Here is a 51,411-nt window from a genome sequence, read left to right on the forward strand (position 1 = left end):
GGCTGATTGAGCGAGGGGGTTTCTCTGCTGATTGAGCCGGGACCGAGCATCGCGAGGATCCGTGTCGAAATCCGGTGAGACGAGAAGCGTCCGCAACCACCCCGAACACAATGGCTGCGTCCCGAGCTCGACCAACCGAGGTCTCGACATGTCCGGCCGGAGCGCTCCGACCGTCGATGACCGCTGCGGTCATCGACGTCTTCGCCGATCGGTCGTGGTGTATGTGCTCGTCGGCCGATAGCGTCGGATTCGACCCATTCGCCGGTGACCGAAAGGCAGAACCGATGACCCGCGCACCGATCAGGATCGCCAACTTCTCCGGATATCTGGGGGATCGGCGTACCGCCATCGACGAGGCGCTCGCCGGTGACCCGGTGGACGTGCTGATGGGCGACTATCTCGCCGAGATCACCCTCGCATCGCTGTCTGCGGCCTATCACCGAGATCCGAGCCGCGGGTACGTCGAGTACTTCGTGCGTCAACTCCGCCCCCACCTGGCGACCATCGCCGAACGCGGGACCAAGGTGGTGACCAACGCGGGTGGGTTCCATCCGGCCCGCCTCGCCGAGGTGTTGCGTTCGGAGGTCGCCGCCGCCGGAGTCGATCTTCATGTCGCCCACATCGAGGGCGACAACATCCTCACCGACCTGGGACGCCTCGGATCGGAGGGCCATGTCTTCGACAACCTCGACAGCGGTGCGCCCCTGAGCAGCTGGACCGCCACGCCGATCGCCGCCAACGCCTACCTGGGCGGCTGGGGAATCACCGAGGCTCTGCACGCAGGCGCCGACATCGTCGTCTGCGGACGCGTCACCGACGCATCGCTGACCGTCGGCCCGGCCGCCTGGTGGCATGGCTGGTCCACCGACGACTGGGATGCCCTCGCCGGTGCCGTCGTCGCCGGCCACATCATCGAGTGCGGTGCGCACGCGGTCGGCGGCAACTTCTCCGGATTCCTCGACATCCCACACCGTACGGTGCCGGGCTTCCCGATCGGCGAGATCGCCGCCGACGGTACCTGCGTCATCACCAAACACACCCGCGACGGAGGTGCGGTCACCGCAGACACCGTCACCGCACAGCTGGTCTACGAAATCCAGGGCCCGGTCTATCTCAATCCCGACGTCACCGTGCGGCTCGATCATGTCCGCGTGGACGAGGTCGGTCCCGACCGGGTGGCGGTCACCGGGGCCGAGGGTGCACCTCCGCCGCCCACCACCAAGGTCGCCCTGTTCGGTCGGGTCGGCTTCAGCGTCGTCAACACGGTGTTCGTGACCGCGCCGCACGTCGAGGAGAAGATCGCCCTGATCCGCGACCAGCTCGTCGGTGCGCTACCTGACGGAGTCGACGTCGACCTCACCCCGATCGGCACCGCGGCCGACGATCCCGAATCCCAGTGGGCGGCCACCGTCGCGCTCCGCGTGATGGCCACCTCCGATGACGCCGAGACATTGGCATCGGCACATGTCGGTGCCGCCCTCGGCAGCCTCTACCTGCAAGGAATCCCGGGATACTTCCATGACGGTGCGGCCGGACTGCACTCGGCGCCGCAGCCCCGGATCGACTACTGGCCGGGTCTGCTCGACCAGACCGCGCTCGGTCACCGGGCGGTGTTCGCCGACGGCAACTCGCTACCCGCCCCGGTCCCGACCACTGCGCCGGTGGTGCCACAGCCGAATCATCCGGAGCCCCACGAGGCACCCCTGTCGGATCGGGTGACGCGGGTCCCGCTCGGCACCGTGGTCCACGCCCGCAGCGGTGACAAGGGCGGCAACTCCAATGTCGGTGTATGGACGCCGGATCCGCGGGCATGGCTGTGGCTGCGTCGATTCCTGACCACCGACGAGGTGCGCCGGCTGCTCCCGGAGGCCAAGGACCTCGACATCATCCGGCACGAGTTCCCGGATCTGCGCGCCATCCACTTCGTCTTCAAGGGACTTCTGGGGACCGGCGGATCATCGAATCTGCGGATCGACCAGGTGGGCAAGGCGATCGGAGAGTACCTACGCTCACGCCAGGTACTGATCCCAGACGATCTTCTGGGCACCACCGAATTCGACTCGGCCGGTGCAGAATCCGCAGCTACCGGAACACCCGATGACACCACCACGGAGGCCGCGCGGTGAGCCCACTGACCGACAGACTGCGGCACGCGGTCGCCAACCCGGCAACCGACGACACCTTCGATCCCGCAACCGAACTCGGCGACGTCCTCGCCGGATTCGGGATGACCGCAGGCGACACCGGCGGCGCCATCGACTTCATCGGTGCCGATCCGGTGGTACCGAGCACCCTGCGGCTCGGTGGCGCATCGGCGATCGCCCTGGCCGCCAAGTCCGCGGCCGTGGCGAAACTGTGGCGGATGCGGGGCGGCGCCGGTCAGGACATCGCCGTCGATCTCCGCAGCGCACCACATCGGTTGTGTCCCTTCTACGATGCCCGCTGGGAACTGCTCAACGGCTATCCGTGCGGTTCACCGGCGAATGCGTCGAATGCCCTGGGGTTCCGGTTCTATCGGACCGGCGACGACCGCTGGGTGATGCCGCTCAACCTGTATCCGAAGATCAAGATCGCCGCGCAACGGCTGCTCGGGGTACCCGAGGACACCCGGGCGGTGACCGAGGCGATCGGCACCTGGAAGGGTCGCGAACTCGAGACCGCCGGTGCCGAGGCGGGTGTCGTGATGCCGATGCTGCGGACAACCGCCGAACTGATCGACGAGGCCCACTACCGTGACGTGCTCGCCGACATGCCGTTGATCGAGATCACCCGCATCGCCGACGGTGACCCGATCCCGCTGTCGCAGGGCGCAGAGCAACCTCTCGACGGCATCCGTGCGCTGGGAATGGGTCATGTGATCGCCGGCGCCGGTGCCGGTCGTGCGCTGGCACTGCACGGCGCCGATGTGCTCAACCTCTGGCGCCCCAACGAACTCGAACACGACGCCACCTATGTCACCGCGAACGTCGGGGTCCGGTCGTCGACGATCGACCCCTACCGGCCGGAGGGGGCCGAGCGCATCGCCGCACTGCTGCGTGAGGCAGATGTGTTCTACGCCAACCGCCGACCCGGATACCTCACCAAGATCGGACTCGCACCCGACGCCGTCGCCGCCGAGCATCGCGGGATCGTCTACGCCACAGCATCATTGAACGGCGAGAACGGACCCTGGTCTGATCGTGTCGGTTTCGACCAGACCGCGGGCAGTCTCGCCGGGCTCATGCTCCTCGAGGGTGGTGGCGATCAGCCCGCGCTGCCGCCGATCCTCGTCGTCAACGACTACATCGTCTCGTGGCTGATGACGGCCGGGATCGTCGAGGCCCTGGCCCGCCGTGCCGAGGTCGGCGGCAGCTACCGCGTGCATGTCTCTTTGACCCGGGTAGCACTCTGGATCGCCGCACTCGGTGTCTTCGATCGCGACTACGCCCACGAGATCGCCGGCACCGACGCCGGCGGGGGAGCACACCACTATCTCGACCCCGAGACCTTCACCGCCGACACCCCGCTCGGCAGGTACCAGGGCGTGACCGATCAGATCCGGATGTCGGGTACCCCCGGCCGCTACCGCACCGTGCTCGTCCCGCGCGGATCGTCCCGCGCGGAGTGGCTGCCGCACTGATCCGGCGCGTTCGGTGCGCGAGGAATACCGGCACGGCGGAACGCATACCGGCACTGTGCGACACGCCGGCCGGTGAGGTCCGGCCGACACGGTGAGACGTCAGGCGGTCACGGTGGCGAGCTCGGAGTCGCGCAGGTCCTGCCAGGCGCGCACCACCGCAGACAACTGCGCGACGGAGTGACGTCCGAGTCCGCACTCGGTGCCGTACCCGAAGTGGGGCAGGAACTCCGCCGCGATCCGCGCCCGCCGCGTCGCACCGTCGGCGCCGTCTTCGGCGTGGACGAGTCCCAGGTAGAACTCGGTGGTGTCCTCCAGCGCAAGGTCCCCCAACGGCTGCCAATGGGCCCGCCGGGTCCAGCTCGCGACGGTGGCGGCGTGGATGGCGTCGATTCGCCGGGTGACATGGCGCGACAGCCCGTTGGCCAGGGTCACGATCGCCGACGCGTCCCGGGGCAGGATGTGGCGTCCCCCTCGGGCGGCGGCCGCCGCATCCGGTGGATTCCCCATGAACGGTGACGCCCCGAACTTCGAATCGCCGTAGCACAGATGAAAGGTCAGTTCGGCCGCCTCGTCGACCCAGTCGGCCACTCGTGCGGTGGCGGTGAAGATCGCCTCCTGCCCCGCATACGGATTGGGGAACCAGCCTTCGATGGTTGCGAGTTCGGTGGGGAGATCCCACTGCACGGCCAGATCACTCGCCGGGATCACATCGTGCAGGGCGGCGATCGACTCGGCGAGCGCGTCCTCGTAGGCTGCTGCGACCTCCACCTGGGAATCGAAGGTCACAAACGAGTTCACCGCGTTGAACGGAGTCGGGATCGAGACCAGGAACCGGGACTCGGCGGCCAGACGACCCGCATCACGTGCGCGGAGGAATGAACGGTACGAGTCGGCGGCGGTCGTGTGATAGTCGACCGGTCGAAGGGCAGCCGGCGTCCCGGGTCGCACCTGTGCGCGACCGTCGACGACGTCGAGCGTCGGATTGGCGAGGAAGTGGTCGGCCTGCGTCAGCACCCAGTTGGCACGGTCGCCGGGTTCACCGTCGGGTATGCGTCTCACACCCGGTTGGAGGTGGGTGCCGACGAGATCGAATGCGGCGTCGACGTCGGGGACGTTGATGCTGCCGGTGAGATAGAAACCGGTCATCGTGTTCTCAGCTTTCTGTCTGTGGGGAAGCGTGACGGTGGTGTTCCGGTTCGGCGTGCACGGCGCGTTGTCAGAGCAACAGCCCATGACGGGGAGGGAGGGTGCCTCGTAGCGTGTGGTTACCGAGGTGGACGTACTTCCAGCGCGCAGGATCGTGCAGCGAGTGGGTCCGGACGTTCCGCCAGTGCCGGTCGAGTCCATACCGTCGGTCCGTGGCCGACGCCCCCGCGAGTTCGAGCACGCCGCCGGCGATCTCGACTGCGAACTCCTGCGCCAGAGCTTTGGCCGCGGCGATGGTCAGAGATGCCGACGCGGCGGACTCCCGGGACAGTTGTGGCTCCTCGACGGCGGCGTCGATCAGTGCGGTACCGCTCTGTAGAAGGGCTTCCAGGGCATACAGGCGTGCGGTGAGTTCTCCGATCCGGCGGACGACATGTGGTTCGTCGGCGGCGCTGTCGACCCCCGCCTCGAACCAGGGTCGGCTGCGTGTTGCGATGAATCGGGCGCCGTCCTCCAGCGCGGCCCGGGCGATCCCGATGTCGACCGCGGCGTGCAACGCCTGGTCGAAGGCGCCGAGGACCGTCGGGGCGGCGGTGTACGGATCGGGGTCGGGGCCTTCGTCGATCACCAGCTCGTCGGGTACGACAACCGCCTCGAACTGCACTCGACCACTGGCGGTCCCGCGCTGTCCGAATCCGTTCCACGCCGCCAGATCGAGGGTGACGCCCTCGGCGTCCGGCCGCACGAACACGGTGGCCCCGCGGGCGGGTCCGTCGTCGTCGATCCGTGCGGCGACGGCGATCCACCGGGCCCCGAGCACTCCGGTGGCGTAGAACTTGGTGCCGTTGAGCTCCCATCGGCCACGGTCACCCCGGCGGATGGTGGTCGTGCGTTCGATTGCGGTGCGGCTTCCGCGTTCGGCCGAGGCGTTGCCGAGTTGGGCCCCGGCGAGCACGTCGGAGTAGATCGCCGGGGCCGGCGCGGTGTTCCCGAGTCCACGGATCGCCGCATTGATCACATAGTGCGACAACAGCAACTGTCCGACTGCGGAGTCGGCACGTGACAGTTCTCGGAGGATCTCCACGGCGCTCGACAGGGGGAGCTCGGGGCCGCCGTGCTCGGCAGGCACAAGGACTCCCAGTAGCCCGGAGTGGGCAACGTGGGCCAGTTCCACGGTCGGCAGGGTGCCGTCGAGTTCACGTTGCAGCGTGCCGGCACCGATCTCGGTGGCTACCGACTCGGTGACGGCGTGAACTTCACTGGCAGTGAGAAGTACAGGGACAGTGGGTGTCTCGATGGATGTCACGGGTATCTCCTTTGTGTCGTGGACGACGCTATCGATGCGGACACACCCGGTATCACCGCGTCAAGCAACTCCGGCGGGGTGTTCACGAAGTCTGGAAGCCCGACCCGCGCCGGCGGTCTTCAGTAGTCCGACGAGGATCGCCACGGGGCTGTTCGGGGCGGGGACATCGGTGGTGGCGACGGCGATCCGCCGTGATGGCCGTGGCCCGCCGATCGGGCGGACGGCGACGTCGGTGCGCACCGAGTGGATCGCCAGAGCGGGGACCAGTGATACGCCCAGCCCAGCCGCGACCATCGCCTGTACGGTGGCGTAGTCCTGGGATTCGAACGAGACCTCCGGGCTGAACCCGGCTCTCTCGCAGGAGTTTCGGAACACCTGAGCATCCGGACAGCGTCCGGTGGCGGAGCTGACGATCCACTGTTCGTGGGCGAGCGCCAGGAGCGGGACCTCGACGCATGTCGCGAGCCGGTGGGATCGGGGGAGCACCACGAGGAATTCGTCGTCGCACACCGGTGCGGTGACGAGGCCCGGATAGTGGGGTTCGGCACCGGCCACCTCGGTCACCACGCAGGCGTCGGCGTCACCGTCGGCAAGCACTGCGACCCCGTCGTCGGGGTCGGCGACGAGAATCTGTACGTCCACCTCGGGCAGTGCGCGGCGAAGACGGGCGACGGTGGGCGGGACGATGGTCGCCGCGGCACTCGAGAAGGCCACGAGCCGGACCGATCTCGAGTCGGCACCGGCGGCCCGATCCAGGTCGCGCTCGGCTGCTGCGATCCCGTCGAGCAGACCGGGTACATGGTGTAGAAGTCGTTGCCCGACGACGGTCAGCCGCACCCCGTTGGGCGTCCGGACGAACAACTCGTGTCCGAGGTCCCGTTCGAGCGCGGTGATCTGTTGGGAGACTGCCGATGTCGTGTACCTGGTGGCCGTCGCCGCTGCGCTCATGGAACCGCGTCGGGCGACTTCGGCGAACACCGTCAACTTGCGCACGTCGAACATCTGCTCACGGTAAGGAGCGTGCGCGGGCTCGACCAGGCTTGTACGCAGCACGCGGCAAAGGGTCGCGTGGTCCTTGCGCCGGTGACGCCTCGGGGACGTCGGGACCGGGGAGACGTCGGGTGCGGTGGTCTCGGGTCAGTACGTCGACGCCGGTCCCGCCGGCACGATCCCGTGGTGGCGTTCGGCGACGTCGGGGTGGGCCCGCGTTCGCGACTTCCAGGCGTTCTCTCCGTAGGTGTTGAAGATCGGGTTGTCGGGGTCGGTCTCCACACCGCGGGAGAGTGCGGCCAGCTCGGCGGGTAGGTCGATGATCGGGATCCGCGCGTCGAGCGCCGGATTGAAGAAGAACGGGATCGACACCCGGTCGGTGCCCGGTGCCGGGGCCAGCACACGATGCCGTGTCGCGCGCAGGTAGCCGCCGGTCGCGACCTCCAGCAGTTCACCGATGTTGACGATGAACGCACCCTCCAGCGGCGGTGCGTCGATCCAGTCGCCGTCGAGCGTCTCCACCTGCAGACCGGCCGACCTCGGCTCGACGAGGAGCAGGGTGAGCACCCCGGAGTCCTTGTGTGCGCCCACTCCCTGTTCGCTGTCGGCGGTCCCCGGATACCGCACCACCTTGAGCAGGGTGGCCGGCCGGTCGGCGAAGGCGGCGTCGAAGTGGTCGGCGGGTGCACCGAGCGACTGCGCCCACAGCCGCAGCAGTCGCACGCCCACCTCGCCGCATGCGTCGATCCACGACTCGAACGCCTCCCGGAATCCGGCGGGCTCCTGCGGCCACAGGTTCGGTCCCTGCAGGTTCCAATAGCCCTCGGCGTCGTCGATCACAGGTCGATCGGGGCCGATGTCGATCTGCTCGCGCCAGTCGACCCGCCCGTTGGTCAGTTCGCCGCCGAGTCGTGAGTGGCCGCGGAACTGGGGGCTCTCGAGCTGGCTGATCGTGTTCTTCTGCTCGTCGGGCAGGGCGAAGAACTCGCGGGCCGACCTCAGCACGGTGTCGATCCGGTCGGCGGGGATACCGTGCCCGACCAAGTAGAAGAACCCGTGCTGATGGGCCGCCTCGCGCAGCGCGGTGCGAAAGGTGTCCGGATCGGTGGCGGCGTCGGCGAGGTCCAGGATCGGCAGCATGACATCCATGCTGGCACCGCCGCGCCGATGCCGGCCAGCCCGTGCAGACTTTCTTCACGGGTTGAGCGAAATCATCGTGGCCGCGGGTGTGTCTCACCTGACCTGCACAGTTGTCCGGTGATTCACAATCGTGCAGATGCGGCGACGGTGGCGGCGGCCGGTCGTGGGAGACTACTAGCTCGGTCCGATGTCCCGACAACCCTGTGAGGTGGCGATGGAGAGCACTGCGCAGCCCACGCTGACCCAGGCGTGGGATGCCAATCGGTCGATCCAGAAGTCGGCGGCCGTACGGCTGTTCGCGGCGACCAATTCGGCGCTGTATGTCACCTTGATGGAGCGTCACCTCGACTTCGGTGCGCGCCGGACGGAGACCGACCTGGCGATCCGGCTCGAACGCGACATCGCCGAGCTCGGTCTGACCGACCAGCCCAGCGGCCTGGAGCTGCTCAAGCTGTGGGCCAAGCACGGTTGGCTGCACCGCGTACCCGATCCGGTCGTCGCGTCCCAGAACATCTGTCATCTGACGCCCGAGGCCCGATCGGTCCTCGACTACACCCGCCGTCTGCGCCGCGAGGACTCGGTGGCGACCGGCGGGTCGATCAACGGTGTCGCCGCAGGCCTGCGGCGGGTGGCCGGCCAGGTCACCAACGATCCGCACCAGCTCCGCGAGGAGATCGAGCACCAGATCGAGGAGCTCGACGCCGAGCTGGCCGATCTCGATGCCGGTCGGCGTCGCGACCCGGATCTGCGCGCCGCCGAGGACGAGGCCCGCGCCATCGCCTATCAGATGGAGCAGATCCTCTCCGACATCGGCCAGTACGGCAGCATGCTCGACCGCATCACCACCGCACTGCTCGACGACCCGAACGATTCCGACCTGGCCTACCGCGACCGGCAGCGGCAGATGTTCGACGATTACGAAGAGCTGCTCGAATCACCCCAGAGCGCGTCCTATCACGCGTTCACGCACATGGTCCAGGACCCGTCGCAGCGGGCCCGGCTGGTCACCGACATCCAGACCGTCACCGACCAGCTGCCGGGTATCGACCCCGGCCTGCGGTCGGTGATGGACAACTTCTTCGGCCTGGTCACCGAGCAGATGGGCGAGGTGGGCCGGATCCGGCAGCGGTGCGCCCGACGTATCCGTCGTTTCGTCGCCTCCGGCACCCTGGAACAGAGCCGCGGTATCGCCCGGCAGCTCAACGACGCCCTGGCCACCGCCAACGAACTGCTCTCGCAGTCGCTGGCCGACCGCAGGCTCGGCTACGAGATGCCGCTCGCCCCGGCGGCGATCACCTCCAACGGCCGGCTCGCGTTCGAGATCCGCACCCCCGAACCGCCCGCCCCCGCGGTGGTCGCCAGCGGTAAGGCGAATCTCGACTCGTTCGTCTCCCTGGCCGGTCAGGTCGACACCGTCGAGCTGACCGACGCGGTGAACACCGCCGTCGAGGACGGCCCGGTGTCGCTGGCCGACATGATCGACAATCTCGACCAGCCGTTCCTCGCCCACGTCATCGTCTTGTGGTCGTGGGCCCTGCGGCAGCCCTCGGACGCCGCCGGCGCGACCACCGTGGTGCGGTTCGCCTCCCTGGAGGGTGAGGACCGCTACATCGAGGTGCCCGCCCTCACCTTCACCGAACCGATTCCGACCGCGGAGGTCGACGCACTGTGACCAGCACGACCGACTCCACCGACTCGACAGCGACCACCGATTCGACGAATGCCGGCGGTACCGATGACGTGACCTCTGCGCTCGGCGATCGGGCACCCGCCGTGCCGCCGGTGCCCGACGAGTTCACCGGCTACGACGACCTACCCGCCGTCGCCCGCGGATCCGGCGACGACGGCCCCCGCACACCGCGTTTCGACGGCGATGTCAGCGCGATGCCCGACCGTGCGTGCTGGGCGTTGCAGAACCTGCTCGCCCGGCGCTATGTCAGCGGTGACCGCACCCCGCAGCTGTGGGCCTGGGTGATCGAGTACCAGGAACTCCTGCGGATCCGGCTCTCGGAGCTCGATCTGCGTCTGCGGCTGGCCACCGAACTCGAGGTGGCCTTCGTCGAGCAGGTGGGCTACGACTCCCGATGGGGTCGGCGACTGCTCAAACGCGAGACCATCCAGACCTACGACGCCATCCTCGCGCTGCATCTGGCCAAGCATGTCCGTGCGGCCCGCGAGGAGCGGGTGCTGATCACCACCGAGGAGATCCACGAACTGTTCGCCGGGGTGTCCAACACGATCGACCGCGACCTCGCCCTGTTCGACAAGCGGATCGACAAGGCGATCGACAAGCTGGAGGAGATCGAGATCCTCCGCCGGCATCGGGACGATCCGGACACGTTCACCGTCAGCCCGGCGATCACCGCGATCATGACCGCCTCGGTGATCACCGATCTGCAGCGCCAGTTCGAGCAGTTCATCGGTTCCGGGGAGGAGCCGGCCGATGCCGACCCCGGCGGCGACGGGGGCAGATCCGTCGGAGTCGACGGCGAGGGGCATGTCGGCGACGACGACTACCGCGATCCCGGCAGCTCCGGGACCGATACCGCCGGCACCCATCACGCCGACACCGACGATGACGACGACACCGACGACGCAGACGAAGGAGACGAATGGTGAGCAACCGGGTCGACCAGTTCCACCTGTCCCGGCTCCAGCTGATCAACTGGGGTGTCTTCGACGGCTACCACTCGATTCCGTTCAGCACCAACGGCTCTCTGATCACCGGTTCCTCCGGTAGCGGCAAATCGTCACTGCTGGATGCGATCTCGCTGGCGTTCCTGCCCGACCACCGCCGCAACTTCAACGCCTCCGGGGACGCGACCGCCGCCGGTGCGGCCAGCGGCAAGCGCACCGTCGGTAAGTATGTGCGCGGTGCGTGGGGTGAGCGTCGTGACGGCGTCACCGCGACCCGCGAGATCATGTATCTGCGCGGCACCGGCCCGGCCTGGGCGGCGATCTCGGTCACCTACACCTCCGATTCGGGGACCTCGATCACCGGCCTGGTGCTCAAGTGGCTGGCCGCGGGCAAGATGACCGACGCGCACAGCGCCTACTTCATCGCCGACGGCGACGTCGACATCGTCGACGTGTGCAACGAGTGGGCCCAGGGCAACCACAACTCGGCCCGGCTGCGTGAGCGTGGCTGGCGTGGCGGGCCGGGGGAGGGCAAGTACCTGGCCTCGCTCTACTCGCTGATCGGCATCCGCGGTTCCGATGCCGCCCAACAGCTCCTCGGAAAGGCCAAGTCGCTCAAGAGCGTCGGCGGCCTGGCGCAGTTCGTGCGCGAGTTCATGCTCGACGAGCCGACCAGTATCGCCGGGATCAAGGACGCCCTGGACCAGATCGATCCGCTGGTCGAGGCGCGGGAACTGCTCGACGTGGCGCGACGCAAGCGCACCATCCTGGGCAACATCGAGGCCGTCCAGGAACGTTATGCCACCGAGGCGGCCAAGTTCACCGTCCTCGACACCATCGACACCGCCGCGGTGCGCGCGTACCTGACCAATCTGCGGTTACGTAACGCCGAGCCGGAGATCGCCGACCTCGACGACCAGATCGCGCGTCTGGACGGCGATCTCGCCGCACTGACCGCCCAACACGACCAGCTGCGCACCGACCACAGTCATCTGTTGTCGCGGATCGCTTCCAGCACAGCCGATCTCGCACCACTGCAGGAACAGCTGGCGTCGGCGCAGAAGTCGGCCAACGAGGTGTCGGTGCGCCGCGCCGCCTATGAGTCCAAGATGTCGGCGCTCGACGTGGAGATCCCCGAGACCGCCGAGGACTTCTGGCAGCTGCGCGAGACGCTGATCGAGGACGCCACCCGTCTCGACGGTCAGCTCGAGGCCGGCAAGCACCACTATGCCGAGGCCCTGGCCGAGGAGGTCACCGCCCGGACCCGCCGTGACGCCGCCTACGAGGAGCTCACCCGCGTCCGGACCGCCGGGTCGGCGCTGCCGCGTGCCGAGCACGAGATGCGTCGTGTGCTGGCCGATGCCCTGCAGATCGACGAGTCCGAGCTGCGGTATGTCGCCGAGATGGTCGAACTCGACCCGGAGCAGGAACGCTGGCGTCCCGCGGTGGAGAAGGTGCTGCGCACCGCGGGCCTGCGCCTTTTGGTACCCGACGACCACTTCCGGTCGGCGCTGCGCTTCGTCAACACCCACGACATGCGCGGGCGCATCCAGTTGCACCGCGCGGAGCGCCGGGCCATCCCGGCGGTCGAGCCGGGCACCCTGGGCGCGACACTGCGGGCCGTCGACCCGGACCATCCGACTTCGGCGGAGGCGCTGGCGATCCTCGGTCGCCTGGGCAACTACGCATGCGTCGACTCCCCGGCGGACTTCGCCGAGCACACCAAGGCGGTCACCGATCAGGGTCTGCGCAAGGACTCGGCGAAGCTCGCGATCAAGGACGACCGGCAGGTCCTGCGCGCCTCGCAGTACATCTTCGTCGGCAACGTCGACGCCAAGATCGCCGCCCTGCAGGAAGAGCTCGACCAGGAGGAGAAGACGCACGAGGCGGCACAGCTCGCCAGTGCATCGCTGGAGGCCGAACGCACCGACAAGGCCCGCCGTCGCGACGCCTACCGGGCGGTGTGCGAGCAGTTCACGCAGTGGACCGAGATCGACGTCGACACCGCCGACGACCGGGCCGAGCGTCTCAACGATCAGTACGAGCTGCTGATGGAGGACAACCCCGACATCGAGGCCCTGCAGCGCAAGGCCGAGGAGATCTGGGAGCAGGTCCGTGCGGCGATCTCGAAGGCCGCGCTGGTCCGCGACCGGATCGCCACCCATGACCACCGCCGTACCGCGCTGCTCGACCTCGTCGACCGGATCAGGCCCGAGGACATCCCGGCAGCCGCCGAGACCGCCCTCGACACCTTCCGCGAGGACTCGCCGGCGACGCTGGACGTGCTCGCGCCCGAACCCTATCGGCAGGAGCTGATGAAGGCCGTGGTCCGGGACCGCGACCGGATGCGCGCCGACGCCCGGCGCTCGCGCGACGAGCTCGCCCGGATCCTCGCCGGCTATGACGAGGAGTTCCCCGACGCCATCCCCAACGACAGCGACGATTTCGACGAACGCATCCACGACTATGTGGCGTTGTGCCGTCGCATCGACGAGCGGGAGCTGCCGTCGGCGTATGAGCGGATGCGCCGCCTGATCACCGAGCAGGCACCCGGTGCGATCCTGAACCTGCACATGGCCGCCGATGCCGAGGAACGACGCATCCTCGACCAGATCGAACGGGTCAACGCCGGTCTGGGATCGGTGGCGTTCAACCGCGGTACCCGGCTGCGGCTGCAGCCGGGTCGCAAGGCGCTGGCCGCGGCCGCCGAACTCACCGAGAAGGCCCGGCTGATCGCGCAGCGCTCCACCGCGGTCGCCTTCGGCGACGAACAGGCGATCCTCGAGCAATACGCCGACATCCTGATGCTGCGTGAGCGTCTGGCCGGCGGTACCCCGGAAGACCGGCAGTGGACCCGCGACGCGCTCGACGTGCGCAACCGCTTCGACTTCTACTGCGCCGAGCACGATGTGCAGACCGGCGAGACCATCCGCACCTACTCCAATGCCGGGGACAACTCCGGTGGCGAGCAGGAGAAACTGATGGCGTTCTGTCTGGCCGGTGCTCTGAGTTTCAACCTGGCCAGCCCCGACGGGCACGACAACCGGCCGATCTTCGCGCAGTTGATGCTCGACGAGGCGTTCTCGAAGTCGGATCCGCAGTTCGCCCAGCAGGCGTTGTCGGCGTTCCGGAAGTTCGGTTTCCAGCTGATCATCGTGGCGACGGTGCAGAACACCAGCACCATCCAGCCCTACATCGACAACGTGGTGATGGTGTCGAAGACCGAGGACGCGAACGGCCGTCCGGTGGCCACCGCGATGTCGACGTCGATCGGGGCCTTCGCCGATCTGCGGCGGTCGTCGGGAAAGAACCAGCTGATCTGAATCGGCGGCCGGCCCCGGCCGCCGGTCGATCCGAGAGACCAGACGAGCCGGGGTGGGATGTCGCTGACATCCCACCCCGGCTCGTCTCGGTGGACCGGCGGCCGGCGGTCACATGGGCCGGTTGCTGCCCCGGTACTTGCGGTGGTACTCGTCGTAGAGGTCGGAGTTCTTCTCGCGCTCCCGCTTGTTGATCAGGTCGGGATCGAGTCCGTGCTGGGACAGCCGGTAGCGGCGGTAGACACGGTTCAGGGCGATCGAGAAGAAGATGTAGGGGATCAGGATCGGCACGGTCATGTTCGCGCGCACCACCCAGTCGGCGGGGACGAACAGCAACGGGATCAGGATGATCACACAGGGGATCGCCCACCAGGCGACCATGCGGGCGGCCGCTCCCGCGCCCGCGAGGTCGTTGGCCACCCAGGTGCGCATCGAATCGGGGAGCTTGGCCCCGTAGACGTACTTGATGTACTGCAGGCCGTGCGGACGTTCGTCCGTCTCGGGCTCGGCGGCAGGGTTCGTGCGGACCATGCGGATTTCCTCGTTTTCGACCGGTGCTTCGGCTTCCAGTGTCGCAGACCCGGGTGGGGTGCGGTGGCACACCATGACTCAATCGGTAGTGTGCAATTGAATTGTACTCTCGTGATCTGTGGAGATGCACATCGCGCCCCGCACCCGCCCGGGAGGACTACTGGCGGGTCACCGCTTGAGCGGCGAGTAGAACACCAGCCCGTTGCCCTTGTTGTCGTAGACCACCGCACGACGCTCGTGCGCATCGTCGTACGGGCCCTTGACGATCCCGCCGCCGCTGGCCTCGATCGCCTTCGCCGCGGCGTCGACGTCGGAGGTCTTGATCCCGACGACCACCTGCCCGGGGATCGGATGGTCGATCTCGGTCGCCAGGGCCAGGGTCACCGCACCGCCGTCGAGCGCCGCGAAATGTGCGCCGTCGCGGAACTTGAGGGCCATACCCAGGGTGTCGCCGTAGAACTTGATCGACTCGTCCAGGTCGTCGGTCGACAGGACGATCATGCGGACTTCGTGCTCACTCATCGAGACTCCTTCTGTGACAGGACGTCTCCCAGCCTAGGCCGCGCCGGTCCGATACCGACAGGCCTCGGCGCGGAATTGGTCCAGAGGTCCCGGGTGCCGTACCCGGGGTGACGACGCCTCAGAGGCGGTGGTGCTCGTGGGTGATCGGGTAGAGCACGTCGACGTCGACCGCCGACGGGGCGTCGGACCGGTTGCGGCGGATGTTCCAGATCAGGACCACCAGGGTGCCGAGTCCGGCGTACAGCCCCAGGCACACCCACGCGGTGGTGCTGGTGGCCGCCGGGAAGTACAGCGAGTTGCGGATCAGCTGGGCGCCGCCACCGGTGGGCAACCATTCACCGAGCCCCGCCCAGAATCCGGGCAGGAAGGTCCACGGGATCGACGCCCCCGAGATGGTCGCACCGATCAGGAAGTAGAAGCCGCCGGCAAGGGAACCGATGGGGCCGAACAGCGTGACGAAGCCTGCGGTGGATCCGGTGATGGCCAGCGACACCAGGAAGTAGGTCCAGAACAGGGTGAGGGTGTCGGCGGAGCTGCCGATCCCGAAGAACGACGAGAACAACAGCACGATCAGCGCCGACGCCACCGCATAGGCCAGGAGCGCGCCGACGTGCCCGAGGCCACGACGCACCGAACGGGGCACCCGGGGCATCAGGCGGCCGATTCCGAGTGAGGCGATGCTGCCGCCGAGGGAGAGCACCTGGAGGATGTAGCCGAGGGAGGCGCCGTTGATGTCGTCGTCGGACAGGGCGACGACGTCGTCGGGGAGGGTCTGTGGCAGCCCTTGTTGCCGATTGATCTCGGCGGCAAGGGTTTTGATGGTTCCGGCCGGTAGTGCGCCGCCGGCCCCGGCGGTGATCGCCACGACCCCGTCGGCCGTCAGGTCCAGACCGCCGGCCACCTCGCGGGTACGGATGGCCTCGGTGAGTGCCGCGCGATCGGGGTAGGTGGTCGTGGCGAAAGAACCGTCGGCCTGGAGCTGCGTGGTGAGGGTCTCGGTGTGGGCGGCGGGCCCGACGAGCCCCACGGGCAGGTCGCGCGGCGACGGGGAATGCCCGACGCCGAGATAGAACGAACCGAGCCCCAGCTGGATCAGGGCACCGGCGAAGACGACGGCGACGAGCAGTCGTCGATACCGAGCGCCGAACGACAGGGGTTCGGTGGAGGTCAAGGACATGCGGGAGTTCCCTTTCGCGGACGCCGACGGATGTGGTTCAGGCGGCGTCGAGAACGGCGAGGTGGCCGGTGACGGCCACCGAGATCTGGGTCCGGACATCGGCGATGGTGTCGCGGTCGGGGTAGGAATGGGTCGAGCGCCCGGCGATGGCCAGGTGTACGACGCCGAAGATCATCCGCGCGGTCAGCAGCGCACGGTCGGGGTCGGACACCAGGCCGTGGGCGTCGGCGTCGTCGATGAGCCGTTGCGCGATGTGCGCCTCGAGGTCGCCGACCAGGGCCAGACCTTCCTCGCGGTAGCGGTCACCGGACACGCCGAACAGCAGTTCCCGCTGGTAGCTGCATCCGTTGGCCGGGTCGGAGTCCACATAGGCGAGCACCGGACCGACCATCGCCAGGATCGCCTCGGCGGTGTCGGGGATGTCTGCCGCGGCTGCCACACCGGCATCGATGGCGGCCCGGAAGTCTCCGTTGAGCACCATCAGCAGCAGCTCACTCTTCGACGACGCGTACCGGAACACCGTGCCCGCGGCGACGTCGGCGCGGTCGGCCACCTGACTGGTCGAGACCGCCTCGAACCCCTGCTGGGCGAACAGATCGGCGGCAGCACGAAAGATCCGTTCGTGCTTGTCGCGCATGTTCCGCACCCGACGACCGGGTGAGGGTGTGGACGTGGGGGTCACCAGATCTCCCTCCAGCGATGATCGATGATCGTACTCATTGCTGAGTCTAGTCATTATTCGCCGGGAGTCTACAACGCGCACGATCGGTGGACCGGCTCGGGGCGGCGTCGGCGATCACCACAGATACGAGAACCGCCGCGGCCGTGGTGGCCGCGGCGGTTCTCGCGGTGTCGGGGTGCGCGGTCCGGCCCTGCCGGGTCGGACCGCGAGCCGAGATCAGTCGGGCACGGGGATCAGCCCTGTACCGAGATCAGCCCTGTACCGAGCTCAGTGCCTCGTTGAAGATGGCGCTCGGCCGCATCACGGCGGCGAGCTTCTCGGCGTCGGGGGCGTAGTACCCGCCGATGTCGACCTGATCGCCCTGGACCTTGTTCAGCTCCTCGACGATCGCCGACTCCTGAGCGGCCAGGGTGGCGGCCAGCGGGGCGAACTTCGCCGCGAGGTCGGCGTCCTCGGTCTGCTCGGCGAGGGCCTGTGCCCAGTACATCGCCAGGTAGAACTGGCTGCCGCGGTTGTCGAGCTCGCCGGTGTTGCGCGAGGGACCCTTGTTGTTCTCCAGCAGCTTGCCGGTCGCACTGTCGAGGGTCTTGGCCAGGATCAGCGCCTTGGCGTTGTCGGTCTTGCGGCCGAGGTCCTCGAGGCTCACCGCGAGCGCCAGGAACTCGCCGAGGGAGTCCCACCGCAGGTGGTTCTCCTCGATGAGCTGCTTGACGTGCTTGGGCGCCGAGCCACCGGCACCGGTCTCGTACAGGCCACCACCGGCCATCAGCGGCACGATCGAGAGCATCTTGGCGCTGGTGCCCAGCTCCAGGATCGGGAACAGGTCGGTGAGGTAGTCACGCAGGATGTTGCCGGTCGCCGAGATGGTGTCCAGGCCGCGGATCAGGCGCTCCATGGTGTACCGGATGGCACGGACCTGCGACATGATCTGGATGTCCAGACCGTCGGTGTCGTGATCCTTCAGGTAGGTGTGCACCTTGGCGATCAGCTCGTTCTCGTGCGGGCGGTACGGATCGAGCCAGAACACCACCGGCATACCGGATTCGCGCGAGCGGGTGACGGCGAGCTTCACCCAGTCGCGGATGGGGGCGTCCTTGACGATGCACAGACGCCAGATGTCACCCTCTTCGACGTCCTGGGTCAGCAGCACCTCGCCAGTGGCGTTGTCGGTGATGTTGGCGACACCGGCCGCCGGGACCTCGAAGGTCTTGTCGTGGGAGCCGTACTCCTCGGCCTTCTGTGCCATCAGGCCGACGTTGGGGACGGTGCCCATGGTGGTCGGGTCGAAGGCACCGTTGGTCTTACAGAAGTTGACCATCTCCTGGTAGATGCGGGAGAAGGTGGACTCCGGGTTGACCGCCTTGGTGTCCTTCGGGCGTCCGTCGGCGCCGTACATCTTGCCGCCGGCGCGGATCATGGCCGGCATCGAGGCGTCGACGATGACGTCGCTGGGCGAGTGGAAGTTGGAGATGCCGCGGGCCGAGTCGACCATCGCCAGCTCCGGGCGGTGCTCATGACACTTGTGCAGGTCGTCGACGATCTCCTCGCGCTTGGACGCGGGCAGGGTCTCGATCTTGGCGTACAGGTCCGACAGGCCGTTGTTGACGTTGACGCCGAGCTCGTCGAAGAGCTCACCGTGCTTGGCGAAGGCCTCCTTGTAGAAGGTGCGCACCGCGTGGCCGAAGACGATCGGGTGGCTCACCCGCATCATGGTGGCCTTGACGTGCAGGGAGAACATGACGCCGGTCTTGTAGGCGTCTTCCATCTGCTCTTCGTAGAACTCGATGAGCGCCGTCTTGCTCATGAACATGCTGTCGATGACGTCGCCGTCGGTCAGCGACACCTCGGGCTTGAGCACCACGGTCTCGCCGGCGGCGGTGAGCAGCTCCATCCGGACCTTGCGGTCGCCCTTGACCGTCATCGACTTCTCGCCGTGATAGAAGTCGCCCTCACGCATGTGTGCGACGTGCGTACGCGAGGCCATCGACCACTTGCCCATGCTGTGCGGGTGCTTGCGCGCATACTCCTTGACCGCCTTGGGGGCGCGGCGATCGGAGTTGCCTTCGCGCAGAACCGGGTTCACCGCACTGCCGAGGCACTTGGTGTACCGGGTGCGGATCGCCTGCTCTTCCTCGGTCTTCGGATTGTCCGGGAAATCGGGGATGTCGTATCCCTTGCCCTGCAGTTCCTTGATGGCGGCGTGCAGCTGCGGCACCGATGCGCTGATGTTGGGCAGCTTGATGATGTTGGTGTCAGGGTCCTGGGTCAGCCGGCCGAGCTCGGCCAGGTTGTCGGTGACCTTCTGCTCGTCGGTCAGACGCTCGGGGAACTCGGCGAGAATACGTGCGGCCACCGAGATGTCACTGGTCGCGACATTGATGTCGGCGGCATCGGCGAAGGTGCGAATGACCGGCAGGAATGCGTGCGTCGCCAGCATCGGCGCCTCGTCGGTGAGTGTGTAGATGATGGTCGGCTTTTCCTGGGTCATGTTCCGCCTTCGCCTCGTAATCGTCACGCGACGTCGCGGTCCGTGTTGCCCGACGTCGCCTACTTGTCGCCGTGGTCCGTGTTGCCCCGGCGACATCCAGTATCTCGTATCACGTCCGGGGGAGCACAGTGCGCTCCTCGGTCGGATTCCGGCGCAGGTCTTGTCACGCCGGGATGTCAAGCGTAGCTTGACATCCATGGCCGCGCCGTTCACACCGGACCATCTCGGCACCGGGTTGATCGTCGACATCGCCCCGGCGGTGTCGGCGGTGATCGCCGCCGCCTCGGCCGAGGCCGCGCGTTGCGCCGCCGAGCTCATCGGGGCCGACCCCGCAGATCCCACCGGTACCGACCCGGCCACCCCGGACGTCCACGCCGACGCGAAGGCGCTGGCGACGCAACTGGTGCGGTTACGCATCGAGCTCGCCGCCGGACTCGACCCGATCGACACGGTCGTCGTCCTGCGTCGCGGGGAGGTCACCTGGGCGGCGATCGCCCAGGCCGCCGGCACGTCGCGGCAGGCCGCCCACGAACGGTGGGGACGTCGCGTACGCGAGGAACTCGACGGCCAGGACTCCGACGACTGAGCGCCGGTTTCCGGCCACCGACCGTGCGACCCCCAGACGCACCAGCCCACAGACGACGATGCCCGGCCGGTCGAGCACCGGCCGGGCATCCGTCTGTGAGATGACCGTCATCCGTGGGGAAGGGACGGGGTGTCCCGCGCCTGCCCGGACTCAGTTCGAGTAGTCGTAGAAACCCTTGCCGCTCTTCTTGCCGAGGTAGCCGGCCTCCACCATGCGCTGCAGCAGGGGCGGCGGGGCCAGGTGCGGCTCGCGGAACTCCTGGTAGAGCGACTCCGCCACGTCGAGGACGACGTCGAGGCCGACGGTGTCGCTGAGGGTCAGCGGGCCCATCGGGTGGGCGCAGCCGTTGACCATGCCGGCGTCGATGTCCTCCTTGGTGGCATATCCGCTCTCGTACATGCGGATCGCGCTGACCAGGTAGGGGATCAGCAGGGCGTTGACCACGAACCCGCCGCGGTCGCCGGCGGCGATGGTGCGCTTGCCGAGGTGATCGCGGGCGTATTCGGTGACCTTCTCGATCGCGGTCGGCGAGCTGGCCAGGCTGGAGATGATCTCCACCAGGGGCATCACCGGCACCGGGTTGAAGAAGTGCACACCCACCACACGGCTCGGGTCGGCGACGTCCTTGGCGATTCGGATGATCGGGATCGACGAGGTGTTGGTGGCCAGGATCGCCTCGGGCGAGGTCACCTTGTCCAGCTCGGCGAAGAAGCCCACCTTCAGCGACTCGATCTCCGGCAGCGCCTCGATCACGAGTTCACGATCGGCGAAGTCGCCGATCGAGGTGGTCAGAGTGAGACGCGAGAGTGCTTGCTGCGCATCGTCTTCGGAGATCTTGCCCCGGCTGACGCCGCGGCCCAGCGACTTCTCGATGCGGGCGCGCGCACCGTCGGCCGCGGCCTGGTCCCGCTCGAGCACCAGCACGTCGTCGCCCGCACGGATGGCGATCTCGGCGATTCCGGCACCCATGGTGCCACCGCCGACCACTCCGAGCTGTGTCATGAAAAGCCTCCCGATATCGGTGTTGGATCGTGGGCAACGTTAGTCCGTCAGAGCGTCCCCCGTGCGCGGCGTCCCCCGTGCGCGGCGTCCCCCGTGCGCGCGGATGGCCGCCGGCACCACCTCCCGGCGGCAGGTGCGACGCAGGTCACGACACCCGCCTCGACGGCCCACGAGGCACTGTCGGAAAATCTGGGGCGGCATTCGATCGAGGAGAAGTGAGGCCATGGCAGACGTGTCGTATGTGATCGCCGGTTCGGAGTCGACCGGCGGCGCCGGGATCCAGGCGGATCTGCGCACCTTCGCGCAGTTGGGCACCTACGGGGTGGGCACGCTCACCTGCGTGGTGTCCTTCGACCCGAAGGACGGGTGGGGTCACCGTTTCGTCCCGATCGACGGGTCGGTGATCGCCGACCAGATCGAGGCCGCCACCACCGCCCACGAGCCCGAGGTGGTCAAGGTCGGCATGCTCGGTACCCCGGCGACGATCGACGTGGTCGCCGATGCACTGGCCGCGCGCACGTGGCGTCATGTGGTGGTCGATCCGGTGCTGATCTGCAAGGGGCAGGAACCCGGTGCCGCCCTCGACACCGACAACGCCCTGCGCTCCCGCATCCTGCCGCTCGCGACCGTGGTGACCCCGAACCTGTTCGAGGCCGCGACCCTGGCCGGGATGGACTCGCTGACCACGATCGACGATCTGGCCGAGGCCGCCAAGCGGATCGCCGACCTGGGGCCGCGCCACGTCATCGTCAAGGGCGGCGTCGGACTGGCCGGACCGGACGCCGTCGACGTGGTCTTCGACGGCACCGAGGTCACCGTGCTCAGCGCACCGAAGGTGGGCGAGGAGCGTGTATCCGGCGCCGGCTGCTCCTTCGCCGCGGCGACCACCGCCGAACTGACCAAGGGCGCCGACGTCCTGGACGCCGCACGGACCGCCAAGCAGTTCACCCACGAGGGCATCGTCGGCCGGCTGGCGTCGCATGTGCCGTTCGACGCGGTGTGGCGGCGCGGCTGAGCCCTGACCGTTCCGCCGCCCGGCCCCTCCGGTCTACTCGCCGGTAGGGGCCGGAATGCCGGATTCTGTGCTGTGTACCACACACGGCGCGTCGGATCCGTACTCGCGCGTAGCGAAACAATTCGCAAGAATCGATCGGGCCCGCCCACTGTTGTCCCGGTCCGCCGACCGGGACCTGCCGAAATGCGGTCCGACGCCCCCGTCGGATCGCAGCGCGACCGTCGCGCGGCCGAACCCGGGCGGGAGACGAAGGAGGGATATCGGTGGTGTTTGCACGTATTGCCATCGTGAACCGCGGTGAGGCCGCCATGCGACTCATCCACGCCGTTCGGGCGTTGTCCGCGGAGACCGGACAGCCCATCGAGGTCATCGCGCTGCACACCGATGTGGACCGCAATGCGACGTTCGTCCGTGAGGCCGACGTAGCCTACGACTTGGGGCCGGCCGCCGCGCGGCCCTACCTGAACCTGGAGATCCTCGAGCACGCCCTGCTCGAGACCGGCGCCGACGCGGCGTGGGTCGGTTGGGGCTTCGTCGCCGAGGATCCCGCATTCGCCGAGTTGTGCGACCGCATCGGTGTCACCTTCGTCGGACCGTCGGCCGAGGCGATGCGCAAGCTCGGCGACAAGATCGGCGCCAAGCTGATCGCCGAGGAGGTCGGCGTCCCGGTTGCCCCGTGGAGCCGCGGACCCGTCGACACCATCGACGACGCGCTCACCTCCGCTGCGCAGGTCGGCTACCCGCTGATGCTCAAGGCGACCGCCGGTGGCGGTGGCCGCGGTATCCGCGTGATCACCAGCGACGACGACCTGCGCGACGCCTTCGACCGCACCCGCGACGAGGCCGCCCGCGCCTTCGGCAGCGGCGTGGTGTTCCTGGAGCGTCTGGTCACCGGTGCCCGCCACGTCGAGGTACAGGTGATCGCCGACGGGCAGGGCACCGCCTGGGCCCTCGGCGTCCGCGACTGCTCGGTACAGCGCCGCAACCAGAAGATCATCGAGGAGTCGGCCTCGCCGGTGCTCGCCCCCGAGCAGGTCGCCGAGCTCAAGACCTCGGCCGAGCGTCTCGCGGTCGCCGTCGGCTACTGCGGCGCGGCCACCGTCGAGTTCCTGTACCACCCCGGTGAGCGCCTGTTCGCCTTCCTCGAGGTCAACACCCGCCTGCAGGTGGAGCACCCGATCACCGAGATCACCACCGGCTTCGACCTGGTCCGCGCCCAGCTGCGCGTCGCCGGGGGCGAGAAGCTGACCGGTGAGGCACCCCTCGAGCGTGGGCATGCCATCGAGGCCCGGCTCAACGCCGAGGACCCCGACCGCGACTTCGCGCCCGCCCCGGGCCGGATCGAGCGGCTCGAGCTACCCGCAGGACCCGGTATCCGCGTCGACACCGGAGTCAGCGAGGGCGACACCATCCCCGCCGACTTCGACTCGATGATCGCCAAGGTCATCGCCTACGGCCGCAACCGTGACGAGGCGCTGGGCCGGCTGCGCCGCGCGATGGCCGAGACCCGCGTCATCATCGAGGGCGGCTCGACCAACAAGAGCTTCGTGCTCGAACTGCTCAACCAGCCCGAGGTGATCGACGGCAGCGCCGACACCGGCTGGATCGACCGCGTCCGCGAAGAGGGCCGCCTGGTCGCCAACCGGCACTCCGCGGTGGCCCTGGCCGCCGCCGCGATCGAGACCTACGAGGAAGAAGAGGGCGTCGAGCGTCACCGCCTGCTGTCCACCGCCGCCGGTGGCCGCCCGCAGGTCCAGCACGACAGCGGACGTCCGCTCGACCTGAAGCTGCGTGGGGTGGGGTACCGCGTGCGCGTGGCCCGCATCGGTGCGCACCGCTTCCGTGTCGGCATCGAGGCCGGCGAGCTCACCCGCACCGCCGACGTCGACATCGAGCGATTCGACACCCACACCTCCCAGATGGTCCTCAACGGCGTCCGCTACCGCCTGGTGACCGGCACCCACGGGCCGATCCACCTGGTCGACGTCGACGGTGTGACCCACCGTGTCAGCCGGGACGAGGGCGGTGTGGTGCGCGCCCCGGCGCCTGCGCTGGTCGTGGCCACCCCGCTGTCGGTCGGCGACGAGGTCGAGGCCGGCGCCCCGGTCCTGGTCCTGGAGTCGATGAAGATGGAGACCCTGGTCCGTGCGCCGTTCCGCGCGCGGCTCAAGGAGTGCGTGGTCTCGGTGGGCACCCAGGTCGAGACCGGCGCGCCGCTGCTGCGTCTGGAACCGATCGTCGACGACGCCGAGGACGAGACCCCCGAGGTCTCCGAGGCCGTCGAGATCGAGCTGCCCGACGCCCCGGTGGACGTCTCCGCCGAGGACCGCACCAGCCGTGGTCTGGAAGACCTGCGCAGCCTGCTGCTCGGCTACGACGTCGATCCGCACGACCGCACCCGGCTGCTCAACGACTACCTGACCGCCCGTGCGACGGTGATCGAGGACGGACGTCGTCCGCTGGCCGACGAGCTCGAACTCATCACGGTGTTCGCCGATCTGGCCGACCTGAGCAAGAACCGCCCGTCGGAGGAGAACCTCGGCGACGAGCACGTGCACTCGTCGCGTGAGGGATTCCACACCTACCTGCAGAGCCTCGACGTGGAGCGTGACGGCCTGCCGGCCACGTTCCACGCCCAGCTGGGCCGGGCGCTGGCGCACTACGGTGTGCACGACCTCGAGCGCAGCCCGGAACTGGAGGCGGCGGTCTTCCGCATCTTCCTGGCGCTGCAGAACCCGGCACAGTCGGTCACCGTGATCAGCACACTGCTGCGCGAGTGGCTGCGGGAGCCCACTCCCCGCGACGAGTTGCAGGACGGTGTCGGCAACGCACTCGACCGCCTGGTGGCGGCCACCCAGGTGCGCTTCCCGGTGATCGCCGACCTGACGCGCGGCGTCATCTACGCCTGGTACGGCCAGCCGCTGCTGCGGCGCAACCGCGCCCGCGTCTACCGCGACGTGCGTGAGCACCTGCGCTACCTCGACGCCAACCCGGCCGCCCCGGATCGCGACGAGCGGATCTCGGAGATGGTCAGCAGCACCGAGCCGCTGGTGCGGGTGCTGGTGCAGCGGATGCAGCGTGAGAACGCCGATCCGACGGTGATGCTCGAGGTGCTCACCCGCCGCTACTACGGCAACAAGGGCCTCACCGCGGTCCGCATCGAGAAGCCGGCCGGCGCCACCTTCGTGATCGCCGAGCGTGACGGGAACCACCTCGTCTCGTCGGCGGTCCGGTTCGACGAGCTGGGGTCAGCACTCGGTGAACTCGGCCAGCTCGCCCGCGACACCGCCTCCATCGACGCCGACATCTACCTGAGCTGGGAGGACCAGCCCGACGATTTCGACGCGATGGCCGCAGCCCTCGGCGAGGTCATCGCGGCCGCGGTGCTGCCGTACTCGGTGCACCGGGTGACGATCACCGTCGCCGGCGCCGACGGTGCGTTCATGCATCACCACTTCACCTTCCGTCCCACGGCCACCGGTATGGCCGAGGAGCGGCTGATCCGCGGACTGCACCCGTACATCGCGCAACGGATGCAGATGGAGCGGTTGCGCAAGTTCGACCTCACCCGTCTGCCGTCGTCGGACGACGAGGAGGTGTACCTGTTCCGCTGCGTGGCCAAGGACAACCCGTCCGACGACCGTCTGATCGCATTCGCCCAGGTACGTGACCTCAGCGCCATGCGCGACGAGGACGGCCGGGTGCTCACCCTGCCGACCGCCGAGACCATCCTGGCCTCGTGCGTCGACTCGATCCGCCGCGCCCAGCCGCTCTCCGACCGCAACGCTGACACCAACCGGATCGTGCTCTACATCTGGCCGCCGATGGACCTGTCGGTGGAGAACCTCGACGTGGTGGCCGCACACATCCGCGGTACCGCGGCCGGTGTCGGTCTCGAGGAGGTCCAGGTGATCGCGCGTCGTCGCGATGCCGAGACCAGCGAGCTGAGCAAGGTCTCGATCCGCTTCGCCGCCAACCCGACCGGCAGCTTCGATGCCGTCGTCGAGGAGCCGACCGACGAGCCGATCGAACCGGTCGACGCCTACCGGCAGAAGGTGCTGCGGGCCGCCAAGCGCAACACCGTCTACCCCTACGAGCTGGCCGGGTTGCTCGGCGAGTTCGCCGAGTACGATCTCGACGCCGAGCAGCGGCTGGTGCCGGTCGACCGTCCGAAGGGCCGCAACAGCGCGGCGATCGTGGCCGGCGTGGTCACCACGGTCACCGACAAGTACACGCAGGGCATCACCCGCGTGGTGCTGCTCGGCGACCCGACCAAGTCGCTGGGCGCACTGTCGGAGCCGGAATGTGCACGCGTCATCGCCGCACTCGATCTGGCCGAGTCGATGCAGGTCCCGCTGGAGTGGTACGCCCTGTCCTCGGGTGCCCGCATCTCGATGGACTCGGGTACCGAGAACATGGACTGGGTGGCCCGCGCCCTCAAGCGTGTCGTGGAGTTCACCCAGGCCGGTGGTGAGATCAACATCGTCGTGGCCGGCATCAACGTCGGCGCGCAGCCGTACTGGAACGCCGAGGCGACGATGCTCATGCACACCAAGGGCATCCTGGTGATGACCCCGGATTCGGCGATGGTGCTGACCGGTAAGCAGTCGCTGGACTTCTCCGGTGGCGTGTCGGCCGAGGACAACTTCGGTATCGGCGGATACGACCGTGTGATGGGCCCGAACGGTCAGGCGCAGTACTGGGCGCCGAACCTGGCGGCCGCCCGCGACGTGCTGATGTCGCACTACGACCACACCTACGTGGTTCCGGGCGAGCGCACCCCGCGCCGTGCCCACACCACCGACCCGGTCGAGCGTGACATCTCCGATTTCCCGCACGTGATGGCCGACAGCGACTTCGCCACCGTCGGACAGATCTTCTCGGTCGAGCACAATCCCGACCGCAAGAAGCCGTTCGACATCCGCACCGTGATGCGTGCGGTGGCCGACCAGGACCATGCCGTCCTGGAGCGCTGGGCGGGCATGGCCGACGCCGAGACCGCCGTCGTCTGCGACGTCCACCTCGGCGGGGTGCCGGTGTGCCTGCTGGGCATCGAGTCCCGCGAGGTCGCCCGCCGCGGCTACAAGCCGACCGACGGACCGGACGCCTACACCGCGGGCACGCTGTTCCCGCAGTCGTCGAAGAAGGCGGCCCGGGCGATCAACGTCGCCAGCGGCAACCGTCCGCTGGTGGTGCTGGCCAACCTGTCGGGCTTCGACGGCTCGCCGGAGTCGATGCGCAAGCTGCAGCTGGAGTACGGCGCCGAGATCGGTCGTGCGATCGTCAACTTCCGTGGGCCGATCGTGTTCTGCGTGATCTCGCGCTACCACGGTGGTGCGTTCGTGGTGTTCTCCAAGGCGCTCAACCCGAACATGACCGTGCTGGCGATCGACGGCTCGTTCGCGTCGGTGCTCGGTGGCGCCCCCGCCGCCGCAGTCGTGTTCGCCGGTGAGGTCGCCAAGCGGGTGGCCGCGGATCAGCGGGTACGCGAACTGGAGACCACCCTGGCCGCCTCGTCCGGCGGCGACCGCTCGGCGATCGCCGCCGAGCTCGCCGAGACCAGGCAGTCGGTGCGCGCGGAGAAGATCAGCGAGATCGCCGCGGAGTTCGACGGGGTGCACAGCATCCGCCGCGCCGTGGAGGTCGGATCGGTGGACGCCGTGATCGCCGCCTCGGAGCTGCGTCCGCAGATCATCAGGGCGATCGAGGGCAATCCCGCGTGGTCGGACAGCAACGCCCACGTCGGGGTGTCCTGATCACCTGACCCGACGACTCGGGCCCCGACCTCCTGCGAGGTCGGGGCCCGCTCGCGTTCACCGGGTCCGGCGCGGTCAGTTGCCGTCGAGATCCGGGGGAGTGGTGGTCATCAGACGCGGATCGGGTTGACCGCCCGCAGTTCTGAGCACTCCCAGCACCGCCCTGCCCAACGCGAGGAGTCCGCGCGGTCCGCGCTTGTCGATCCCACCGAGGAGCTGCTTGACGATGGTCAGCTGGTCGAAGTAGATCCGTTCGGTGACGAGGTTCTCGTTCTCGTCGAAGATGAAGTACGCGGTCATCCGCGTCCGATGCCGCGACCCGGTGGGCGGGATCTTGCCGAGGTACCCCTTCTGGGTGCCGAGCAGCCAGAACTCGACGATCACCGCATCCACGCTGTGCCGGAACGCGATCAGTTCGTGGTCCTGATCGGGGAAGGCCACGCGGGTGTCGTGGTAGTAGCCGCGGACGTCCGAGTCGCCGTCGTGCACCAGCATCTGGGCGATCAGCTCGTAGTGCGGATGCGGGAACGTCGACAGCGTCGCGTCCCAGTCCTGGGCCACCTCGTCGTGGAAGTGATCGAGGACCAGCTTCTCCCGCGCGCGCAGCACGTCTTCGGGCGGCAGGGTGAATCGTGATCGCATGGGTCTCCTGTGATCGTCGTGAGCGGGCCGTGACCTAAATACCCACACCGTGGGTAATATGCGTCACAGACTAGCGCCGACCTGATGACCGAGGCAACACCATCGGGCAGAATTGTCCGGCGTGACCACCACCTCGGGACCACGCCGTGGCCGACCCCCCAAGGGCGAGTCGGGGCTCACCCGTACGGCGATCGTCACCGCGACCCTCGCCGCGATCGACCGCGACGGCGTATCGACGGTGGGCATGCGGTCGATCGCGCGTGCACTCGGGGTGGACCCGAAGAGCCTCTACAACCACGTGCACGGGCTCGACGGACTGCTCGACGCCGTCGCCGAACATGTCCTCGGCTCCGTCGAGCTGCCGCAGGTCACCGGCGACCTCACCACCGACCTCACCGCGGTTGCGTACGCCTTCCGTGCAGCGGCGCTCGCGCATCCACACGCGGCGGCGCTGGTGCTCACGCGTCAACTCGACTCAGTCGAGGGTCTGGCGCCGGTGCAGCTGGTGCTCGCCACCCTGCGCGACGCGGGTTGTCCCGCCGAGGAGTCCGTCCACATCCTGCGCGCCCTGCTGGCGGCGGTGATCGGTGCGCTGTTGCGTGAGGTCGAGGCCGGCCCGACCTTCGGCTCCACCCTCGCCGCAGATGTCGCGAGAAGAACTGCAGCCCTGGCTGATTCGGGATTCCCTGCGGTCGCCGAGGCCGCGCCGTTCATCGCTCGGTTCGACGGTCCCGCCGAGTTCGAGTACGCGGTGGGATTCGCGATCGATGCAGTCCGTGCACGGCTGCGACGCGACTCCGATGCCTCGGGTTCCCGAATCCGGCATCCAGACCACTGACCTGCACCTATCCTGAGCCGAGGCCCGGCAACCGGCCACAGGGGCCCGGATCGTCATCGCAGTCGGATGACCAGGAGGCCGCCGATGCGTTCGCAACCGTCGACGTCATCCGACGATCCCCGGTGCGTCCGCCGGATGTCGAAGGACCATCACACCGTGGGACGAGAAGAGGTCCGCACCTTCGCCCGCGTGGTCCACGACTGGAATCCGCTCCACCACCGGGAGGCGGCCGCCCACGCGGCCGGACATCGCGCCCTGCAGGCGCCGCTGACGTACGCGGCGGCCATCGCGGGACCCATGGAACAAGCCGACCTCCTCGCCGATCTGCCGGGCGGATACGACCTTTCGCAGCTGCTACACGTCAAGGAGCGGCACATCTACCACCAACCGGTCTACGTCGGTGACCGACTCTGGCGCGTGTCGTGGGTGAAGTCCTATCGCCCGTCCGAGCGTGCCGACGTCATCGTGATCGAGAACCAGTTCGTCCGCGCCGACGGCGAGGTCGTGCAATCGATGTGGACCTCACTGCTCGGGCGCAGCGGCGGTGGCGTCGACCCCGACATCGTGCGGGCGGCCCATCAGGTGATGGCGGTCGTGCCGGACATGCCCGAGACCGTCCGCATCGGCCCCGATCCGGACGCCCTCCGTGAACCCGGCGACTTCCGGCCACCCGGCCCGGCGACCACCTGCGCCAACAAGTGGGAACGCGGAATGTTGTTGCCCGAGCACACCTTCGAGATCTCGCGCACCGATCTCGTGCTCTACTCGGGCGTCTCGGCAGACCCGAACCCGGTGCACTTCAGCGAGCACCTCGCCCGGCTCGCCGGGCTCGAGACCGTCGTTGCCCAGGCGATGCTGACGATGGCGCTCGGCGGCGCCTATCTCGGGACACTCGTCGGCGACCCGGCGTCGGTGCGAGAGTACCGCGCTCGTTTCACCAGTCCGGTCTACCTCCGCGCGACCGAGCGGGCGACGCTGAGATTCGGCGCGAAGGTCAGACATCGCGACCCCGAGAGCGGGAGGGCCGAGCTGAGCATCACCGCCACGCACGATGGGCGGAGGATCTTCGGACGATGTTCTGCGACGGTGGATCTGCGCTAGGGCCCCACGGGAGGGTGGCCCCGGTCCCGCTCGTTCTCGGGGTGACGGTCACCGCTCCCCGGTGACGTGCCGGTCGGCGACGTCGAGTGCCCGGTCGAGGATCTCCAGCCCGGCCCGCGCCTCGTCGGCGGTGACGGTGCACGGCGGGACGACGTGGATACGGTTGTAGTTGGCGAACGGCAACAACCCGGCCGACTTGCAGGCTGCGATGGTCTCGGTCATCGCCGGGCTGCTCGAACCGTAGGGCGCCAGTGGTTCACGGGTCGCGCGATCGGCGACCAGCTCGACCGCCCAGAACACACCGACACCACGCACCTCGCCGACACTGGGATGCCGATCGGCGAGTTCGCGCAGGCCGGGGCCGATCACCTCGGCACCGATCGTGGCCGCGTTCTCGACGATCTGCTCGTCTTCCATCGCGCGGATGGTGGCGACTGCTGCCGCGGTCGCGAGCGGATGACCGGAGTAGGTCAGTCCGCCGGGATAGGCGCGGTGGGCGAAGGTCTCGGCGATCGCGGTGTTGATCACCACACCGCCGAGGGGGACGTATCCGGAGTTGACGCCCTTGGCGAAGGTGATCAGATCCGGGGTGACGTCGCCGTGTTCGAACGCGAACCACCGTCCGGTGCGGCCGAATCCGGCCATCACCTCGTCGGCGATGAACACGATGCCGTGGCGGTCACAGATCTCTCGCACGCCGGTGAGATAACCGGGCGGCGGGACCATGATCCCGGCGGTACCGGGCACCGACTCCAGGATGATCGCCGCGATCGTGCCCGAACCCTCCATGGCGACGACCTGCTCGAGGTGCGCGAGTGCGCGCTCGCACTCCTGCTGCTGCGTCTCGGCATGGAACTGCGAACGGTACAGGAACGGCCCGAAGAAGTGGACGACGCCGCGGGTACCGGAGTCGGTCGCCCAGCGCCGCGGGTCGCCGGTGAGGGCCACGGCGGTGTCGGTGCCACCGTGGTACGAGCGGTAGCGCGACAGCACCTTCGGCCGGCCGGTGTGCAGTTTGGCCATCCGCACCGCGTGTTCGACGGCGTCGGCGCCGCCGTTGGTGAAGAACACCTTGTCCAGGCCGGCGGGGGTGTGGGTGGTGATCAGCCTCGCCGCCTCCGACCGCGCGTCGTTGGCGTGATGCGGGGCGACGGTGCACAGTTTGGCCGCCTGCGCCGCGATCGCCTCGACCACCTTCGGGTGCTGATGGCCGATGTTGGTGTTCACCATCTGCGAGGAGAAGTCCAGCAACCGCTTTCCGTCACCGTCCCACACATACGATCCCGCCGAGGCGGTGATCGTCATCGGCGAGATCTCGGCCTGTGCCGACCACGAGTGGAAGACGTGGGCACGGTCGAGCTCGTAGGCCCGAGCCGCCTCGGCCCTGGCGTCGGCCGCCGAGAGCCCGTTGGGCAGCGTCGGGGCTTCGTCGTCGATGAGGGTCATGGCCACGCTCCGTACACGGTGATTCGGGTAGTCGCCGTCATCCTAAGGGGACAGCCCGTCGTCCGCGGGATCGAGGGCGCCCCCGCGCGTTGGCGGCTTCGGCCCCGCTCGCGATCTCAGGGCCGATCGTGATGATGGCGAGCCGAGGCCCAGCCCGCGTAGTCGTGCATCCAGTCATCGACGTGGACACCGGAGGTATGCCTCCACTGCACGGTGTCGGCGGAGGCGTCCCGGTCCAGGGCGGCGAGTGCCGAGAGGGCGAGGCACAGCACCGCCACACCCACTGCGACCATGACCGCCACCCGGAGCCGACCGGGCCTCACCAGGACAGCCCCCGAGTGGATCGGGCCGGCGAACATGTCCTCACGCACCGACGCCCACCTCCGTTCCGGTTCGTCCCCCGGTACGGTCGACCCCGGTGACCGAGAGGTAGGCAACGAGTACCACCATCACGGCCAGGAACACCACATTGGTCACCGTCGTACCGAACCCCAGCCCCCCCGGCCGTGGGCGACTGGGTCAGAAGGTCACCGAGCGAGGCCCCCAGCGGTCTGGTCACGACGTATGCGGCCCAGAACGCGACGACCGCCGGCAGCCCGAATGAACGGTGTGCCACCGCGATCGCGACGATCACCAGTGCGAAGACCGCCGCCGACAGCCGGTAGCCCAGGTCGAGCCGTTCGGCGATCAGGTCACCCGCAGCGGTGCCCAGCGCGAAGGTCACCAGGATCGCGAGCCAGTAGAAGGCCTCACGCCGCACGGTGCGGATCGAGTGGATCGACAACGTGCGCTCCACCCGATACCACGCGGCGAACACGAGCATCAGCGCCACGGCGAACACCGTCGTCGAGGTGATGAGCGGAACACCCCACGAATCGGTGAGGGTGTCGGTGACGAGCGTGCCGGTCACACTGATGACCAGGACGGTCCACCAGTACACGACAGGGATGTAGCGCCGCACCGAGAACTGGACGATCAGCGCGATCACGGCCAGCACGAGGGTCACGATGGTGGTGGTGCGCAGCCCCGCACCCAGGGTCATGTTCAGATAGTCGGCCGCGGTCTCACCGACCGTGGTGGCGAGGATCTTGATGATCCAGAAGAAGATGGTGATCTCGGGGACCTTGTTGGCCCGCAACACCGTCCACACCGGGGTGCCGACGGCGGCGGTACGGTCGTCTCCACACGGGCTCATCTACTGCCTCCCCGCTCAGCGCAACACCGCGCGATGGCGGGCGGCGTCCGGTCCGGGTGCGGCACCCGGCAACAACTTCCGCGCCGCCGACGGCGCATGCGGACCGAACCTGGCCAGCACCGCGACGCTCAGTTCCGTGACGGTCACGCCGACCGCCACCCCCAGTGCCGCTCCGGCCACCACATCGCTCACCCAGTGCACACCGAGATACAGACGCGTACCCGCGGCGACCACGACGACCACGGTCGCCAGGAACCACGCGACCATCCGCGTCGACCGCCGGGCCCGATCGGTGACGAGCACCACCAGCGCACAGACCAGGGCGGTGGTCCCGGTGACGTGTCCGGACGGATACGAGTAGGTCATCTCGAGCACTCCGAGCTGATCGAGCGCCGGGGGCCGGTGACGGGACACGATCAGCTTGGCCACCTCACCGAGTGCCCCCGCGACGGCGACCGTGGCGATCAGCGCGACGGCACGGGTCAGAGCCCGGTCCCGGATGAAGAACCCCAGTGCCGCGATCGCGGTCCACGCGGTCACGCTGACCGGACCGAACGCGAGGGTGACCTGGGTGATGATCGTGGTGGCGGTACCGCCGCGGTGCGCGACGAACCAGCTCATCACCGCGTCGTCGATCCCGGTGGGTGAGCCGTCGAGCATGAAGGTGATCGCACCGATACAGACGACGAGGATTCCGGTGATTCCGGCGGCAATTCGCAGGGGATGACTTCGCACGTCCTACACCGTGCTCCGGGGCCGCTGTGAGGACGCTGAGGTCACCTGAACGGGTCGTGCGCGGGAATCCCGGGTGGATCGTCCATAGTGGTCTGCATGCGCATCCTCGTGGTCGACGACGATCGGCACGTGGCCGAGACACTGCGCCGGATGATGGTGGCCGAGGGCTGGGTGGTCGAGGTCGTCCACGACGGAGTGCGGGGCCTCGAGAAGGCCACGATCGAACGCTTCGACGTCATCGTGCTCGACATCATGATGCCCGGGCTCAACGGCTACGAGGTGGTGCGCAGGCTCCGCAGTGCCCGCGTGTGGACGCCCATCATGATGCTCACGGCCAAGGACGGGGAGTACGACCAGGCCGACGCCTTCGACTTCGGCGCCGACGACTACCTCACCAAGCCCTTCTCGTTCGTCGTGCTGATCGCGCGTCTGCGTGCCCTCGCGCGACGCGGTGCACCCGAACGTCCGGCGGTGCTCACCGCGGGTGATCTCACCCTCGATCCCTCCGCACACACCGCCCACCGCGGTGGCACCCTGCTCAAACTCACCCCGAAGGAGTTCAGCCTCCTCGAGTACCTCATGCAGCACAAGGGTGAGGTGGTGTCCAAGTCGGAGATCCTCGACTCGGTGTGGGACCCGCACTATCGCGGTGACGACAACGTCGTCGAGGTCTACGTCAGCTATCTGCGGCGCCGGATCGACGCCCCGTTCGGCTGCAAGACCATCGAGACCATCCGGGGGGTCGGCTACAAGTTCGCCGCCGACGGAGGTGGCTGATCGGGCCAGCCGTGCACCGGGAGCGTGAACCCGATCGCCGCACCCCCCGATTCCGAATCACCGATCGTCAGCTCACCGCCGTGTGCCCGGATGATCTCGCCGACGATGGCCAGCCCGAGGCCGGATCCGGTCGAGTCGCCCGCGCTGCGCTGCCGGGCGGTGTCCAGGCGTACGAACCGCTCGGTGATCCGATCCTTGTCCTCGTCGGGGATCCCGGGTCCGTCATCGGCGACGACGACAGTCACCGTTCCGGCCGGATCGGTGTCCACATCCGTGGCGTCCATCGGAGAGCCGTCCACATCCGAGCCGTCCACAGCGGTGCCGACCCCCCGGGGCGGCGCGTCGCCGATCCGCTCCATGGTGATCGACAGACGTCCGCGCGCATAGCGGGCCGCGTTGTCGGCGATGTTGCGCAGGGCGCGCGTGAGCTTCTCGGCATCACCGGTGATCCGGGTGGCGACGATCCGCGTGTCGATCTCGAGGTCGGTGACGGCCTCGAGCCGGGCCACCTCGGCGCTCACGATGTCGTCGAGGTCGACGTCGTCGAGCCGCAGCGGCACGCCGCTCTCGTCGGCGCGGGCGAGCAACAACATGTCGGCCACCATCTGCTGCAGACGCAGTGCGTCCGGCAGCATCACCTCGGACGCCGTTGCCGTGTCGATCGGCTGATCGGTGGCCCGCGACAGGTCGAGGAGCCCGACGAGCGTGGTCAGCGGACTGTTCAGTTCATGTGAGGCGTTGTTGACGAACTGCAGCTGGCGGCGCCGGGCGGACTCGATCCGCCCGAGCATCCCGTTCATCGTGTCCGCCAGGGCGGCGATCTCGTCTCCGGTGGCCGGCACCGGCACGCGTTCGGTCAGGTCGCCGCCGGAGATCTCGTCGACCCGATGACGGATCCGATCAACCGGTCGCAGCGCTCGACCCACCAGCACATACGTCAGCCAGGCCATTCCCACCACGACGATCGGGAAGACGATGCAGCAGAGCACGGCGACCAGTCCGACGGTCCGGTTGATCGGATCCTTGCGTGCCCCGACCTCGACCGTGAGGACACCATCGGAGGTCGACACACCCAATGCGCTGACGCGGAGGTCGTCACCCATGTCGCCCTGCTCGGCCTCGTGTTCGCTGCGGTGCTGTCCCGGTTGCAGCGTCGGCAGCAGCGGCTCGACATACCGCGGGTCGTTCGTGACGACGACGCGCCCGTCGGCGTCCACGACCTGGATCACCGCGATGTTCTGGCCGGTCGTCAGGAGCGACCGGTCGATGGTCGACAGGCCTCGGTCCCGCACATTGTCGGCGATCTGTTGCGCCCGGGCCGCGGTGGTGGCGTCGGCGCTGCGCACCAGCACATGGTGGAGGGCGAAGACCATCACCACCGCGGCGATCGCGAGCGCGATCGTGACGAGAGCGGTGGCGATCAGGGTCAGGCGCATGCGCACCGGTCGCGTCCTGCGCACCGCACGGCTGACGGCCGTTGTCAGGTGAGCACGCATCCGTCGACAGTAACCGCAGTGCGGGACGTCGCCACGATCGTCCTCAGCGATGTCCAAGCCTGCCGATTGCCCGACGACCGGCCGGACGACAGGATGTGCGGGTGACCAATCTGAACGGCGCGCTGATCCCGATCGGCCCCGGACTCCTGGTGGTCGTCGCCGTCCTCGCGGTGGCGGCGGTGCTGGTGAACCGATGGAGCGGGCCGGGATTGGCGACGACGACAGCTGTGGCGTGCCTGCGCGCGGTGGTCCAGCTGGCTGCTCTCGCCGCGATCCTGGCACTCGTGATCGGCCGGTTGTGGGCGTCGGCACTGTTCGTCGTGGTGATGGCGTCGGTGGCGGCGTGGACGTCGGCCGGTCGGGTCACCGGTCGGCGTGCCCGGCCGGTGGCGTTTCTCCGTTGTCTGTTGCCGGTCGCGGCTCCGACGCTGGTGCTCGTCGTCGTGCTCGTGCTGATCGGGATCCTGCCGGCGAACGGTCTGGTGATCATCCCGACCGCCGGGATCATGTTCGGTGGCGCGATGAACACCACGTCGCTGGCCGGCAAGCGGGCCCATGACGAACTGCGTACCCGGAAGGGTGAAGTGGAGGCAGCACTGTCATTGGGATTCCTCCCGCGGGACGCGCGCCTGGAGATCTGTCGTCCGGCCGCGATCACCGCGCTCATCCCGGGCCTGGATCAGACCCGGTCGGTGGGACTGGTGACGATCCCTGGCGCGTTCGTGGGCATGGTGCTCGGTGGCGCGTCGACGACCGCCGCGGCGGCGATGCAGTTGTTCGTGTTGATCGCGTTGCTCGCGGTGAGCGCGGTCGCGGCGGTCATCACCGTGGAGATGGTGGCGCGCAGCCGGTTCGGACTCTGACCGTACTGTGGGTTCTACCGACACTTGGTCTGTCGACACTTGGTCTGTCACCACGCAGTCGGTCACCACGCAGTCGGTCACCACACGGCCGGGCGGATCTCACACCACCCGCAGCGACCCTCGGCTCGGGCCGGCCGCCCCGGTGTCGACCCGGAGTACGTGGCCACGATTGCGGGGCAGATCGACGACGTCGAGTCCCCGTACCTCGAAGTGGTTGCGGCGCACCCGGACCGTGACCCGTGCTCCCGGGATGATCCCGGCGGAGATCAACCGATCCATCAGCGGGGCATCGTCCTGACCGCTCTCCGCGATCAGCGCGACGGTCCCGGTGACGGTGGTTCCCGGCGGTCCCAGGTCGACCAGCGGGACCGCGGAGACCGGCTCGGCGGGTGCCAAACCGAGGAGGTCGAGTCCGGGGACGGGGTTGCCCCACGGGGAGCGGCGCGGATCGTCGAGGGTCGCGGCGATCGACCGTTCGACGTCCTCGGTCATCACGTGCTGCCAACGCAGAGCCTCGGCGTGCGCCGCCTGCGCAGGCATCCCGAGGATCTCGGTGAGCATGCGTTCGGCCAGGCGGTGGCGCCTGGCGACCACGACGGCGTGGCGGAGCCCGAGGTCGGTCAACCGGACGTGGTGGTCGGTTCCGACGGACACCAGCCCGGCCGAGGTCAATCGGGCCACGGTCTGGGTGACCGTGGGTCCGGCCTGCCCGAGCCGTTCGCTGATCCGGACCCGGCGCGGCACCACGCCGTCCTCGACGAGCGTGTAGATGGTCCAGAGATAGGCCTCGAGTGCGGGGGTCATCGGCACGGTCGGAGTGTCCACGGCCGAGGAACCGTCGGTGACGTCACGAGTTGAGGAGACCGGCATGGCAAGGACTCTAGGGTCGGAATGCGAGCCGTCCCAGCGCTCCTAAGCGTGCCCTAAGCTTCGCGGGTCGGCCCGCCGCAGAGAATCACCGCCGCAGAGATTCACAGCGGGAGGGGCCGATTCTCGACGACGGTCTTCATCACCAGCGTCGAGACCAGCCGCCGCACCCCGGGCAGGGTGGCGAGACGCTCGTCGTAGATCGTCTGGAAAGTCTGCTGATCGCGTGCGATGACGCGCAGCAGGTAGTCGGGGTCACCGAAGAGCCGTTGCGCCTGCAGGACGTAGGGGACGGCGGCGACCGCCTCTTCGAACGCGTCGATCGCGACACGGTTGGCCGACTCCATCGAGACGAAGATCAGCGCCTCGAAGGTGAGTCCGAGGCCGCCGGCGTCCAGAAGGGCGTGATATCCACGGATCGCCCCGGATGCCTCGAGCGCTCGCAGTCGCCGATGGCAGGGGGACAGGCTCAGGTTGACCCGGTCGGCCAGCTCCGTGACGGTCAACCTGCCGTCGGATTGCAGCGCCGCAAGAATCTTCTTGTCAGTCCGATCCATGAGAAAGAATCTACTCAGGTTCAGCGCTCATGACGAGATGTGCGCAAACATTTCCGCCCGTCTCCGGCATAGCGTTTCGGTAGTAGATATCGAGAAGACACAAGGGTTGAGGTGTAGGCATGGCATGGCAGTCGGTCGCCGCATTCTGGGCGGTCTCGCTGGTGTTCGTCCTCACTCCGGGCGCCGATTGGGCGTATGCGATCGCTGCCGGGGTCCGGGATCGGACGGTGGTTCCCGCCATCGGCGGCATGCTCGGTGGCCACGTGCTCGCCACCGTGGTGGTCGCGACCGGAATCGCCGCGGTGATCGCGGGCACGCCGGAGGTGATGACCGCGGTCACCGTCACCGGCGCGCTCTACCTCGCATGGTTGGGGATCGCGACCCTGCGCCATCCACCCACGCCGCAGATCGCCGAGACATCGGGTGACATCTCGTGGATTCGTCGGGCAGGCAAGGGTTTCGGTGTGAGCGCACTCAACCCCAAGGTGTTCCTGCTGATCGTCGCCCTGCTACCGCAGTTCACCACGGCCGGTTCCGGATGGCCGATCGGCTGGCAGATCACCGCCCTCGGCGCCGTCCACCTCATCGGGTGCGCGGCGGTCTATGCCGCTGTCGGCCTGAGTGCGCGGCGGGTGTTGCGGGCCCGGCCGTCGGCGGCGCGGATGGTGGCGCGGGTGTCGGGTGTGGCGATGATCGGGATCGGGGCGGTGTTGGTCCTCGAGAACGTGCTGTGACCGTGACCCCGCTGCTCGTTGGGCCCGTGTGAACCCGAAGCAAGTGTGATGGACGAGACTCGTCATCGATTCGAGACCACACGCTGCCGCACCTGGAATCGGGGGTCCGAGATCCGCCAGACCCGCAGAGGGGGCCGCCCCACGAACCAGCCGGTCTCAGCCGGTCCAGGCCGGCGACCGGGTGTGGCGCGTGGGGTCCATCGATTCGTTCGGTCCCTCACCTCGCGCCGACCTGATCGTGATCAAGTACGAGTTCGTGCGCGCCGACGGGCACGCGGTCCAGTCGGGGTGGACATCACTGTTCGCGCGAAGCGGCGGTGGTGTCGACCCCCGCGATCGCCGACGAGACCAGGCGGGTGATGATCGTGCCCCCCGATGAGCCGGTCACCGAACCGATCGGACCCGATCTCACGATGGTCGCCGACGATCCGCAACGCCGATGGACCCCGCGGCCCGCCACCACACCGGTCGGTGCGTGGCAGGGCGACAACGCACTGCGGGAGTACACCGCACACATGACCCGCGCCGACCTGGTGCAGTACTCGGGTATCGCGGGGATCCCGATCCGATCGGCTTCGGCGGCCGGCTCACCCGGATGGCCGGTCTGGACACAGTGGTGTCCCAGGCCATGCCGACGATGGCGCCGGCCGGCGCCCACGTCACCGCGCTCGTGGGCGACCCGGCGGCGGTGCGTGGGTTCCGCGCCACGTTCACCAGCCCGGTGTTCGTACATCCGGACCGCCCCGACGAGGTCACCTGCGGTGCCAGGGTGACGGACCTCGACCTCGCTGCCCGGCGCGGCGAACTCGCCATCACCGCAACACATCTGGGCACGCTGGTGTTCGATCGGTGCTCGGCGTTCGTCGATCTGCGTCAACGGCCGGTCCGAGAACCTCGACGGTCGGCCGATCAGATCGAGCTCAGCCGACCAGGTCGTCGGTCTTGTTGTCCAGGGCGAACATCCGCAACGCGGTGAACACGGTCAGCCGGTGTTCGGGATCCGACATGATCGGTCCGACGATGGTCTCGATCCGGGTGATCTTCCCGCGCAGCGTGTTCGGATGGATGTACAGGCGGCGCGCCGATTCGCTGATGTTGCAGTCGGTGGCCAGCAGCAGCCGCAGCACCCGCCGTTGTTCGAGTGCGTCGTCGGTGTTGTCGGCGATCGACCCGAGCGTCTCGGCGACGAACACGCGACGCACGTGTTCGGGCAGTTGGTAGAGGATCGCCAGGACACCGAGATCGGCGTGCCGGGTGAGCCGGTTGATCGCGCCCGTGCGGCTCCCGACCGCTGCCGCCCGACGGGCCTGGCGGAACGACCCCGTGTAGCCGCGGACGTCGCTGGCCGGATCTCCGGAACCGATGGCGATGGGAACCGGAACGGCCCGGCAGATGTCGCGGGCGACTGCCGTCAGATCGACATCGGCACGCAGGAGCACGACACACAGACCCTCTTTGACGATCGTCACCGACGCCCCGTCGAAGCGCAGACACACCGAGTGGATCTGCGCCCGGAGCCGTTGCAGCCCTGCCATGTTCACCGACACGCTGAACACCTCGACAGCAATCGCGACCGCCGGGAGTCCCGAGAACAGCGTCAGCCGCCGACTCCGGCGAACCGCCTGTTCCCGGAGGGCGAGATCGTCGCCGAGGATGTCCTTGAGCGCCCGTGCCGCTTCCATCGCGCGCTCGTCACCCATGGTCGGCAACCGCGTGTGCAGCGCGAGGAGAGGCCGTGCCAGCTCGATCATCTCGTGCTCGGACTCCCCGAGTGGACGAGCCCGCCGGATCACCAGGGAGGAGCGTGGGCCGAGCCGGACGGTGATGTCGGTGCCGCGCGAACCCACGCCCGTGCCGGCCCGGCCCGCCGTTCGGGCACCGGTGTCATCGGCGATGAAATCCACTGGCGCCTTGACCATCTCGGAGAGAACCAGCACCAGTTCGGCAGGCGACGCCGCCGCCCGCAGCAAGCGCTGCGGGATGTCGGCGGCTGCCGGTTCACTGCCGGGCTCCGGATCGCGGGGGCGCTCGACGAGCCGACGGACCCGTTCGGTCAGACCCGGCCGTGACTCCCGGTCCCACAGGACCGCGACCCCGCACCGCTCGGCCTCGGACACGAACGCCGCCGGCGGGTTCAACGGACGAGCCGGACACACCATCACGGCGCCGGGGCCGTGATGGTGCAGCACGGGGCCGAGGAGGGCCACCAGATCGGGCATCGGACCGTCGACCCGGTCGGGTCGCCACGTCATGAGCACGAGATCGCCCTCGCCCGGCACCGGCATCTCGTCGTCGCGGTCATCGAGGTCGACGACGCGCCGGATGATGTGCCCGGTATCGGCGCGTTCGGTGACGATCACCGTCTCGGTCTGCGCCGCCAATGTGGCGACGGTCACCGCCGGACATGACCCCGGTTCGGCTGCCAGGGGAACGTCACCCCGGTCCGCCATGTCTTCCTCCTGGGGTTCACACCGCCGTACGGCGGCCCAACGGCCGAACGGATCCCGCCGCCGGACGGCCAATGATGCACAGTAGTCGGATGACCTCGCTCCCGCCGCTCAGCCTTGCCGACGTGTGCGGTCCTTCGGCCTCCGCACGCGCCCGTCAGTTCGACCTCCTCGACGCCGCGTTGTCGAGCGTCGGGTACGCCTACCTGGACGGTCACGGCATTCCCGCCGACCTGACCACCGAACTGTTCGGCACCACCAGGGACTTCTTCACCGGCGATCCACGGATCCGGCATGAGGTGGCGCAGCCCGAACCCCAGCAGGTCCGGGGATGGTCGGGCGTGGGGTCGGAGAGCATGTCGTTCGTCCTCGACGAGGAGTCACACGGTGACCTCAAGGAGAAGATGGACATCGGCCCGCTGGACATCACTGCCGACGACGCCGACCCGTACACCCTGCGCTTCGTCAACCTGTGGCCACGTGGACATCCCGGCTTCCGTCCGGCGTGGGAGGAGTACTACCGGCACCAGCGTCGGATCGGCGCGGCCCTGCTCTCGCTGACCGCCGAGGGATTCGACCTCCCACGCGATCATTTCGAGCCGCTGTTCACCGACGAGCTGAGCATGCTGCGGGCGCTGTTCTTTCCCGAACAGGTGGCCGAACCCCTGCCGCACCAGTTCCGGGCCGGCACCCACACCGACTACGGCGCGTTCACCATCGTGTGCGCCGAATCCACCGTCGGCGGTCTGCAGGTCTTCGATCCGGACGGTGAATGGCTGGAGATCGCCACCTCGCCGTCGCGCCTGGTGATCCTCGTGGGTGACCTCCTGGCCGAGTGGACCGCCAACCGGTGGCCGGTCACGGTCCATCGCACGGTCAACCCACCTCGCTCGGTCGCCTTCGAGAGTTCACGGCTGTCTTTCGCCTTCTACCAGCATCCGTCGTACTCGACCGCGATCACCGAGCTGCCCGCCCTGGCGACCCGTTCCGGCGGATACACCGAAGAGCTCCTGGCGGGGCCGCACCTGGTGGAGAAGTACGTCCGGCAGACCACCTTCGACCACTTCCCCCGTCGCTGATCGCACCCGTGGCCGAATCACCCCGTGGCCGAATCACCCCGTCGACGAATCACCCCGTCGTCGAATCACCCCGTAGCCGAACCGGGGCCGGCGATCGGCCCGGACCACGCATCCCCCGGCGCACGTGTGCCCGTGTTACGCGGGTGCGTCGTCCCATCACCGGGAGATGTCCGTTCGTTTCCTCTGTGTTTCCGCTGTGACGGTCGGTCAGCCACCTCGGACACATGTGGTGAACCGTGCCCATTCTTCTGACGTCCGCGACCCGACAGACTCATTCACGTCGGAACAATTGCTTTGTCGCTCAGGAGGTTTTCGTGACCGTAGTGCCCCTCATCGACGTCTCCGCATTGCTCGGGGACGACGAGGACGCCAAGAACGCCGTGGGTGAGGCCTTCGACGAGGCCGGCCGGGAGATCGGCTTCTTCCAGGTCGTCAACCATGGTGTACCCGACGAGGTCATCGATGCCATGTACCGCGTCTCCGACGACTTCTTCGCCCTCGGCACCGAGGAGAAGCGGCTGGTCCAGCAACCCACCCCGGAGGCCGTCCGGGGCTACTCCTCGATCGGCGAGCAGGCCTTCTCCTACAGCGAGGACATCCGGCAGCCGCGGGACCTGCACGAGAAGTTCGACGTCGGCCCGGTCGACGTCGACCGCTCCGATCCGTACTATTCACCGGACAGCTCCGGACCCCACTTCCTGCCCAACACGTGGCCTGCACGGCCCGAGGGGATGGAAGAGATCTGGACGTCCTACTTCCGCGAGATGAACGCGCTCGCACGGCGTCTGATGAGTGCCTTCGCCCGCGGCCTCGACGTCGATCCCGACTACTTCGTCGACACGATCGACCGGGACATCAGCATGCTGCGTGCGATCAACTACCCGCACATGGACACCCCGCCGCAGCCCGGCCAGATGCGTGCCGGTGCGCACACCGACTACGGCAGTCTCACCATCGTGCGCCAGGAGCAGGCCCCGGGCGGGCTGGAGGTGTTCACCCAGGACGGCGACTGGGTACCGGTCCCGGTGGTGCCCGGTGCGCTGGTGGTCAACATCGGTGACCTGATGGCCCAGTGGACCAACGACCAGTGGATCTCCACCCGCCACCGGGTGCGCCCGCCGCAGCCGGACGCCGCGGGCAACACCCGCCGGATGAGTCTGGTGTTCTTCCACCAGCCCAACCACGACGCGGTGATCGAGTGCCTGCCGAGTTGCGTCGAACCGGGTGAGGAACCCCGGTATGCCCCGATCAGCTCGGGCGACCACCTCACCTCGAAGTTCGAGAAGACCATCTCCTTCGCCGGCTGATGGATGTGTCGGCGAACCGACCCTTCGAGATCGAGCTGGCGCGGACCGGTGAGGTCGTCGTCGTCCCGTCCGATCGCTCGGCGCTGTCGGTGCTGATGGCGGCCCGGGACGGCCTGGACTCCAACTGTCTTCGCGGTGAGTGCGGTGCATGCGTCCAGACGCTGATGTCCGGCGAGCCGGATCATCGCGACACGGTGCTGTCGGACCGGGCGAAGGCCGCCGGTCGGCGGTTCATCCCCTGTGTGAGTCGCGCACCCGGTGGACGTCTGGTCCTCGATCTGTGACCGCACGCCCGATGGACGTGCGCCACCGGCGGCGCGGAACACACCGAAGCCGGTCACCGAAAACACTGCGGGACAGCAGTTCCCGTATCGATCGCCCAGAAACTGTCGAATGAGAGGACACCATGTCCGGCCCCTACCTGTCGTTCGCGAGTGTGATCGCCGACGACATCGTGGCCCTGAGTTCGTTCTACGCCGAGGTCTTCGGTCTCGACGAGGTCACCGAGTTGCGTTCGGAGCACTTCCGCGGACTCCGACTCGGTGACACGATCCTCGGATTCAGCACCTCGCACGCCTATCAGTTGTTGAATCTCACCCCGCCACGGGACACGTCGGGTACCACCTCCTTCATCACCGTCGAGGTCGACGACGAACCGTCCGTCGACCGGCTCACCACCGCTGCGGTGGCCATCGGGGCCCGGTGCGTCGCCGGCCCTACCCGCACGTATTACCGAGCGTGGCAATCCGTCCTGCTCGATCCGGAGGGAAATGCGTTCCGGATCAACCATCTTCGACTCGGCGACCACTGACGTTCGCCCACACCACAACCGGATGCCCTCCCCGATGCGGGGGTCGTCCACGACATCGGCGTCGACCACATCTGATTCACCGTCCGGTTCGTCCGGACCAGTCATCACCATCGGGCCACGTGCCCGATGGGGAGGAGCACCATGTCACTGTTCGGTTGGCAACGTACCGATGGCGACGGGGTGGTGGCACCGCATGAGCGGCTGCCATGGCCCGGCACCATCGGCATCGGTTTGCAGCATGTCGTCGCCATGTTCGGCGCCACCTTCCTGGTACCGGTCCTGACCGGGTTCCCGCCGGCCACCACACTGCTGTTCTCGGGTATCGGCACCATCCTGTTCCTGCTGATCACCCGCAACCGGTTACCGAGTTACCTCGGTTCGAGTTTCGCGATCATCGCCCCGGTCACCGCCGCATCCACATCGCATGGCCCGGGTGGGGCACTCGGTGGTCTGATCACGGTCGGCGTGCTCGTGATGATCATCGGCGCCGTCGTCCACTTCGTCGGTATCGGCTGGATCGAGAAGCTGATGCCACCGATCTGTACGGGTGCGATCGTCGCACTCGTCGGCTTCAACCTGGCGCCGGTCGCCAAGAGCAACTTCGAGCAGGGGCCGGTCACCGGTTTCATCGTGCTCGCGCTGATGCTCGGCTGTCTGGTCTTCTTCCGCGGTCTGATCGGCCGGCTGTCGGTGTTCGCCGCCGTGGTGGTGGGATACCTCGTCGCCCTCGCCCGCGGCGAGGTCGACACCTCGGGGATCGCCGACGCCGCCTGGATCGGCCTGCCCGACTTCACTTCCCCCACCTTCCACTTCTCGGTGATGCCCATGTTCATACCGGTGGTACTGGTGCTCGTGGTGGAGAACATCGGTCACGTCAAGTCGATCAGCGCGATGACCGGAACCGACAACGACAAGTACATGGGCCGTGCCCTGTTCGCCGACGGCCTGGCCACCACCGTCTCCGGCGCCGGCGGCGGTTCGGGAACCACCACCTATGCCGAGAACATCGGCGTCATGGCGGCCACCAAGGTGTACTCGACCGCCGCCTACTGGGTGGCCGCGATCGCCGCGATCGTCCTGGGCCTGTGCCCGAAGGTCGGTGCCACCGTCGCCGCCATCCCGCCGGGCGTCCTCGGCGGTGCCACCGTGGCACTGTACGGTCTGGTCGGTATCCTCGGCGTGCACATCTGGGTGATCAACCGCGTCGACTTCTCGCAGCCGATCAACCAGTTCACCGCGGCCATCGCGCTGGTGATCGGCATCGCCGACTTCACCTGGACCATCGGTGATCTGAGCTTCGGCGGCATCGCACTGGGTGCGATCTCCGCGGTGGTCGTCTACCACGCATTGCGGATCATCGGGACGTGGCGCAAGACCGTTGCCCCGCAGCCGGATCCCACCACCGAGAACCTCGACATCGAACTGCCGCCCCGGGACTCGTCGGCGCCCTCGGCCACCGATGACCTGATCGTCCACGCCGACGGCACGACGGAACCGACGCAGGCCCGCAGCCCGCACTGACCGCTCGACCGACCGCATCCCGACGCCGCGGTACACCGAAAGCCCCCGGAATGTCGACCACCGGAGTCTCGAACACCGGGGTATCGGCGTCACGACAAGGAGTGAAACATGGCAACGACGCTGATCACCGGCGGCACCGTGGTGTCCAGTACGGGTCGCCAGCGCATCGACGTGCTCGTCGACGGCGAACGGATCACCGCACTGATCGACCCCGCCGCACAACCGTTCGGTCCGGCACTGGCCGACAACGTGGACGAGGTGATCGACGCGTCGGGGATGTATGTCATCCCCGGCGGCGTCGACGCCCACACGCACATGGAGATGCCGTTCGGCGGGACCACCGCCGCCGACACCTTCGAGACCGGGACCCGGGCCGCCGCACACGGTGGCACGACGACCATCATCGACTTCGCGATCCAGACCCCGGGAGAGCGCCTACAGGACACCCTCGAACTCTGGCACACCAAGGCCGCGGGCAACTGTGCCGTCGACTACGGCTTCCACCAGATCGTCGGCGACGTCAACGCCGAATCCCTGCGCGCCATGGACGAACTCGTGAACGAGGGGGTCACCAGCTTCAAGCTGTTCATGGCCTACCCCGGGGTGTACTACTCCGACGACGGCCAGATCCTGCGTGCCATGCAGGCGTGCGCCGCCAACGGGGCACTGATGATGATGCACGCCGAGAACGGCATCGCCATCGACCAGCTGATCGCCCAGCACATCGGTCGGGGTGAGACGTCGCCGTACTACCACGGGGTGTCTCGGCCGTGGCAGCTCGAGGAGGAGGCCACCCACCGCGCGATCATGTTGGCCGACGTGACCGGTGCACCCCTCTACATCGTGCACGTGTCCGCGAAACAGGCTCTCGAACAGATCGCCACCGCCCGCGGCGCGGGGAAGAACGTCTTCGCCGAGACCTGCCCGCAGTACCTGTATCTGTCGCTGGAGGAGCAACTCGGTGCCGCCGGCTTCGACGGCGCGAAGTGGGTGTGTTCCACACCGCTGCGATCGCGTGCCGAAGGACACCAGGACGAGCTCTGGAAGTTCATCCGCACCCACGATGTGTCAGGTGTGGCCACCGACCACTGCCCGTTCTGCATGAAGGACCAGAAGGAGATGGGTATCGGCGACTTCTCCAAGATCCCCAACGGGATCGGGGGAGTGGAGCACCGCGTCGACCTGATGTATCAGGGGGTCGTCGACGGACGGATCAGTCTGGAGCGGTGGGTGGACGTCTGCTCGACCACACCGGCACGGATGTTCGGGATGTACCCGCGCAAGGGCATCATCGCACCGGGGGCCGACGCCGACATCGTCCTCTACGATCCGAAGGGGCACACCAGTATCGGGCTGGGCAAGACCCACCACATGAACCTCGACCACTCCGCGTGGGAGGGATTCGAGATCGATGGTGCGATCCGTCGGGTGATCTCCCGCGGCACGACGATCGTCGACAACGGCATCTACCACGGCAAGACCGGCCACGGGCAGTTCGTGGCCCGCGCCCTCTCGCAGAACCTCATCTGATCAGGAGAACGTCATGGACTTCGGAGTCGTCATGCAGAACGACCCGCCCGCCTCCCGCGTCGTGGAGCTGGCGGTGGCCGCAGAGAATCGTGGGTTCTCCCACGTGTGGACCTTCGACTCACACGTGTTGTGGCAAGAACCCAATGTGGTCTACAGCCAGATCCTCGCAGCCACCCGCACCGTCATGGTGGGCCCGATGGTGACCAACCCGGTGACCCGCGATCCGAGTGTCACGGCCTCGACGTTCGCGACGCTGAACTCGATGTACGGCAATCGGACGGTGTGCGGCATCGGTCGCGGGGACTCCGCGGTCCGCGTGGTCTCGGGTAAGCCGTCCACGCTGGCCACCCTGCGCGAGGCGATCACCGTGATCTCCGCACTCGGCAACGGCCGCGGTGTCGAGATCAACGGCACCGCCGTGCGGTTCCCGTGGGGGAGCCGTTCACGTCTTCCGGTCTACGGCGCCGGATACGGCCCGAAGGCACTCGAACTCATCGGCACCCACTGTGACGGGTTCATCCTGCAACTGGCCGATCCGGCGATCATCGAGTGGACCACGAAGCGGGTCAAACAGGCCGCGGTCGACGCCGGGCGGGATCCCGACGACGTGTCGATCATCGTCGCCGCCCCAGCATATGTCGGTGACGACATCGATCATCAACGCGCACAATGCCGATGGTTCGGCGGGATGGTCGGAAACCACGTCGCCGACCTGGTGGAGAAGTATGGCGGTGACGGCGCCGGCGATGTTCCTGCGGCGCTCACCGACTACATCGCCAACCGCACCGGCTATGACTACAACGAGCACGGACGGGCGGGCAACAGCCACACCGAGTTCGTGCCGGACGAGATCGTCGACCGGTTCTGCCTGCTCGGCGGTGTCGACGAGCACATCGCCAAGCTCGAGGACCTGCGCGCCCTCGGCGTCGACCAGTTCGCGGTGTACCTGCAGCACGACGGCAAGGATCAGACTCTCGCCGCCTATGGCGATCACATCATCCCGGCGCTCAATCCGGTTGCGCTCGCCCGCATCTGAGACACGTCGATGTCCGAGGAGGAAGACAACATGACCATCGAGACCGGGGAACGGGGCGTCCACGTCCCCGCACGCGCAGACGACCGCCAGGCATTTCTCGACGACTTCGCGCGGATGTCGACGTTCGGGGCCACCGCGGCGGGCGGTGTCGACCGCGAGGCCGCAACCGATGCCGATGCCGCACAGCGGAAGTGGCTCGCCGCGTGGCTGACCGAGCGCGGCTTCCAGGTGCGGTTCGACCGCATCGGCAACATGTTCGGCCTGCTCGAACTCGTTCCGGGCGCACCCTTTGTCCTCGCCGGTTCACACATGGACTCCCAGCCGCGGGGTGGACGTTTCGACGGCGCCTATGGGGTGTTGGCCGCCGCCCACGCCTTCGACCGACTGCGTCGCCTGTACACCGACCCGTCCTGTCCGACGCGGCCCGCATACAACCTCGCAGTGGTCAACTGGTTCAACGAGGAGGGGTCACGTTTCACCCCGTCGATGCAGGGCAGCGGCGTGTTCACCGGCAAACTCGACCTCGCGGACGCCCTCGCGACCGCCGATGTCGCCGGGGTCACCGTGCAGGACGCCCTGGGTGCCCACAGCATGCTGGGTGACGACGTGTTCCCGCTGGACGACGCCGGGCGCTTCCGCGACGATCGGGTGGCCGCCTATGCCGAGATCCACATCGAGCAGGGTCGCGAACTGGACAAGGCCGGCGTCACGATCGGTGTGGTGCCGTCGACCTGGGGCGCCAACAAATACGAGATCGGTGTGGTCGGGTGGCAGGGACACACCGGCGCCACCGCGATCACCGATCGCCAGGACGCGCTCTACGGTGCCGCCCGGATCGTCGTCGCGCTGCGCGAACTCGCCGAGACCTACGGCGACGAGTTGCACACGTCGTGCGGACAACTGACCGTCTACCCCAACTCGCCGGTCGTCGTGCCCCGGGAGGTGCACATGCATCTCGATCTGAGGTCGTCGTCGGACGACATCCTTGCGGCCGCCGACCGCGACCTCACCCGGATGTTCGCCGAGATCGAGATCGCCGCCGATGTGCGGATCGAGAAGCGATTCGCCCACACCTGGAAGGGGCACGACTATCCGGCAGGAGGCGTCGCCCTCGCCGAGGCCGTGATCGGCGACCTGGGATTCCGGTCGATGCGGGTTCGGACGCGTGCCGGGCACGACTCGACCAACATGAAGGATCTCGTCCCCACCGTGATGCTGTTCATCCCGAGTGTCGACGGCGTGTCGCATGCCGAGAACGAGTACACCGCCGATGACGACATGCTCGACGGCGTGACGGTCCTGACCGAGGCCCTGGCCCGGATGGTCGAAGGCGCCCTCAGTGCTTCCGCGTCACCCGCTTCCGCGCCACCCGGTTCTGCCTCACCGGGTTCGGACTGACCGGCTCTGGTTCGTCGCGAGGCCGTTCGGGTTCGGACAGACAGCCCCTACGGTTCCGTAAGTTACGGTAGCGTAGGTTCATGTCCGTGACCGTCGATGTGACCCTGAACGACTTCGAGAACGTCTACGACTTCTACCGCGAGCATCGGCAGCCGGTACTCAAGGCGAAGTCGATGTATGCCGTACTGGCGGCGAAGTATCGCCCACAGGTGCGCTACGAGACCGGTGCCAGGCAGCTGATCCGTCATCTCCGCCGTGAGGGGTGCGTGCTGGTGATCTCGGCCAATCACGTTCGGGAGACCGATCCTTTCGTGCTGGCCGCCACCGGCTTCCTCTCCGCGGTGCGGCCACATATCGGCCATGTGCGGGTACTGGCCAAGGATCCGTTGTTCGTCGACCCCGAGCAGCGCAGGAAGATCGACCTCCTGGGCGGGATTCCCGTGTTCCGGCCCAAGGACCACGGTGTCCGCGAGACCATGGTTCCCGGCCGGCGCATGATCGACATCTGCGTCGAGCGGATGGTCGACGGCGACTGGATTGCCGTCTTCGCCGAGGGGACCTGCAATCTCACCGATCCCGCGCATGTCCAGCCGCTGGGCAGCGGGATGGGTCACATCGTCAAGGGCGTCATCGGCGCAGGTCGGCGGGTGGCTCTGCTCAGTATCGGGATCGCCTACCGCGAGAACACGGATCGAGGCCCTGCGGTGATGATCAACCGGCCGATCGAGCTGACCGCCGACGACGCCAAGACCCCGGCGGCAGCCACCCGGCTCGCTGCCGCCGATCTGCAACGCGCTGTCGACGTCGCTTGGGATCGGGCGCATCCGTGAACGCAGCGACGAACCTTCGAGGTGGTCGCCACCCGACGTCGTCGACGTGATTCGCACCCAATCAGCCACCGGCCGTTGGTGGTTGAGCCGATGAGGAGCGTAGCGACGAGGCGTGTCGAAACCTCAGACGGCCGACGTCGCCAAGGTGATCACCTCCGACGTGGTCGCTACCCAACGCAGGCTGCGGAGATTTCGACTCGGGTCCTCGCGATGCTCGGTCCCGGCTCAATCAGCGTGGAAGGCGCGGCTCAATCAGCTACTCCCAGTTGGTGGTTGAGCCGACG

Annotated in this window: 42 protein-coding genes; 22 read left to right on the plus strand and 20 right to left on the minus strand. The window is 68.0% G+C overall.

What is annotated here, in order from left to right; all coding sequences use genetic code 11:
* Nucleotides 1–284 precede the first annotated feature (284 nt).
* Both GD1_RS02570 and GD1_RS02575 read left to right on the plus strand, forming a co-directional pair.
* Entirely contained in the window at nucleotides 285–2,126 is a 1,842-nt protein-coding gene (locus GD1_RS02570) for an acyclic terpene utilization AtuA family protein (protein WP_059035467.1), read from the plus strand.
* On the plus strand, nucleotides 2,123–3,619 hold the full coding sequence (locus GD1_RS02575; RefSeq protein WP_059035439.1) for a CoA transferase: 1,497 nt from the start codon (nucleotides 2,123–2,125) through the stop codon (nucleotides 3,617–3,619). Before GD1_RS02570 ends, GD1_RS02575 begins: the two co-directional genes overlap by 4 nt.
* 99 nt (nucleotides 3,620–3,718) lie before the next feature.
* Here the strand turns inward: GD1_RS02575 and GD1_RS02580 are convergent, their stop codons facing one another.
* The 4 genes from GD1_RS02580 to GD1_RS02595 all read right to left on the minus strand — a co-directional run bounded on the left by GD1_RS02580 (nucleotide 3,719) and on the right by GD1_RS02595 (nucleotide 8,201).
* Complete coding sequence (locus GD1_RS02580) at nucleotides 3,719–4,765, minus strand: hypothetical protein (protein ID WP_059035441.1); 1,047 nt, start codon at nucleotides 4,763–4,765, stop codon at nucleotides 3,719–3,721.
* Between the two features lie 70 nt (nucleotides 4,766–4,835).
* Nucleotides 4,836–6,071, minus strand: a complete 1,236-nt coding sequence (locus tag GD1_RS02585) for an acyl-CoA dehydrogenase family protein (protein WP_059035443.1) — start codon at nucleotides 6,069–6,071, stop codon at nucleotides 4,836–4,838.
* A 60-nt stretch (nucleotides 6,072–6,131) separates the two neighbouring features.
* Nucleotides 6,132–7,124 carry a LysR family transcriptional regulator gene (locus GD1_RS02590; RefSeq protein ID WP_244882479.1) on the minus strand — a complete coding sequence of 331 codons (993 nt, stop codon included), beginning with the start codon at nucleotides 7,122–7,124 and terminating at the stop codon, nucleotides 6,132–6,134.
* 84 nt (nucleotides 7,125–7,208) lie between these two features.
* Nucleotides 7,209–8,201, minus strand: a complete 993-nt coding sequence (locus tag GD1_RS02595) for an isopenicillin N synthase family dioxygenase (protein ID WP_059035447.1) — start codon at nucleotides 8,199–8,201, stop codon at nucleotides 7,209–7,211.
* A 214-nt stretch (nucleotides 8,202–8,415) separates the two neighbouring features.
* On the opposite strand from GD1_RS02595, the gene GD1_RS02600 reads away from it, so the two are divergent.
* The 3 genes from GD1_RS02600 (at nucleotide 8,416) to GD1_RS02610 (ending at nucleotide 14,161) form a co-directional block, all read left to right on the plus strand.
* Complete coding sequence (locus GD1_RS02600) at nucleotides 8,416–9,873, plus strand: DUF3375 domain-containing protein (protein ID WP_059035449.1); 1,458 nt, start codon at nucleotides 8,416–8,418, stop codon at nucleotides 9,871–9,873.
* 68 nt (nucleotides 9,874–9,941) lie between these two features.
* The gene (locus GD1_RS02605) at nucleotides 9,942–10,820 is read left to right on the plus strand and encodes a DUF4194 domain-containing protein (RefSeq protein ID WP_083533808.1); all 879 of its coding nucleotides are present in this window, start codon (nucleotides 9,942–9,944) and stop codon (nucleotides 10,818–10,820) included.
* Complete coding sequence (locus GD1_RS02610) at nucleotides 10,817–14,161, plus strand: ATP-binding protein (RefSeq protein WP_059035469.1); 3,345 nt, start codon at nucleotides 10,817–10,819, stop codon at nucleotides 14,159–14,161. The genes GD1_RS02605 and GD1_RS02610 overlap by 4 nt, the downstream gene beginning before the upstream one ends.
* 108 nt (nucleotides 14,162–14,269) lie before the next feature.
* On the opposite strand, the gene GD1_RS02615 is transcribed toward GD1_RS02610, so the two are convergent.
* The 5 genes from GD1_RS02615 to GD1_RS02635 all read right to left on the minus strand — a co-directional run bounded on the left by GD1_RS02615 (nucleotide 14,270) and on the right by GD1_RS02635 (nucleotide 19,558).
* Nucleotides 14,270–14,689 carry a DUF5313 domain-containing protein gene (locus GD1_RS02615; RefSeq protein ID WP_053776790.1) on the minus strand — a complete coding sequence of 140 codons (420 nt, stop codon included), beginning with the start codon at nucleotides 14,687–14,689 and terminating at the stop codon, nucleotides 14,270–14,272.
* Between the two features lie 168 nt (nucleotides 14,690–14,857).
* On the minus strand, nucleotides 14,858–15,211 hold the full coding sequence (locus GD1_RS02620) for a VOC family protein (RefSeq protein ID WP_053776791.1): 354 nt from the start codon (nucleotides 15,209–15,211) through the stop codon (nucleotides 14,858–14,860).
* 118 nt (nucleotides 15,212–15,329) lie between these two features.
* Nucleotides 15,330–16,388 carry an ABC-2 transporter permease gene (locus GD1_RS02625; protein WP_053776792.1) on the minus strand — a complete coding sequence of 353 codons (1,059 nt, stop codon included), beginning with the start codon at nucleotides 16,386–16,388 and terminating at the stop codon, nucleotides 15,330–15,332.
* A 37-nt stretch (nucleotides 16,389–16,425) separates the two neighbouring features.
* Nucleotides 16,426–17,025 carry a TetR/AcrR family transcriptional regulator gene (locus GD1_RS02630; protein ID WP_053776793.1) on the minus strand — a complete coding sequence of 200 codons (600 nt, stop codon included), beginning with the start codon at nucleotides 17,023–17,025 and terminating at the stop codon, nucleotides 16,426–16,428.
* Nucleotides 17,026–17,320: 295 nt separating this feature from the next.
* Nucleotides 17,321–19,558 (minus strand): NADP-dependent isocitrate dehydrogenase, encoded by a 2,238-nt coding sequence (locus tag GD1_RS02635; RefSeq protein ID WP_020790353.1) that lies wholly within the window; start codon nucleotides 19,556–19,558, stop codon nucleotides 17,321–17,323.
* A 196-nt stretch (nucleotides 19,559–19,754) separates the two neighbouring features.
* Between GD1_RS02635 and GD1_RS02640 the strand changes: the two genes are divergently transcribed.
* The gene (locus GD1_RS02640) at nucleotides 19,755–20,144 is read left to right on the plus strand and encodes a hypothetical protein (RefSeq protein ID WP_059035452.1); all 390 of its coding nucleotides are present in this window, start codon (nucleotides 19,755–19,757) and stop codon (nucleotides 20,142–20,144) included.
* 150 nt (nucleotides 20,145–20,294) lie between these two features.
* On the opposite strand, the gene GD1_RS02645 is transcribed toward GD1_RS02640, so the two are convergent.
* Complete coding sequence (locus GD1_RS02645; RefSeq protein WP_020792571.1) at nucleotides 20,295–21,146, minus strand: 3-hydroxybutyryl-CoA dehydrogenase; 852 nt, start codon at nucleotides 21,144–21,146, stop codon at nucleotides 20,295–20,297.
* Between the two features lie 223 nt (nucleotides 21,147–21,369).
* Here GD1_RS02645 and GD1_RS02650 point away from each other — a divergent pair, with 223 nt between their 5' ends.
* Nucleotides 21,370–22,161, plus strand: a complete 792-nt coding sequence (locus GD1_RS02650) for a hydroxymethylpyrimidine/phosphomethylpyrimidine kinase (RefSeq protein WP_059035455.1) — start codon at nucleotides 21,370–21,372, stop codon at nucleotides 22,159–22,161.
* A 266-nt stretch (nucleotides 22,162–22,427) separates the two neighbouring features.
* The gene (locus GD1_RS02655) at nucleotides 22,428–27,917 is read left to right on the plus strand and encodes an ATP-binding protein (protein WP_083533809.1); all 5,490 of its coding nucleotides are present in this window, start codon (nucleotides 22,428–22,430) and stop codon (nucleotides 27,915–27,917) included.
* 75 nt (nucleotides 27,918–27,992) lie between these two features.
* Here the strand turns inward: GD1_RS02655 and GD1_RS02660 are convergent, their stop codons facing one another.
* The gene (locus GD1_RS02660; RefSeq protein ID WP_020790427.1) at nucleotides 27,993–28,559 is read right to left on the minus strand and encodes an ester cyclase; all 567 of its coding nucleotides are present in this window, start codon (nucleotides 28,557–28,559) and stop codon (nucleotides 27,993–27,995) included.
* Nucleotides 28,560–28,680: 121 nt separating this feature from the next.
* Here GD1_RS02660 and GD1_RS02665 point away from each other — a divergent pair, with 121 nt between their 5' ends.
* Nucleotides 28,681–29,397: a TetR/AcrR family transcriptional regulator gene (locus tag GD1_RS02665; protein ID WP_020790431.1), complete on the plus strand. Its 717-nt coding sequence runs from the start codon at nucleotides 28,681–28,683 to the stop codon at nucleotides 29,395–29,397.
* 84 nt (nucleotides 29,398–29,481) lie between these two features.
* Nucleotides 29,482–30,498 (plus strand): FAS1-like dehydratase domain-containing protein, encoded by a 1,017-nt coding sequence (locus GD1_RS02670; RefSeq protein WP_160319583.1) that lies wholly within the window; start codon nucleotides 29,482–29,484, stop codon nucleotides 30,496–30,498.
* A 48-nt stretch (nucleotides 30,499–30,546) separates the two neighbouring features.
* On the opposite strand, the gene GD1_RS02675 is transcribed toward GD1_RS02670, so the two are convergent.
* From GD1_RS02675 to GD1_RS02690, 4 genes are all read right to left on the minus strand, one after another.
* The gene (locus GD1_RS02675) at nucleotides 30,547–31,944 is read right to left on the minus strand and encodes an aspartate aminotransferase family protein (protein WP_053776796.1); all 1,398 of its coding nucleotides are present in this window, start codon (nucleotides 31,942–31,944) and stop codon (nucleotides 30,547–30,549) included.
* A gap of 116 nt (nucleotides 31,945–32,060) precedes the next feature.
* Nucleotides 32,061–32,237, minus strand: coding sequence for a hypothetical protein (locus GD1_RS02680; protein ID WP_307190330.1), 177 nt, complete (start codon nucleotides 32,235–32,237; stop codon nucleotides 32,061–32,063).
* 26 nt (nucleotides 32,238–32,263) lie between these two features.
* Complete coding sequence (locus tag GD1_RS02685; protein ID WP_307190331.1) at nucleotides 32,264–33,139, minus strand: COG4705 family protein; 876 nt, start codon at nucleotides 33,137–33,139, stop codon at nucleotides 32,264–32,266.
* Nucleotides 33,140–33,154: 15 nt separating this feature from the next.
* Nucleotides 33,155–33,874, minus strand: a complete 720-nt coding sequence (locus GD1_RS02690) for a phosphatase PAP2 family protein (RefSeq protein WP_053776797.1) — start codon at nucleotides 33,872–33,874, stop codon at nucleotides 33,155–33,157.
* A gap of 96 nt (nucleotides 33,875–33,970) precedes the next feature.
* Between GD1_RS02690 and GD1_RS02695 the strand changes: the two genes are divergently transcribed.
* Entirely contained in the window at nucleotides 33,971–34,651 is a 681-nt protein-coding gene (locus GD1_RS02695; RefSeq protein WP_053776798.1) for a response regulator transcription factor, read from the plus strand.
* Here GD1_RS02695 and GD1_RS02700 read toward each other — a convergent pair.
* Nucleotides 34,621–36,147 carry a HAMP domain-containing sensor histidine kinase gene (locus tag GD1_RS02700; RefSeq protein ID WP_053776799.1) on the minus strand — a complete coding sequence of 509 codons (1,527 nt, stop codon included), beginning with the start codon at nucleotides 36,145–36,147 and terminating at the stop codon, nucleotides 34,621–34,623. The two genes, GD1_RS02695 and GD1_RS02700, sit on opposite strands and share 31 nt — an antisense overlap.
* A gap of 101 nt (nucleotides 36,148–36,248) precedes the next feature.
* Between GD1_RS02700 and GD1_RS02705 the strand changes: the two genes are divergently transcribed.
* A complete protein-coding gene (locus tag GD1_RS02705) occupies nucleotides 36,249–37,010 on the plus strand; it encodes an ABC transporter permease (RefSeq protein ID WP_053776838.1) in 762 nt (253 codons plus the stop codon).
* Between the two features lie 99 nt (nucleotides 37,011–37,109).
* Here the strand turns inward: GD1_RS02705 and GD1_RS02710 are convergent, their stop codons facing one another.
* Nucleotides 37,110–37,880 carry a metal-dependent transcriptional regulator gene (locus GD1_RS02710; RefSeq protein WP_020789990.1) on the minus strand — a complete coding sequence of 257 codons (771 nt, stop codon included), beginning with the start codon at nucleotides 37,878–37,880 and terminating at the stop codon, nucleotides 37,110–37,112.
* A 101-nt stretch (nucleotides 37,881–37,981) separates the two neighbouring features.
* Nucleotides 37,982–38,434 (minus strand): Lrp/AsnC family transcriptional regulator, encoded by a 453-nt coding sequence (locus tag GD1_RS02715; protein WP_020789986.1) that lies wholly within the window; start codon nucleotides 38,432–38,434, stop codon nucleotides 37,982–37,984.
* 119 nt (nucleotides 38,435–38,553) lie between these two features.
* On the opposite strand from GD1_RS02715, the gene GD1_RS02720 reads away from it, so the two are divergent.
* On the plus strand, nucleotides 38,554–39,168 hold the full coding sequence (locus GD1_RS02720) for a LysE family translocator (RefSeq protein WP_053776800.1): 615 nt from the start codon (nucleotides 38,554–38,556) through the stop codon (nucleotides 39,166–39,168).
* A gap of 295 nt (nucleotides 39,169–39,463) precedes the next feature.
* Here the strand turns inward: GD1_RS02720 and GD1_RS25335 are convergent, their stop codons facing one another.
* A complete protein-coding gene (locus tag GD1_RS25335) occupies nucleotides 39,464–40,045 on the minus strand; it encodes a hypothetical protein (RefSeq protein WP_053776801.1) in 582 nt (193 codons plus the stop codon).
* Between the two features lie 43 nt (nucleotides 40,046–40,088).
* Nucleotides 40,089–41,618: a PucR family transcriptional regulator gene (locus tag GD1_RS02730; RefSeq protein WP_059035457.1), complete on the minus strand. Its 1,530-nt coding sequence runs from the start codon at nucleotides 41,616–41,618 to the stop codon at nucleotides 40,089–40,091.
* An 89-nt stretch (nucleotides 41,619–41,707) separates the two neighbouring features.
* Between GD1_RS02730 and GD1_RS02735 the strand changes: the two genes are divergently transcribed.
* From GD1_RS02735 to GD1_RS02775, 9 genes are all read left to right on the plus strand, one after another.
* Nucleotides 41,708–42,694: an isopenicillin N synthase family dioxygenase gene (locus tag GD1_RS02735; protein ID WP_053776803.1), complete on the plus strand. Its 987-nt coding sequence runs from the start codon at nucleotides 41,708–41,710 to the stop codon at nucleotides 42,692–42,694.
* 314 nt (nucleotides 42,695–43,008) lie between these two features.
* Nucleotides 43,009–44,001 (plus strand): isopenicillin N synthase family dioxygenase, encoded by a 993-nt coding sequence (locus tag GD1_RS02740; RefSeq protein WP_053776804.1) that lies wholly within the window; start codon nucleotides 43,009–43,011, stop codon nucleotides 43,999–44,001.
* 5 nt (nucleotides 44,002–44,006) lie between these two features.
* Nucleotides 44,007–44,285, plus strand: coding sequence for a 2Fe-2S iron-sulfur cluster-binding protein (locus tag GD1_RS02745; RefSeq protein ID WP_373855221.1), 279 nt, complete (start codon nucleotides 44,007–44,009; stop codon nucleotides 44,283–44,285).
* 122 nt (nucleotides 44,286–44,407) lie between these two features.
* Nucleotides 44,408–44,812: a VOC family protein gene (locus tag GD1_RS02750; protein ID WP_020791366.1), complete on the plus strand. Its 405-nt coding sequence runs from the start codon at nucleotides 44,408–44,410 to the stop codon at nucleotides 44,810–44,812.
* A gap of 141 nt (nucleotides 44,813–44,953) precedes the next feature.
* Entirely contained in the window at nucleotides 44,954–46,333 is a 1,380-nt protein-coding gene (locus tag GD1_RS02755; RefSeq protein ID WP_020791361.1) for a uracil-xanthine permease family protein, read from the plus strand.
* A 108-nt stretch (nucleotides 46,334–46,441) separates the two neighbouring features.
* Entirely contained in the window at nucleotides 46,442–47,863 is a 1,422-nt protein-coding gene (hydA, locus tag GD1_RS02760; RefSeq protein ID WP_059035459.1) for a dihydropyrimidinase, read from the plus strand.
* Between the two features lie 13 nt (nucleotides 47,864–47,876).
* Nucleotides 47,877–48,899: a TIGR03842 family LLM class F420-dependent oxidoreductase gene (locus GD1_RS02765; protein WP_059035461.1), complete on the plus strand. Its 1,023-nt coding sequence runs from the start codon at nucleotides 47,877–47,879 to the stop codon at nucleotides 48,897–48,899.
* Nucleotides 48,900–48,929: 30 nt separating this feature from the next.
* Nucleotides 48,930–50,297 carry a M20 family metallo-hydrolase gene (locus GD1_RS02770; RefSeq protein ID WP_059035463.1) on the plus strand — a complete coding sequence of 456 codons (1,368 nt, stop codon included), beginning with the start codon at nucleotides 48,930–48,932 and terminating at the stop codon, nucleotides 50,295–50,297.
* An 80-nt stretch (nucleotides 50,298–50,377) separates the two neighbouring features.
* Nucleotides 50,378–51,127 (plus strand): 1-acyl-sn-glycerol-3-phosphate acyltransferase, encoded by a 750-nt coding sequence (locus GD1_RS02775; RefSeq protein ID WP_059035465.1) that lies wholly within the window; start codon nucleotides 50,378–50,380, stop codon nucleotides 51,125–51,127.
* Nucleotides 51,128–51,411: the final 284 nt, after the last annotated feature.

The organism is Gordonia desulfuricans NBRC 100010 (assembly GCF_001485495.1).
GTDB classification, from domain to species: domain Bacteria; phylum Actinomycetota; class Actinomycetes; order Mycobacteriales; family Mycobacteriaceae; genus Gordonia; species Gordonia desulfuricans.

What these genes read in the sequence shown, in the direction of transcription:
- GD1_RS02630 (WP_053776793.1), bottom strand. Translation starts at nt 17,025, where the DNA reads ATGCGCGACAAGCACGAACGGATCTTTCGTGCTGCCGCCGATCTGTTC.
- GD1_RS02670 (WP_160319583.1), top strand. Translation starts at nt 29,482, where the DNA reads ATGCGTTCGCAACCGTCGACGTCATCCGACGATCCCCGGTGCGTCCGC.
- GD1_RS02775 (WP_059035465.1), top strand. Translation starts at nt 50,378, where the DNA reads ATGTCCGTGACCGTCGATGTGACCCTGAACGACTTCGAGAACGTCTAC.
- GD1_RS02695 (WP_053776798.1), top strand. Translation starts at nt 33,971, where the DNA reads ATGCGCATCCTCGTGGTCGACGACGATCGGCACGTGGCCGAGACACTG.
- GD1_RS02680 (WP_307190330.1), bottom strand. Translation starts at nt 32,237, where the DNA reads ATGGTCGCAGTGGGTGTGGCGGTGCTGTGCCTCGCCCTCTCGGCACTC.
- GD1_RS02595 (WP_059035447.1), bottom strand. Translation starts at nt 8,201, where the DNA reads ATGCTGCCGATCCTGGACCTCGCCGACGCCGCCACCGATCCGGACACC.
- GD1_RS02620 (WP_053776791.1), bottom strand. Translation starts at nt 15,211, where the DNA reads ATGAGTGAGCACGAAGTCCGCATGATCGTCCTGTCGACCGACGACCTG.
- GD1_RS02755 (WP_020791361.1), top strand. Translation starts at nt 44,954, where the DNA reads ATGTCACTGTTCGGTTGGCAACGTACCGATGGCGACGGGGTGGTGGCA.
- GD1_RS02710 (WP_020789990.1), bottom strand. Translation starts at nt 37,880, where the DNA reads ATGCCGGTCTCCTCAACTCGTGACGTCACCGACGGTTCCTCGGCCGTG.
- GD1_RS02645 (WP_020792571.1), bottom strand. Translation starts at nt 21,146, where the DNA reads ATGACACAGCTCGGAGTGGTCGGCGGTGGCACCATGGGTGCCGGAATC.
- GD1_RS02600 (WP_059035449.1), top strand. Translation starts at nt 8,416, where the DNA reads ATGGAGAGCACTGCGCAGCCCACGCTGACCCAGGCGTGGGATGCCAAT.
- GD1_RS02735 (WP_053776803.1), top strand. Translation starts at nt 41,708, where the DNA reads ATGACCTCGCTCCCGCCGCTCAGCCTTGCCGACGTGTGCGGTCCTTCG.
- GD1_RS02615 (WP_053776790.1), bottom strand. Translation starts at nt 14,689, where the DNA reads ATGGTCCGCACGAACCCTGCCGCCGAGCCCGAGACGGACGAACGTCCG.
- GD1_RS02570 (WP_059035467.1), top strand. Translation starts at nt 285, where the DNA reads ATGACCCGCGCACCGATCAGGATCGCCAACTTCTCCGGATATCTGGGG.
- GD1_RS02650 (WP_059035455.1), top strand. Translation starts at nt 21,370, where the DNA reads ATGGCAGACGTGTCGTATGTGATCGCCGGTTCGGAGTCGACCGGCGGC.
- GD1_RS02660 (WP_020790427.1), bottom strand. Translation starts at nt 28,559, where the DNA reads ATGCGATCACGATTCACCCTGCCGCCCGAAGACGTGCTGCGCGCGCGG.
- GD1_RS02640 (WP_059035452.1), top strand. Translation starts at nt 19,755, where the DNA reads ATGGCCGCGCCGTTCACACCGGACCATCTCGGCACCGGGTTGATCGTC.
- GD1_RS02730 (WP_059035457.1), bottom strand. Translation starts at nt 41,618, where the DNA reads ATGGCGGACCGGGGTGACGTTCCCCTGGCAGCCGAACCGGGGTCATGT.
- GD1_RS02720 (WP_053776800.1), top strand. Translation starts at nt 38,554, where the DNA reads ATGGCATGGCAGTCGGTCGCCGCATTCTGGGCGGTCTCGCTGGTGTTC.
- GD1_RS02765 (WP_059035461.1), top strand. Translation starts at nt 47,877, where the DNA reads ATGGACTTCGGAGTCGTCATGCAGAACGACCCGCCCGCCTCCCGCGTC.
- hydA (WP_059035459.1), top strand. Translation starts at nt 46,442, where the DNA reads ATGGCAACGACGCTGATCACCGGCGGCACCGTGGTGTCCAGTACGGGT.
- GD1_RS02625 (WP_053776792.1), bottom strand. Translation starts at nt 16,388, where the DNA reads ATGTCCTTGACCTCCACCGAACCCCTGTCGTTCGGCGCTCGGTATCGA.
- GD1_RS02675 (WP_053776796.1), bottom strand. Translation starts at nt 31,944, where the DNA reads ATGACCCTCATCGACGACGAAGCCCCGACGCTGCCCAACGGGCTCTCG.
- GD1_RS02770 (WP_059035463.1), top strand. Translation starts at nt 48,930, where the DNA reads ATGACCATCGAGACCGGGGAACGGGGCGTCCACGTCCCCGCACGCGCA.
- GD1_RS02715 (WP_020789986.1), bottom strand. Translation starts at nt 38,434, where the DNA reads ATGGATCGGACTGACAAGAAGATTCTTGCGGCGCTGCAATCCGACGGC.
- GD1_RS02750 (WP_020791366.1), top strand. Translation starts at nt 44,408, where the DNA reads ATGTCCGGCCCCTACCTGTCGTTCGCGAGTGTGATCGCCGACGACATC.
- GD1_RS02700 (WP_053776799.1), bottom strand. Translation starts at nt 36,147, where the DNA reads ATGCGTGCTCACCTGACAACGGCCGTCAGCCGTGCGGTGCGCAGGACG.
- GD1_RS02685 (WP_307190331.1), bottom strand. Translation starts at nt 33,139, where the DNA reads ATGAGCCCGTGTGGAGACGACCGTACCGCCGCCGTCGGCACCCCGGTG.
- GD1_RS02580 (WP_059035441.1), bottom strand. Translation starts at nt 4,765, where the DNA reads ATGACCGGTTTCTATCTCACCGGCAGCATCAACGTCCCCGACGTCGAC.
- GD1_RS02635 (WP_020790353.1), bottom strand. Translation starts at nt 19,558, where the DNA reads ATGACCCAGGAAAAGCCGACCATCATCTACACACTCACCGACGAGGCG.